Origin of the sequence: Streptomyces cinereospinus, assembly GCF_042430725.1 — a bacterium.
In the GTDB taxonomy this organism is placed as follows: Bacteria; Actinomycetota; Actinomycetes; order Streptomycetales; family Streptomycetaceae; genus Streptomyces; species Streptomyces cinereospinus.
In genome coordinates this window covers 129,494-174,038 of record NZ_JBHMCY010000004.1, presented here as the reverse complement: position 1 = coordinate 174,038, position 44,545 = coordinate 129,494, and the positions used below count along the sequence as shown (strand labels likewise).

Here is a 44,545-nt window from a genome sequence, read left to right as displayed (position 1 = left end):
GCCGTACCCGTTCCCAGCCGGGTCCGCGACAAGATCGCGAAGTCAGACTGGAGTACTAGGAGGCCGGTACTTCGACGCTGTGATCTCCGCGAACGGGCCAGCTGCGTACGGGGTGGTCAGGCTCCTGGACGAGGTGCAACGAGGTCCGGCCGATCCCCCGGACGCCTGTGGCCCCGTCATCGAGGACCCGCAGCGCGGGTGGTTGATCTGGCTCGTGCCGCCGGGGACGAGCACCCACTGGACGTGGGCACCCCACCGGTTCGCCACCTGCCTGGGCGCGCCGCACAAGCTGGCGCTCCCACCGCTGGACCAGGCTGAGCCGCCCGGCCCGTACTGGCTGAGGCGCTGTCGTAGCGACCGACTCGTGCCAGCCGAGCCCTTGAGGCAGTACCTCGACCAGTTCGCGCCAGGCCCCGTACCGCACGAGTCCGTTCTGGGCTCGATACTCCAGACCATCTCCTGATCCCTGGGTGCGGCGTGATGGGCGTCTCGCCGCACCCGGCACCGGCTCCCGGCCGTCGCCCGGCCCACCCCACGAGCGCGGCGGCCGGGGTCCTACTCAAGAGCGGAAACTGATGCCCCTCCTCACCGTTGCCGTTTGGCCCGCGAGGCTGGCTGGTGGGCAGGGGGCCGTAGACGAGGAATCGTATGTGCCTACACCAGCCTCCGTGCCCGCCAGCAGAAGCCTCTGACCGCGAGGCCGCTCGCGCCGCAGCGCATCATCCAGAGCAGGGATGGACGTTGCTGTGCAACGGAGTCTTGATCTTCGAGGACACCGGCGAGTTACTGCCGGACGGCAAGGTCGTCGCTCCGCACCGCCCGCTCTCGCACGTGGCGGGAGCAGCGGCATGACCCCTTCCCCGCTTTGGTCCGCCATGGTTCCGTACATCACCGCCTGCCGCGGGGAGGAAGCGGACATCGCTGCCATGCTCGGCCTCCGTCCAGGGGGCGGAGGTCTGTGCTACCTGGACGAGGGCCCTGGAGACAGAGATGACCAAGGGGTCCTCTGGGCGCGGTGCTCCCAGTCCCGCGAGGACGGCTGGCCGTTCGGATCGCCCCGATGGAGCATGGTGCATCCGTCCCGGCAGCGCGAGACGATGCAGGACCTGCGGTGCCAGGTCTGCGTCGTCCAGCCGGCCAGCCGGACCGCCAGCGGCTACCTGTTCCTCGCTACGAGGCCGAAGGAGGCCAGGGAGCGGGACTGGCCCGAGGGAGTCCTTACCTGGCAGCCGCCGCTCTGCCTCGACTGCGCAGCCATAGCTATCGAGCAATGCCCTCACCTGTCGAGGTCCGGAGCAGTCGCCCTGCGGGCACGCGTGCCGCGCCTGTACGGGGTGGTCGGCACCCTCTACACCACGGGGGCCGACCTGCGGCCGGTGCCCGCCCAGGTGAGCGAGGAAGCGAGAGACCTTCCGCTGCCCTACAAGGACCATCTGCTGAGACCTTGGTTCCTCGCCTCCCAGCTCGTACGCGAGCTGCGTGGCGTAACGGTTGTCGAACTCGAACGGGAGATCGCGACAGCTCGCCGGTAGACGGCCGCCTTGGCGAGTCGGTGCGTACGAACCCGACCGCCGGTGCGGCGCAAGACCCGCCCTGGGACAGGCGGCCCTGCACGGTCCACGTGAAGGGCATGGCACCCCGGGCGGTGGCCGGGAAGCACCTCTGCGGCGTCAGGGCGTTCATACGCTCCGCACGTAGGTGTCCGGCTGTACCACCCAACCGCAAGTTCACTCGCAACTACGGGAGTTCGCATGAGTCCCCAGATCACCCACACCACGCAGGTGAAGCCCCAGGGCTCGGGCACGACGTCGGACGGCTTCGACCTGGACGTCAGCCTGGTCGAGGTGTCCGACACCGCCGGTCTGATCAGCCTGACGGACGACGGCTGCGGCGAGACCTGCGGCGCCTGCACCACCAACGTGGCCTGACCTGAGCCGCACGTCATCCAGGCCGGTGCCTTCGCGACTCACCGCGCGAAGGCACCGGCCGCCCGCCTGGACACGGAGATCGAGATGGCTTCAAGCACCGCCTTTCGCGCAGGGAAGACCGCTCTCCTGCGCGCCGTCGCTCGGCCGGAACTTCCCGTGCCCCCGTGTCCCGACCTTGACGACTCGTCCCCGTGCGGTGCGGCGGCCCGGCTCGCCTGGCTGCGCCAGGTCTGGGCTGAGGACGACGTCGCCGAGGCCCTGGAGCACGCCAGTCCTGCTCTGGCGTCGCAGGTGAGCGCCCTGTGCTCGTCCAGTGCCCCGAGCGCGCGAGACGTGCGGCGTGCCGTCGCCTCCGTGGCGCGTTACGTGCTGCGCGCCGAACGCCGGGCAACTCCGTTCGGTCTGTTCGCCGGCGTAGCACTGGCTGCCATCGGCCTCAAGCCGCACGCCGCCTGGGGCTCGGACCATACGGTCGTCGGCCGGGCGAGTGCGGAGTGGCTGACTGCCGTGATCGAACGGCTGGAGTCGTGCCCCGAGCTGATGGAACGGCTCCTGGTGGTCGTCAACAACACCACGGCGACACGCGATGACCGGCTCATCGTGCCGTACAGGTCCGACCCCCAGGGAGACCGTCGGCATGCGGTCGAAGTATCTGTGGCCCTGACCGGGCCGGTGCGGGCAGTCCTGGACGCAGCACGGGCACCGATCCCCGTAGGTGCCCTCGCGGACAAGCTCGCTGCGGAGTTCCCCGCAGCAGGCCCTGAAAAGGTGCAGCGGCTCGTACGAGAACTCGTTCAGCACGAGGTGCTGATCACGAACCTGCGCGCACCGAGTACGGAGACCGACGCACTGCGATATCTGCTGAGCCAGCTCGACTCGGTGAGTGCCGACAGCGTGACGCAGGTCGCTGACACGGTCGGCGACCTGCGTGCCGTTCAGCTCGACCTCGACGGTTGCGGTTCCCGCGGCGGCCGTGCGCGCGCCGCCGCACGGATGAGAGCTGTGGTCCCGGGCTTGAAGCGGCATCCCCTGGCGCTGGATCTTCGTCTGGACGCTGAGGTCGAGTTGCCGGAATCGGTCGCGCGGGAGATCGAGCGTGCCGCCGACGTCCTGACCCGGGTGAGCGCACACCCGTACGGCACTGCGGCGTGGAAGGCGTACCAGCGGCGGTTCTACGAGCGGTACGGCATCGGCACGATGGTGCCGCTCCGCGAAGTCGTCGCCGACAGCGGGACCGGTTTTCCCGACGGGTACCCGGGCACCCAGGCCGCCGAGGACCGCTCCCGCCTCTCCGTACGCGACGACACCTTGGTGCGGCTCGCGCAGGCCGCCGCCCTCGACGGCCGCGACGAGCTGGTGCTCACCGACGACCTGATCTCCGCGATGGACCTGGGGCCGAAGCTCCCGAGAGTGCCGCCGCACCTGGAGGTAGGTGTCCGGGTGCACGCGGCCAGCGTCGAGGAGCTGCATCGGGGGCGTTTCCGGCTGGAAGTTGCGAGCGTGTCCCGTGGCGTCGGGGTCACCACCGGCCGCTTCCTCGGTGTCCTGGCTCCCGAAGACCGCGAGCGGCTGGCAGCGGGGCTGGCCGACCTGCCGACCGCCGACGTCGGCACCATCGCCGCGCAGTTGTCGTTCCCGCCTCTGCTGTCTACGAGCGCCCACGTCACGCGGGCCCCACAGGTGCTGCCCAGGGTGATCAGCGTCCAAGAGCACCGCGACACCGGCGGCGGCATCCTGACGCCCGGCGACCTGGCGGTGGCGTGCGACGGGCGCCGCATGTATCTGGCGGCACCGGAGCTGGGTCTTCGCGTCGAGGCCGTGGGAATGCACGCGCTGAACCTCACCACGCACACCCCGCCGCTCGTCCGGTTCCTCACCGAGCTGTCCCGCGCCCAGTGCGCGCAGGTCACCTTGTTCAACTGGGGCGCCGCCAGCGCGATGCCGTTCCTGCCCCGGCTCCGCTACGGCCGCGTGGTGTTCGCCCCCGCACGCTGGCGGCTGGACGCCGCCGAGCTGCCCAGCCGCGACCGCCCGCAAGGCGAGTGGGACACCGCCCTCGAGGAATGGCGGGCCCGACGGCGGATGCCGCTGCGGGTTGTCCTGGCCGAGGACGACCGGCGCCTGCACCTCGACCTTGCCCAGACCGGACACCGCAACCTGCTGCGCCAGCACCTCAACCGCGTCGGCCTAGCCGTCTGCGTGGAAGCCCCGGCTGCCGACGCGTACGGCTGGTCCGGCGGCCGTGCCCATGAGGTCGTCCTGCCGCTCAATGCGACGCGACCGCCGGCGTGGCCCGCACTGCCGAACCCCGCACTGGCCCGCACCTTCTCCCCAGAGCAGATCCAGACGCCCGGAGCCTCGCCCCTGCTGTTGACCACCCTGTACGGCGACCTGCGCCGTCAGGATGCCCTGCTCGCTCAGCACCTCCCTGTCCTGGTGGATCGGCTCGGCAACCCACCGTGGTGGTTCATCCGTTTCCGCGACCCGGATCAGCATGTGCGGGTGCGGATCGCCCTGCCTGATCCCGATGCCTTCGCCGCGACGGCCCGCACGGTCGGCACCTGGGCCGATGACCTGCGCGCCGCCGGAGTGCTGTCGGACATGCGCTTCCCCACCTCTTACCGCGAGATGGGGCGGTGGGGTTCGGGCGATGCCTGGAACGCGGCCGAGGAGGTGTTCCGCGCGGACTCGCGCGCCGTCGTCGCCCAGCTTTCGCAGACGCACCGCCCGCCCCAGCGCGCACTGGTGGCGGCTCACACGATCGCCATCGCCGCGGCGTTCCTCGGCAGCGTGGAGGAGGCGATGCGCTGGCTGATCGAGCACATTCCGCCTGCCGCGCCCGCGACAGTACCGCGCCCGCAGTTCACCGAGGTGGTACGGCTGGCCGACCCGTCCGGCGACTGGGCAACCCTGCGCGGCGTGCCCGGTGGGCAGGCCATTGCGGAGGCGTGGGCCGACCGTGACGCGGCGCTCGCCGCCTACCGGCCGCACCTCCCCGGCCCGGACACCCAGGGCATCCGCCTGGACGATGTCCTCTCCTCGCTCCTGCACGTCCACTTCGTACGGCACGTCGCGGTCGACTTCACGGAGGAAGAGATCTGCCTCTACCTCACCCGCGCCGCCGCCCTGGCCTGGATGTCCAGGAGGGCGCGATGACTCACTCCCTCGCACTCAGGACGGCGGAGGCCGTCGCCGACCTCCTGGCCGACCCTGCTACCGCGCCGATCGGACCGGACGACGCGTCTTTGCACCGCCAGCACCTCGCGTACGGGCCGACCGGTATCGCCCTGCTGCACATCGAGCGGGCCGCCGCCGGCCTGGGACCGTGGAAGCGGGCCCACGACTGGTTCGCCGCAGCCGCCCGGCAGCCGTTCACCAGTGGCCCGGACAGCCACCCCTTCTACGGCGCCCCTGCCCTGGCACACGCCGTGGCCTGTGCCGCCGACCACCTGCCCGGCGCCTACGAGCGGGCCCGAGACTCCCTGAATCAACGGATGAGCGCCGACGTCCGCCGCCGCCTGGAGGCGGCGCACCGTCGCATCGACGCGGGGCGCCTCCCGGAGCTGGCCGAGTTCGACGCCATCCGGGGGCTGGTGGGCTACGGCGTCTACTTCCTCCGTCGCGACACGACCGGAGCCGACGTCCGCGCCATCCTCAGCTACTGCGTGCGCCTGACCGAACCGGTCACCTACGACGGCGGAGCTTGGCCGGGATGGTGGACACCGAGCGGACCGTCTGGCCGACCGGACGAACGCTTCCCGGGCGGACACGCCAACAACGGGATGGCGCACGGCATCGGTGGCGTGCTCGCGCTGCTGGCCCTCGCCGCCCGGCGCGGGGTCACCGTCGACTGCCAACGCGAGGCCGCCTACACCATCCTGGCCTGGCTTGACCGATGGGGGGAGAAGACCGGCCGGGGCGAGGCGTGGCCCTACTGGGTTACGCGAGACGAGCTGCACTCCGGCCGCCCCGATCCGTCTCCGCCACGCCGACCGTCATGGTGCTACGGAACGGCCGGTCTGGCCCGCGCCCGGCAGCTTGCCGCCCTCGCCTTCGGCGACATCGAACGCCAGCTCGACGCGGAGAACGCGCTTGTGTCCGCCCTCACGGATCGCGAGCAGCTCAAGGTGACCACGGACAACGGACTGTGCCACGGCTTCGCCGGCCTCGCCCACATCGCGGCCCGGACCGCGGAGGACGCGCACGCCTCCACTGCCGGACAGCTTCGCGCGGTGATACCGCCGCTCCTGGCCGCGGTCTGCCCGCCGGACACCGTCCCGGAGGAGGTGGCGGAGGCCGTCGTCCGGGACAAGGAAGCGGGGCCCGGGTTCCTGAACGGCGCCGCCGGGATGGCGTTGGCCCTCCTGGCCCCGGCCTCCGTGGCCCCGCCCAGATCCGCGTGGGACACCTGCCTCGTCATCGCCTGAACCACCGACCGAAGGACTCCCCATGCCCCCGGACCGCTGGCACCAGCACAACGTCACCTTCGCCGACCGCGCGACCGGCAAGCGCGTCATAGCCGACCGCCTCGGCCCCGCGCTGCTCGAAGCCGAGAACGACGGGCAGCTCACCGCCTGGTGGTTCATGAACAAGCAGCCTTGGCCGCTGCGGTACCGCTCTGCTGAGCCGTCCCCGCTCATCGAGTCCGTGCTGAGGGATCTCGTCGACGAGGGATCGGTCCGGTCGTGGGTTCCCGGCATCTACGAGCCGGAGACCACGGCGTTCGGGGGATCGGCAGGTATGAACGCCGCCCACGCACTGTTCCACCAGGACTGTCGCCACCTGCTCACCTACCCACCGGGACCCGGACGACTGGGCAGACGTGAGACCGCCGTCCTCCTGCTCAGCGCCCTGATGCGGGCTGCACGCCTGGACTGGTTCGAGCAGGGCGACGTGTGGGCCAAGGCTGCCGCACTCCGACCGGAGCCCGAGGAGCTGGCACCCGATCGTGCCGCCGCCCTGGGCAAGGCGATGAAGCGGTTGATGACCGCCGACGCCCGCAGCCTGTGCCGTCAGCGCGGTCCGCTGGAAGGCCACGACGAGTGGGTGGCCGCCTTCGAGCGGGCCGGGGCGACACTCGCCGACCTGTCCATCGAAGGCCGCTTCACCCGCGGCCTTCGCGCCATCGTCACCCACCACCTGATCTTCCACGCAAACCGCGCAGGTCTCCGCTCGGACGACCAAAGCACCCTGTTCGACATCGCACGAGAGGCAGTCATGGGATCGAGTGACAAGACCGCGTCGTCCACCGAGGGGACGCACGAAACCACTAGCGTCGGGGCGGTGAATACCGACACGCTCGCCAACTCCGAGGCCGACGCAGCGCGGCTGCGCAACGCCCTGGTCGACAAGATCCGCGAATCTGGCTACGCCCGAACCGCTGTGGTCGAGACCGCCCTGCGCACCGTTCCCCGCCACCTGTTCGTGCCCGATGCCACGCTCGAAGACGCGTACGCCAACACGCCGGTCAACGTCAAGTACGACACCGACGGCACGTCGATCTCCTGCGCCTCCCAGCCCGGAGTCGTCGCGCTCATGCTGGATCAGTTGGACGCCCAGCCCGGCGAACGCATCCTCGAACTCGGCGCCGGCACGGGCTACAACGCGGCGCTGCTCGCTCACCTCGTCGGCGAGACGGGCCACGTCACCACCATCGACGTGGACGACGACCTCGTGGAAGGCGCCCGCGCGCACCTGGCTGCCGCCGGATTCACCAACGTCGAGGTTCTGACCCGCGACGGGGCGGTCGGTCACGCCGACGGTGCTCCGTACGACCGGATCATCGCCACCGTCGGCGCGCACGGCGTCCCGCACGCCTGGATGCAGCAGCTCGCACCCGGTGGGCGCCTGGTGGTTCCCCAGCGACTCAAGGGCAGCGTCTCCCGCTCCATCGCCTACGAGCAGCGCGACGGCCGCTGGATCAGCGTCAGCAGCAAGATGAACACCTTCATGCCGCTGCGGCGCGGCATCGCCGACGACGACCGCCGTATCATCCCCCTCAGCGCGGACGGCACCGTGCGGCTCCAGGCCCCTGCCGGGCAGTACATCGACGCCGAGGCCCTGGCCGGAGTGCTGGACCAGCCGCGCGCCGGGGAGTGGACCGGCATGACGGTTCGCGCCATGGAGTCGCCCGAGTGGATGGAGCTGTTCGTCTCCTGCTCCCTGCCCAGCGGACTGATCCGGATGCTGTTCCCGGCCGACGCCAAGGGGACGCTTCTCACGGAGGACCCCTACCCCTCCTCGACCGCCGCTGTCGACAAGGGCGCCGTCACCTACCTCACCCGCCGCGTATCGGAGAAGAAGACCCCCGAGGGCGGCAAGCTGTGGGAGTTCGGCGTCGTCGGCCACGGTCCCGGCAGCGACGAGCTCGCCGCGCGGGTCGCGGGCGCCATCCGCACCTGGGACCGCGAGTACCGCGGCCGTGAAGCCACGTTCGAGATTCAGCCCCTCGACGCCCCGGCCATCGAGCAGGTGCCGGGCCTGTTCGCTCTCGACACCCCGCTGAACCGCATCGTCGTCGACTGGCGGTGACGCCAGCTCGGCTGTGAAGAAGGTGGTGCCCGTCGCACAGTCGACGGGCACCACCTCGCCCTCCTCCATCCCGGCACCGTCGCACCAGGGGGAAACATGGACCCGCACGGCCCGATAGCAAGGCGCTTTCCGCTCGTCGCCCGATTCAGGCCCGCTTGCTCGCCGCTGCCCGCCCGCGTGCAGGCCCTGGCCGAACTCGCCGTCAAGGCGACGGACCAGGGAGATCAGGGCGTTGCCTCCGCCGTCTTCAACCAGGCCGCGCTGGTCGCCTCTGACGTCGACCTGCCCGACCTCGCCCGGTCCATGTGCCACCGGCACGCTGAGGCATACCTCCGGGCAGGCCCGCTGCCCGCCATGAGCGCCATCCGTGGGCTGGAACCGCTGGTCAACCTCGCGCGCTTACAGATCCGCGCCGGCCGCAACGACGACGGACGCCAACGCCTTCTAGACCTGTACGAAGCCGTCGGCACGGGCCGCAGCGCGGTCTTCGAAGGCATCACCGTGCCAGCGGACCTCACCCGCACCGACGAGGACCGGCGGGAGGTGTACGCCTGGCTGTGGCGTGTGGTGCTCGCGGACGGCACGCGCAGCCTGACCGCGCAAGGCCGTTGGCGGGAAGCCCTGGATCACATCGAGCAGCACCGCGGTGTGGGCACACGGATGCTCGACGGCCGCCAAGTCGCCGTAGTCGCGGCCCTCACCGACGGGCGCACCGAACGCGCCGCAGAACTGCTCACCGAGACGGCACCCGGCGATCCGTGGGAGCAGGCCGTCACCGCGTGCCTGACCGTTCTATGCCGTCGCGACACCGGCCGAGACCTCGGCGACGGCGCAGAAGACCTGGTGAGCACATACCTCAACCACGAGGCCCAACCAGGCCGCACCGTCTTCGACGTTCGCCTCGGGCTCACGGTCTTGGACGCGGTCGGCGCCCAACATCCAGCAGCCTGCCGTCTCGTCGAGAATCTGCACCTCCGGACAAGGGCAGCTCGCGACGGGTACGCGGCCCGTGAGGTGCTGGCGCACGCGCTGTTCAACTCCCTCGTGCCAGACGACCAGGCTCGGGAGTGCCGTGACCTGGTCCGGTTCTGCGGACTGGGGGCAGGAGACCTGCCGGACGACCTGGCTGATGACCTCTCAGCCGCGCTCGATGCGAGCGAAGCCGTGATCGCTCGCTCCCTGAGCGTCGCGACGCCACGGTGAGCCGAGTGCGCGGAATCGGGCCTGTCGCTGCTCGCGGCTACTCTCGAACACATGAGCGTGCCTACTGAAGGGCTGACTCTGGGGGCCGTCAGCGCGATCGTCGAGAAGAAGATCCTCACCAACAAGATCCGCATCTACCGGCCTGGCGAGCCGGTGTTCAACCCGGACACGGGACAGTACGAACCCGGGCCGCCCGTCACCGTCTACGAGGGACCGGGCGCCATCTTTCCAACGGGCGGGCCGTCCGTCGTCCTGCACCTCGCAGGTCAGGCATACGTGGACGACACGCCGTCTCGGTACCGTCTGCTGACGCCGCTGTCGGCGCCGGTCGCCTCGCGCGAGGACACCGTTGCTGTCGTGGAGGCCGAAGACGAGTCAGCCATCGGCCGGACGTGGCGTGTGATCGACATCGGGGAGACCTCAACGCTGAGCATCGTCCGTACCACCTGGGTGGACCAGAACACCCAGACCACCGGAGCGTGAAGTGACGACAGCGATCGATCCGGAGGAAGTGCGGAAGGAGCTGGAGGCCAAGCTCCTGCTCGACACGGTGCGAGTCACCCGGCCCACCGGCACGCCGGCGCTCGACCCCGTAACCGGTCTCCTCGGCGAGGTACCCGCCGACCTGGTCTACGAGGGGCCTGGCGCGATGCTATCCGGGCACGGACAGGTGACTGCCGAGGGCATCATCGGCAAGCAGTGGCTCGACGACACCGTGTCCTGGTACCGGCTGCTGACGCCGCTCGGGGCGCCGGTGCCCGCCCGGTACGACCGGGTGGAGGTGACGGTTGCGCACTCGGGCAGCGCCGCAACGGGCGGTCGTGTCTGGCAGGTCCTCGACCCGGCCGAGGCGTCAACCGTGGAACTGGTCCGGGTGACGCGGCTGGACGAAATCACGCCGCCGTCCTGAGGCGAATCGGAGTGTCCGCGAACCGTCCTACGCTCGGTACATGGAGATCACGGACACTCCGCCCGCCGACATCCGGCAGGTCAGAGTCAAGGCGGACGGCAGCAAGGCTTCAATAGAGATAGACGGGAAGGACTACTCGCGAGTCGTCTCCGGCTACACCATCCACCAACAGGCGGGCAGCGTCGCGGACTTGATAATCCAGTTCGCGCAAGGCAAAACGAGCCCTGACTTCGACGGCCACGCCAGGGTCGCGGTCGGTATCCCGTACGAGCCGGGACCGGCCGCCGCCCACTTCCTCTCAGCGATCAACCCGGGTCTGCTGGAGAAGGCGGCCTTGGCACGGCCGGACATGGACGGCGGCCCGCACGGCTTCACCAAGGCCGTCCTGGCGCAGCTCCAGCAGTGGGCGCGGGGGGAGTTCGACCAAGCCCAGGAGACGAGCTGATGGCATCCCCGCGAAACCCCCACCCGAACGCGCACCCGTCGGCAGGTGCGAACAGCAACGCGCCGCAGATCGCCGCTCTGTTGAATGCCCGCGCGGCAGCCGCACTCCCGGCGGTGGCCAGCGTCGTCCAGCACTACGCCATGCTCCTGGAGACCGCCATCAAGGCCAACGCCAGCGGCCGGCCGGGGCCGAACGCGCCGACGGGTGACTACCGGCGCTCGTGGACCCACGAGTTCAGCACCAGCGGCCTGAATGTCGAGGCGATCGTCGGCACCAACAAGCCGCAGAGCAGGCGCCTGGAGTACGGCTTCGTCGGGGCCGACAGCCTCGGGCGGATCTACAACCAGCCGCCGTACCCGCATGTGGGACCAGCAGTCGAACAGGTCCGTCCGGCCTTCCTGGCAGCGGTCGGAGCGGCGGTGGGCGACTGATGGCCGTATCCGGGCGAGTGCTCAGTCTCGCCGTCCAAGCGATGCTCGCCAGCGCCACCGGCCGGTCCTGCGGGTACGGATCGGCGCCCACGTCCAGCAGTCTCCCCACGGGAGCGGCCACTCCCTACAGCGTGCTCTATCCGGTCGGTTCGACCAGCGATGGCCCACCCTTCGGAGACGCCAGCGCGGACGCCCGAATCGTCTACCAGGTCACGTCAGTTGCCACCACCGCCGAGCAGGCGGAGTGGATGGCCGACAAGGTTCGCGCGGGCATGCTGGCTCGCACCGTGCTCGGTTACACCTACCCGATCACGGCCGCAGGCTACGTGGTCATGTCCCGTGAGCTGGACAAAGAAGAAGGCGTGACTGTCGCCAGCGGCGTATACAGTTACGTTCAGCGGTTCGCGATCGAGGTCACCACCCTCGGCTAACCGCCGCACCTCACCGCGGAGGCCCATCGCGGACGCCCGACCACTCGGTACGGGCCGACTCCCAGCTTGATCTGTTGGGGACGGGCCTGCCGTATTCCGGGGCCGTCAGCGTCCCCGGAGAGTGAGAGTCGCGTGGCAACCACGCAGCAGCGTTTCATGCGCCGAGGCACCACCCTCTTCTACTTCCTGCAGAAGATCGCCTCCGACGACAACATCCCCACCCGCGGCGAACTCGGCCCCACCAACGCCACCAACCTGTCGGACACGATCTCCGACGTCGAGGGCTGGTCGCTGGAGAACACCCCGATCGACACCCCCGACATGGGGTCGACGTTCGCCACCACGATCCCGGGCGAGGACAAGGCGGACAACAGCTCGCTGACGTTCTACGAGGACAAGGTCAGCGACGAGATCGAGACCCTGCTGTCCAAGGGCGTCATCGGGTACATCGCCATCCTGCGCAAGGGCGACGTGCCGCAGTCCAAGTCGCTCGACGTGTTCCCCATCCGTGTCGGCAGCCGCAGCCCCTCCTACAGCACCGCGTCGGAACCGGCGAAGTTCAAGGTCACCTTCGGCATCACCGACGAGCCCACCCTCGACGCCGCCGTGCCGGCGAAGACCGTCTGAGCCGGGGCTGCCGCATGACCACCACAGCGATATCCGAACCCCCGGCCGCCGCCGTCGCCCGCGACGCCCACTGGTCGGCGAAGATGGCGCGGCTGAAGGCCCGCAAGCTCCCCGAGCGCAGTCTGCGGCTGTGCGACGACGACGAGGCAAAGAAGAACGCCACCGATGCCGCCCTGGAACTGGCCAAGGCGCGCACTGTCGCCCGCGGGCAGTCCATCGAGCAGGGCGTCTCGGAGGCCGACCGCGAGGAGTGGACGGTCAGCCAGCCGGAAGTCGTCGCCGCGCAACTGCGGCTGGACGCCGCCGAACAGGTCCTGGAGGACGCGACGGTCGTCCTGACCTTCCGAGCACTTCCGCGTCCGGCCTGGGAACAGCTCCTGCGCGATCATCCGCCGACGGAAGCCCAGGCCGATCAGGGCATGGAGTACAACGTCGAGACCTACCCGGCGGCCCTCATCGCCGCATGCCACATCGAGCGGGACGAGTCCGGTGGCGAGGTTCCCGGCATGAGCGAGCAGGAAGCGCAGGAACTCCTCGACGCGTGGCCTGACTCCGAGGCCAAGGCCCTGTTCACCTGTGCGCTGCTGGTCAACCAGACGCTGAGGGCGGACCTGGGAAAAGGCTGACCTCCGACCCGGGCTTCCGCGCAGAGATGGAGGTCTGCGCCTCGTACGGAATCCCTCACTCGCAGTTCACCGGAGCGGGAGACGGGCGGTGGTCGGCGCTCGACCGCGCGAAGGCCATCGCCTACCTCGGCTTCTCGCGAACGGTGTGCGAGTCGTGCGGGACCAGGCCGGAGGAGTGGGACGAGCAGGCAGGTGGCGACCGCTTCGCGTACGTCACTGAGACACACCGGTGCGTCGGCTGCGAGCTGATCGCCATGGAGCAGGAACAGGTCCCGGAGGGTCCGGAGGGGCGTGGGGTGAAGGTCGGGCTTCGGCCCAGAAAGAAGGCTTAGCCAGTGGCTGGGGCCTACACCCTCTACGTCCAGGTCCAGGCCGGCGTGACCGGCCTGGTGGGAGGTCTGCGAACAGCGGCGGGCCAGGTCACCGCGTTCGGCGGGCAGGTTCGCCGCCTTGACGGCGACCTCAACGCGCTCGCGGCGCGATCGGACCGGACCCGCCGGGCGATGGCCACCGGGTTCACCGTGATGGGCGTCGCTCTCGGCGGCGCGTTCGTCATGGGCGTGCGCAGCGCCATCGAGCTTGAGAAGCACATGGCGAACGTCATGACGATCTCGAAGGAGATCAACAGCACCAACATCAGCCACTTCACGGACCAGATCGTCGAGCTGAGCACTCAGCTCCCGCAGTCGGCCGCCCAGCTTGCCGAGGGCCTGTACCAGGTCGTCTCGACCGGCTTCGACGGCGCCGACGCGATGACGATCCTCCGGGTGGCCGCCCGCGGTGCCGCCGCCGGTCTCACGACGACCGAGACGTCCGCCCGAGCCCTGCTCGGCGTCCTCAAGGCGTACGGAATGGACGCCTCACAGGCCAGCGACGTCATGGACGTCATGTTCCAGACCGTCAACTACGGCGTCGTGTCGTTCGACGAGCTGGCACAGCAGCTCGGCGACGTCGTTCCGATGGCCGCTGCGGCGGGCGTGAAGTTCGAGGACATCAGCTCGGCGCTCGCGGCGGTCACGCTCTCGGGCATCCCGGCGGCCGAGGGCGTCACGGCGCTCAACATGCTGCTGACGCGCATGATGAAGCCCACCCAAGAGCTGTCCAACATGATCAAGGGCTTCGGCTACGAGTCGGCCGCCGCTGCCCTCCAGCAGGACGGCCTGTACGTCGTCATGCAGAAGGTCCGCAACGCCACCGGCGGCAGCGCGGACCAGTTGGTTCCCCTGCTGCGTGACATCCGGGCGGTCCGCGCCGCCTTGGCCCTGTCGGCCGCCGATGGCGAGAACTACGCCGCGACCTACCAGGGCATCAGCCAGGAGGTCGAGCGCGCCGGCGCAACGCAGAAGGCGTACGCGATCCAGATGGACACCACGGCGGGCCAGTGGAGTCTGTTCCAGAACCAGGCCCAGGCCCTCGGCATCGACATGGCGCGCGTGCTGCTGCCCGCCCTTCAAGGGGTCGGGGAGGCCCTGAACGTGCTGGCCGGGGCGGTCAACGACCTGCCGGGTCCGGTGAAGTCGGTCATGGGCGTCGTCCTGGCGCTCTCGGCCGCCGCGCTGCTCGCCAAGGCGGCCTTCTTGCGGTTCGGCGCCCAGCTCACCGTGTTCCGGACCGAGCTCGCGGCGGCCCGCGCAGGAGGCTCCGCCCTCCCCGCGGTCCTCAGCGGAGCAGGTATCGCGGTGGCCGGCCTGACGGCGCTGATGACGATCGGTATCGGCGTGTACGCCGCCTACTCCGCCAGCAAGCAGAAGGCCAAGGCCGCTACCGAGGAGCTGGTCGACGCCCTCCGCAAGGAGCGGGAGGAGGGCGAGCAGGGAGCCGGACTGCGGACCCTGACGGAACAGCTCACGAACAGCGACGACGTCAAGAAGCTCAAGGACGCCGGGATCGACGTGGCGACCGCCATCGACGCGATCACCTCCGGCGGCGCGAAGCTCAAGAAGCTCAAGGACGAGCTGAACACCCAGAAGGCACTGACCTGGGACCGCGGCTCATACGCGCCCGACCCGGAATGGGACGCCGCCAAGAAGGTCCTGGACAAGCAGCACAAGATCTGGAGCAACGCGGTCAAGCAGGAGAGCCAGCTTGCCGCGAACATGGCGATCGTCAACAACAAGATCAAGAACAACCGGCGCGAGATGCTCGGGGCCTGGGACCTCACGCAGTCCCTGCCGACGGACAAGAACGGGGCGCCGCAGTTCACCGATCAGATGGAGGCGATGGCCAAGTCCCTCGCCTCGATCGTCGACCCGGCGAAGGCGTGGAAGGCCGCTCAGGACAAGGTGGCCGAGGCCAACCGTAAGGCGGGCCTGTCCGCCGACGCGTCGAAGGCATCCCTGTCGGACTACGTCGCGGAGCTGCGCAAGCAGCTCAAGGCGCAGCGCGAGTTCCAGAAGAACCTGGGCGAGCTGGCCGCCGCCGGGCGCCTCGATCTGGCGGACCATTTCTCCGACCTCGGCCCCGACTCGGCGCCGATCCTCGACGAGCTGGTCGAGCAGCTCAAGCACGGCAAGGGCAAGGTCGCTGACGAGCTGGAATCGATCATCCAGGAGTCGTCCGCCCGCTCGACGCCCGCTTTCCGTGCCGGCCTGGAGCAACTGCCCGCGATCTCGGCGAAGTACGGCAAGAAGGTAGCCGAAGCCTGGGCGGACGCGGCAGCCACCAACGACCCCAGCAAGCTCGCCCGCGTCATGCAGGACATGACCGTGGCCGACATGGAGAAGGCCGCGAAGAAGCTGCCCAAGGCAGCAGCCGCGCAGCTCGAACAGGGCATGGGGCTCCTGGCCGACGTGTCGGCCAAGTTCGGCAAGGAAGCGTCCACTTCGCTAGCGCAGTCCTTCCTCAAGGGCGACGTCACGGAGATCCGCACGCAGCTCAACGCCCTGTACGGCGCGGACCTGCCGATCAAGGCCCCCGACCTGACGGGCGTCGTAGGAGCGTTCAAGGCGGCCGGGGTCCAGTCCAACTCCGAGTGGTCCGGGATGCTCAGCCTCATCGTCGCCGTGGCCCAGCAGAAGGGCACGGCAGCAGCATCGGCCCTGACCACCGCGCTCCTGTCAGGTGACATGGCGGCGGTGCAGACGCAGCTCGACGGCATCGGCGCGTCCGTGGGACGCATCCCCGGGACCAAGACCATCACCGTCTCTGTCAACAAGCCCGCGTCGGTGACCATCCCGTTCTTCGCCAAGGTCCAGCCCACGTCGTGGGACAAGGACGCGAACGGCGTCCCCGACTCGATCCAGGCGCCGAAGAAGCAGGCGAACGGCGGCCTGATCGACTTCTACGCCGACGGCGGCGTGCGCTCCCGCCGCGAGGAGCACACGGCTCAGATCGCCCCCGCCGGCGCGTGGAGGGTGTGGGCCGAGCCTGAGACGCAGGGGGAGGCGTACATCCCGCTGGCCGGAGCGAAGCGGGCCAGGTCGAAGCGGATCTTGGACGAAGTGGCCCGTCGCTTCGGCGGAGAGGTCAGCTATCACGCCGACGGGGGTCTGTCGGGCTTCACCTACCAGCCGCAGACGCTGTACTCGCTCTCCGGGATTGCCAGCGATTCGCAGGACAAGAAGGGCAACTTCAGCCTCACGCTGTTCACGAAGAAGCTGCACCAGTCGGTGTCGACAGCGAAGCGGTGGCGCAAGGACCTGGACACGGTGGCCCGCCGAGCCGGCCAGGACGTAGCGGACGCGCTGGCGGAAATGGGCGAGGAGGGCATCTCCCTCACGCACAAGATGGCGACCGGCAGCTCGAAGTACCTGCGGTCGATGACCAAGGACCTCCGCGAGCTGGCCGAAGCCTCCAAGGCGAGCCTCGGCGAGTACACCGGGCAGCTACGCCAAGCGGTGAAGGACCAGACCGGCTTCGAGAAGAACCTGGCCAAGCTTGCCGCCAGCGGATACGGCGACCTCGCCAAGCGCCTGGCCGAGCAGGGGGACCAAGACGCGGCCGACCTCGCCGCCCAGGCCGTGAAGGACAAGAAGAAAGCGAAGGCGGCGAACGACGCCGCAGCCAGCGCCGACAAAACCATCCCCAGTGAGGACCTGCCCGACCTGGTCGCGATCATCAGCGCGGTCAAGAGCAAGACGACCGGCCTGCACGCGGTCGCTGAAGCCACCGGGCTCGACGAGGACCACATCATCGAGGTCGCCAACCTGGGCCTCTCCCGCATCAAGAGGGCGCTGGGGTCGAAGGGCGCCAAGTTCCTCTCCGACCTGAGCCGCGCGAACAAGGGCTTGTCGTACGCGAACGGCGGCATCCTCACGCCCGGCCTCTACGCCACCTCCGGCGGACTGATCAAGTTCGCCGAACCGAGCACCGGGGGCGAGGCGTTCATCCCGCTCGGCGCCGCCAAGCGCAGCAGCGCCCTGTCTGTCCTGAACGACGTCGCCACGCGCTTCGGGATGCGCCTGGCCAGCGGCGCCACCCCACCGGCCATGCGGCTCGTCGACGCCCGGCCGCCGACCGCCATCAAGGTCACCGTCGTCCAGCAGCAGCCGAAGGCCCTCGTGGAGAACATGCCGATCACCGTCCAAGGCCGCGACAGCTCGCCGCAGGAGCTGTCCGGGGAGATCATGCGCCGCCTGCGGAACGCCCAGCGTGGGGGGCGGATCTGATGCTCTCCCTCAGCGAATGGCAGATCGACTTCGGCGGGGTTCTCATCGGCCACAAGACGGCCGTGTCCATCTCCGACGTCGAAGGACTCGGGGCTGCCGAGCTGCGCACACAGGACGTGCTGAACCCTGCCGACGACGGCGCGTTTCCCGGAGTCGATCTCTACGCGCCGCGCACGGTGCGGATCGAAGCGGGAATCCGGACCGCGGGCGATCCGGCCGCTGCCCTGGACAAGCTCGCGGAGATAGAGGCTGTCGCCGCGAACGCGAAGATCCGGCGCACCGCCGGCGCGCTCGCACAGCTACGACTGCGCTGGCCCGGACGCGGCACGAGAGTCCTCTTCGGCCGCATCCGACGCGCCGAAGCGGTCTCCACCGCGCAGGCCATCCACGGCTGGATACCCCTGGACCTGGAGTTCACCGCCCTCGACCCGCGCCTGCACGACGACGAGGTTTCCAGCGTCACGCTGCCCCTGGACATCTCCAACAGCACCGAGGGCTTCACGGCGCCGCTCGTCGCCCCCATCACCACCGGCATCGCCACCCCGGAAACCAGACCGGGCTGGGTGATCAACGACGGCAACACCGGCGCGTGGCCGACCATCCGGATCTCCGGACCGGTCGCCAACCCCCGCATCCTGCACGTCGACTCCGGGCGCGTCCTGGACCTCGACATCACTCTCGGGGTCGGCGAGCGCATCGACATCGAGACCCGGCCCGGCACGCGGTGGGTCCTGCGCAACGGCAGTGGCAACGCCGCCTCGGCGCTGTCCGGCGCATCACGCCTGGACCTCTTCCAGATCCCGCCGGGCCGCAGCGAGATCCGCTGGACGGCCGCCGACTACACCAACACCACCCGCCTGACCGTCTCGTGGCGGTCGGCGTGGACCGCTCTGTAAGAAGGAGGACCCTGCTGTGACGCTCGTCCAGCCGCCCATGCTCACCCACGGCGGCACACACCCCGCCCGCGCCTTCCGGATGATGGTCAGAGACCTCGCCCGCGGCAACCAGGGCGTGACCGAGGCCAACGACCTCAAGGTCCGGCAGCTTTCCGCGCCCGGCGCCGGCGTACGAGTCGGAGATGGCTCCTCCGTCATACGCGGTGCTGCATGGGGGCAGGGGTCGTACACGCAGTACAACGTCGGCGACGCCATCGTGCCGGTAGCGCCCACCGGCGCCTCCGGCCGATCCGACCTGCTGGTCCAGCGCATCGAAGACCCCGAGTACGAGGGAAACCGCGACCCGGCCAAGGACGACATCGGCTACTTCCAGGTGATCCCTAACGTGTCGGCCACCGCCACGGCGGTGCCGGCGGGGATGACTGCCATCCCCCTGGCCCGCCTCGACATCCCGTCGAATACCGCGACGATCACCGACGCGATGATCAAGGACCTGCGGAAGATCGCCAACCCGCGGCGGGAACGCCGCCTCTACACGTCCTTCCCGGGAAGCCTGTCCACCCTCGTCTACCAGGACAACAAGTGGCACACGTGGCCCGCCGCCGCGCGCTGGACCATTCCGGTGCCGGACTGGGCCGTGAACCTCAAGGCCGTCACGACCTTCGCGGGCCTGCGCATGTCCGACGCGGATGTCTTCGCTTCAATGCAGCAGGTCATCGGAACCGTGCAGGGCCAGAACACGGTCATCGACGACGACCAGGGCAAGATCGTCCGCCGGTCCACCATCGTCCTGGCCGACAACATCGGCATCACGGCGGCCATGCGCGGCACCAATCAGACGCTGTACGTGCAGACCTACATGTCCAAGAGCGAGACCGGCAACCTCGGCGTGGACGGCAGCACCTCGATCGTCTGCGACGTGGAGTTCAACGAGGGCGTCATCTGACGATGTCGTACCGCTACCTGACCACGCACGCCCTCACCGGTGACACCCTCGCCTGGGACCTTCCGCTGACCGGCGTCGAGTTCGGCCCGGAACTGTGCGGGCCAGGCAACTTCACCGGCGTCATCGAGCCGAGACTTGCCAACCTCACCCCTGCCCAGGTCGACCCGGGCACCACGCTGATCTTCGCCGAACGCGACCGCACCCTGCTGTGGGGCGGCATCATCTGGCGCGCCGAGCCCGAAGGACAGAAGCTGCGGATCGAGGCCAGCGGATTCGGCTCGTACCTCACCAAGCGCACCGACCTCCACGGCAACCTCGACGGCCGCGGGCCGTGGGTGAACGCCGACCCCTGCCGCGTGATCCGCGACGTCTGGGCGTACTGCCAGGCCCAGCCGGACGGGAACCTGCACGTCGCGGTCGACGGGACGACGTCCAACGCCAAGGTCGGCACGCCCGCCGAGCCCTATTCAACGTCCTGGTGGGAGGCGCCGACGCTCAACACGGTCGTGGACGACATGGTGGCCGTGGCCGGCGGACCGGAGTGGACCGAGACCGTCGCCTGGTCGGGGGACACGCCGACGCAGCGCATCCGGATCGGGTGGCCCCGCCTCGGCACGCGGCGGCAGGACATCAGCTTCACCTCGGGCATCAACGTCACCTCCACCGTTCCCGTGGAGTACGACGCCGACAGCTACGCCCAGGTCGTCATCGGCCTCGGCGCAGGCGAAGGCCGCTCCCGGCGCCGCGTCGTGGACGCAGCCCGCAACGGGCGCCTGCGCCTGGAGCAGGTCCTCGAAGTGCCTACCGAGAAGGCCAACGACCGGCTCGCTGCCCGCACACGCACCGAGCGCGTGAACCGGTCGGTCATCGGCGAGGTCACCGAGGTAGTGCTCCGCGACCACCCGGCGGCCCGTATCGGAGCCTTCCAGATCGGCGACGACGTGCGCGTACGCCTGAACGACGAGTGGACCCAGTACGACGGCTGGTCGCGCATCACCGGCTGGACCCTCAAACCACCGGCCGACGACGAGCCGGAGCAGGTCACCGTCCAACTGGCGCGGGCGGACCGCTACACCTACGGAGCCTGAGCATGACCAACCAGATCGCCAGCCTCGCCGCCCGCCTGGCCGCCGTTGAACGGCGCCTCGACAGCACCAGCCGCACGGCCCAACTCGCTTACTCCTCCATCGAGGACGGCGCGATCAACGTCTTCGACGACGACGGGTCCCTGCGCGCGGTCATCGGCCAGCAGCCCGACGGCACCACCGGAGTCAACGTCGTCAATGGCCCAACACCTCCGACCCCGAGCCAGCCCACTGTCACAGCGATCCCGGGTGGCGTGGCCGCCGCCTGGGAAGGAACCTTCGCCGACGCCGTCGCCGCGCCGCTGGACTTCGCCCGCGTCGAGGTCCACGCGGCCGGCCTCGACAACTTCACGCCCGGCAGCGCCACCCTGCGCGGCACACTCGAATCCCCGCGCGGCGGCACGCTGACCATTCCAGCCGAGCAGGCGCTGTACGTCCGCCTGCTGACGCGCAGTTCCTCGGGCGTCGCGTCGCCCCCGTCAGTCCAGAGCGGGCCGGTCACGCCGGGGCCGGTCGTCGCCCAAGAGGTCCTGGACGGCATCGTTGGCGAGACCGCGCTCGCCGAGGGCGCCGTGTCCCGCGCCAAGTTGCAAATCGGTGCAGTCGGTCACAACCAGCTCGCCATCGGCACAGGCAACCTGATGCCGGACCCGTCGTTCGAGGGAGCGTTCACCGCACAGCTCGTCGCCGCGAACAGCCAGTGGACGCTGGTCGGCGGCAACGGCTCACCGAAGGCTCTGCGGGTCAACGGCACCAGCGCAACGGCCGCCTCTCCCAGTCTCCGCATCACCGAGCTGCCCGTCTCGCCCGGCAACCGCTTCTTCCTCGCCTTCGACTACCGGGTCTCCGCCGACTGGGCAGGGAACTCCGTCCGGTTCTACCTGCGCTGGCAGGACGCCGCAGGCGCTGTGCTCGGCTACGGCACCGCCATCGCGACGCCCACCCCCGGCGCCGCATGGGCGCGTGTGAGTCAGCAGGTGCAAGCCCCCGCCGGGACCGTAGCCGCCACCGTCTGGCTGCAAGACTTCCAGGCAACCGCCGGCACGGCCGACTTCGACAACGCCGAGATCCGAACCGTCATCGGCGCGGGCATGGTCCTGGCCGAATCCATCGGCACGCTGGAGCTGGCTGCCCAGTCCGTCACCGGTGAGAAGGTCGTCGCCAAGTCCCTCACCGCCCGCGAGGTCAAGGCGCTGTCCCTTACCGGCGACGAGATCGCCACCAACACGCTGACCGCCCGCCACATCGCCGCGGGCTCGCTCTCGGCGTCTCGACTGGCGATCGGCACCAACGGCAACCTGGTCGGAGACCCCTCCTACGAAACCGGCGTGGTCGCAGCCGGTCTGGCTGGCCAGGACCCGGCGGTCTTCGCCGTCGAGGACGGAGGCAACAACTCCGCCAAGCGGTTGCGCATCACCTCGGCCGCCGGGGCGTACCGCTGGGTCCAGCACGCCACCTCGCCCGTGCTGCCCGGTGACCGTTACTGGATCGCCGCCGACTACAAGACCACCGCAGACTTCACCGGGGCCACCGTGAAGCTGTTCCTCGGCTTCTACGACGAGGCCGGAACACGCCTCGGCTCGGACGGAATCGTGGTCTCCGCCCCGGTCACGGACGGCACGTGGCAGCGCATCTCCAAGGTCATCACCATCCCCGCCAATTCGACCCAGGCGAACATGCGGGTCGGTGTCGACGGCACCGGCAGCACGGTAACCGTCGGCAGTGCCTACTTCGACAACCTCGAATGCCGCTCCGTGCTCTCGACCCCGGGAAGCGGCGCCCGCGCCGAACTCTCCCCGCAGGGTCTGCGCCTGTACGACGAGTCCGGGGGTGAGGCTGTCTCGCTGACCACCGGCACGCCGAACTACGTGACGCTGACGAACAATGGCAGGGCGGTCGCCACCATCGACCAGGAGGGCAATACCGGTGTCGCGGACCTGGCCGTAGCTGGCACCTTCACCATCGGTGGTGACCCGTTCGAGACGTACTTGGCCAGCTTCGCCCGCGGTCTAGTAGCCGTCGATTACCAGGCCAGCTCTGTCTCGGCGGGCACCACCGATTACGGATTCGTTGAGCTGTCCTTTGACGCAGACACCAGTCGTATGTACCGCATCGTCCTGGACTGCTACGCCGACCCCTCCGTGGCCGGCGGCGAACTCGTCGTCGCCCTCCGGGATGGCGGCGCGAAGACCCCGTCGATCACCTCGCCGCAGATCCAGTCCGTGACCTACCCCCTGTCGACGGCCGGGTTCCAACGAATTCGACTGGAGTGCATTCGCTCCGGCTCGGCGTTGGGTACGGGACTGCACCGCCTGCTGACCACCTTCCGCTGCCAGAGCGGCCCCACCGGCCAGACGGTACGTCTTTTCGGCGGCACCACATATCAGGGCGTGATGTACGTAGAGGACGTTGGCCCGTACATCCCGGAGACCGGGGTCTACAACGTCGGCGGCGGCACGACGACTCCGCCGACGAAGACCTACACCAAGACCTACGCGGCCTCCTGGTCCGGCAGCTATGCGAATCGCGGCGCCTACAACTCGTACTACGGAAATCAGTGCCTCCAGGGCTACTACAGCTCGACCAACGGAATGCAGGCGAGTTTGATCGGATTTCCGGCATCGCTCGGAACCGACCTTTCCGGCGCCACCATCCAGAAAGCTGAGGTTTATCTCTACTTCGATCACTGGTATTACAACGGTGGCGGGAAGGCCGTCATCAAAGCCCACAAGTTCACATCGCGGCCGTCGACGTTCAGCTCCGACAGTGAGTCGCAGACGATTAGTTGGGGCAAGAACGTCGGAAAATGGGTCGATATCACGGCGGTATTTGACAGCACTAGTTGGCGTGGAATTGCGCTGGACCCGAACAACTCCGACCTGAACTACTACGGGCGTGCCAGGGGAGTCGGGCAGACCTACCCTCCTCAGCTTCGCGTGACCTACACGAAGTAGGGGGCGGGCCTTACGGATCTGGAGGCATCCAGCGCGGCCGTATGATCAAGGCGTGGCGCGGGGCCACCGATCGCCGAAGGAGCACGCGGTGAGCATCCCGCCGCCGGGCGCGGAACCCACGCTGTGGGAACTGCACCGCGCTGTCGTCCAGTTGCGCGAGGACCAGCGCGACGATCTCGCACAGCTCCGCGACGATCTGCGCAGCGACATCGCTGCTCTGGCGAACCGTCTCAACCAGGTGGTCACCGTGGACGTCTACCGTGCCGACCAGCGCAACCTGGCTCTGCGTATCGACACCCTCGAACGCGAGCTGGAGACCGTGAAGGCCGAGCGCGACCAGGATCGCGAGCAGGTGAGCACCAACCGGCGCCTCATCATCTCCGCGTTCGTCGCGCCGGTGCTCCTGACGGTGCTGCAACTGCTGCTCGCCGCACGCGGCAGCCCGTAACAAAACGAACAACGTCACGCAAGATCGCTCATGGCGCGGGGGAGAAGCAGGACGCGCCTCATGCCCGATCTCTGGCTGCCCGGAGCCGAGCGGCACCCGCTCAGCGATACGGCACCCACCGACACCCAGTACGCGCCGCGCGTGATCTGGCACATCACCTGGGACAAGAACGGCACGGCGGCCAAGCCCGTCGACCTCGTGCCCTTCGACCAGCTCGTCCGGTACTTCGCGGGCGGTGGGAGCGGGGCCGCTCCGCACCTCCTGTGGGACCCGTTCACCGGACGGACCGCCCAGTTCTACCCGGCCAACAGCCGTGCGAAGTCGGTCGTCGACGCCGCCGGCGGCACGCGGACGAACCGCACGGGGAAGGTGTGCCTCCAGGTCGAGACGCTGTTCTTCCCCTACTGCCGTGTGGGCGGAAAGACGTACGCGACCGTCCGGGACACCCCGGCCAAGGGTCTCGACAAGATCCTGACCTGGGCCAGGAGCTGGGGAGTCCCCGACGCCTGGCCGATGGGCACACCCACCTGGAACGCGAACCGCAGCGAGCGCACGTGGGAGACGAAGGGCGGGCACTACGGCCACGGCCAGGTGCCCGAGAACCAGCACACCGACCCGGGCCCGATGCCGAAATGGCCCACCGGGGCGAGCCCGGCGCCCAAGCCGGGACCGCCGCCATTTCCCGGCCGCAGCGCCTTCGGCCCCGGCAAGTCGAACGCCTCGATCCTCCTGCTGGGCCAGCAGCTCGTCCGGCGCGGGTTCGGCAAGCACTACCGCGTGGGTCCGACCCGCGACTGGGGCGAGGCCGACCGCCTGAACGTCAGGGACTTCCAGCTCGCACAGAAGTGGAGCGGTTCCGACGCCGACGGCTTCCCCGGCCCCCAGACCTGGGCCCGCCTCTTCGGCTGACCCTCGATCCCATCAAGGAGCACAACGCATGAATCTGTACGCATCCCTGCTACGCACCGGGGTGCCGGCCGCGGTCGGCTGGCTCGTCGCGGTGGCCCTGCGGCACGGCCTCGACCTGGACGCGGCTGCCGTGTCCGGTGTCCTCACTCCCGCCGTGATCTTCGTCTACTACGGAGTCTTCCGTTTCGCGGAGGAGCACGTGTCGCCGCGCTTCGGCTGGCTGCTGGGCTACGCCCGGCCGCCGAAGTACGAGGACATGCAGCTCTCGCTGCCGAGAACCTGACCGGGCTGGCGTGACGTCGAGCGCCGCTCGAGTAACAAGGAAGAAGGCCCCCGTCTTGCGACGGGGGCCTTCGACCTCTTGGAAGCCCCCACACTACCCGGGTTCGAGGGGGACTCGGACTCCGCTCTCGCACTTGGTTACAATCTATATGCAGACGTACCGATAGCGAGAGGCGATGGAGTGGCAGAGGATCAGAGGCCAGCGGTGAGGAAGCCGTACCTGGCCGGCGGGGCCGAGTTCGCCGCGCTGTACGACGTCAGGCGACTCCAGGTCAGTCAGTGGATCAGTCGCGACCACACGCTCGACTACCGCTATGCCAAGATCATCAGCGGCTCGCCCTACTGGCTCCTTCAGTTCGTGAAGGGCTTCGGTCAGACCACCCCGCGCACGAAGCACCTCAACGAGACCGTGCTTGCGCGGCTGGTAAAGGAGCAGGACCCGGGCCACTGGGTCGGCGAGGTCAACCAGCTCCCGCCGCTCGTGGGTCAGGCCGAGCTCGTTGCGCTGTTCCGCCTGCCGTCCGGTGCCTTGCTGAGGAAGGCGGTCAGCACGGGCCGCTTCCGCCCAGCCGACTACACGCTCTCCGGATCGCCGATTTGGCTTCTGGAGCCAGTGATGGAAGACGCGCCCGCACTCCAGGCCGGAGCCCGCGGCGTGGACTGGGCGGTCGATGAACAGGTCCTCGCTGCGCTGCGCGAGGGTACCTACGACGGGCCTGGCTCCAGGATCGTGCCGCGAGGCAAGGCAGCCAGCAAGCCCGCCAACTAACCTTGCCGCAGGGCTAGTTGTTCTTGATCTAACCCCTATTTGCATATAGAATAGAAGCGCACTCGCCGGAGTGCGCTTCGATTCGCTGGGGGGTGGGATGCCGGTTTCCAGAGGGCCGCCGGGCGGGGGGTTGGTGAGGTTGTCGATCGACATTCCCCTTGCCCAAAGATAGATTCCAACACTCCAGGGTGTTTGTACTATCTCTAAGGGGGGAGCTTTGCTGATCGAACAGCCGCCGTTGTTCGGCACCATCCAGCCCGTTCGCCACCCCGCCGACGTCGGCAACCTGACCATCCAGCAGCGGTTCGAGGCGTTCCACGCGCTCAATCCCTGGGTTCTCAGGGCGCTGGCCCGGATGACCGCCGACTGCGCGGAGAAGGGGTTCGGCCGCATCGGCATCGGGATGCTCTTCGAGCTCCTGCGCTACCAGTACGGCGCGGCCACCCGAGGTGACGAGTTCGCGCTGAACAACGACTACCGCTCCCGGTACGTCCGGCTCCTCCTGGCCGAACACCCGGAGTGGTCCCCGCTATTTGAAGTCCGAGCCCTGCGCACGGACTGACCACGACCTCTTGGAGCCAGATCGTGAACGCACCAGCGGGCGCCGCCAAGCCGCCCGGCATCAAGCTCAAGACCCGCAAGCCGACCGGCATCGTGCCGTGGCCGCTGATCCTCATCGAGGGGGAGGAGGGCGCCGGCAAGACCTACTCGGCTGCCCAGTTCTCTGCCTCGAAGCGCATCGGCCAGATGTACTGGATCGACCTCGACGAGGGGTCGGCTGACGAGTACGCGGCGATCGAGGGCGCGAACTACCTGATCATCGAGCACGACGGCACCTACCGAGACATCCTGGAGCAGGTCGAAGCCGTGCACGCCGAAGCTCGGCGTGCCGCAGCGGCCGGGGAGCCGCCGGTCGTCCTGACCATCGACTCGGGGTCGGCCCTGTGGCGGATGTTGACCAACTGGACGTACGAGCGGGGCCGCAGGACGCGGAAGAACCGCAAGCTGCTCCAGGAGGACCCCGACGCCGCCTACGACATCGGCCGAAACCTGTGGAACGACGCGCTGGAGCGGTGGAACAGGATCATCTACCTGCTGCGCACCCTCCCCGGCATCGCCATCGTCCTCGCCCGCGGCAAGCAGGTCAGCGCCACCGACGACAACGGCCAGCCGATCCAGAACCAGACGGAGTGGAAGGTTTCGGCCCAGAAGGACCTGGGCTTCGACTCGACCTGCTGGGTGCGGATGAAGCGCGACGCCGACCCCCAGATCATCAAGGTCCGGTCCCTGCGCATGCGCGTGGAGCAGAGGAAGCCCCTGACGCTGCGGGACTTCAGCATCGAGGACCTGGTCTTCAACGGACTCGGCTGCTCCATCGAATCCCAGCCGCGCGTGATGCCCGCACTCGCCGGTGACCAGGTGCAGCCGTGGCTGACCCGCATCGCCGAACTGAAGGACAAGGAAGCCCTCGGGGCGCTGTGGCGCTCGGTCCCCGACCCGGCGAACCGCCTCAGCCGGGACGAGATTGCCACCGTCCGGGCCGCCGCCGAGCAACGGGCGGCCGAGCTGGACAACCCGCGCTCGGAGATGGGCGAGGGCCCACTGACCGACGCCGACAAGCTCCGCGCCGCCGCCAAGCGGAAGGCCGCTGAGCAGGACGAGGACGCCGAGCAGTGACCGGCCCGCACGCACCTCTTGGAGAACTCCCGTGTCCATAGCCACCATCGTCGACGGCGTCGCCCCTTCCATCTGGGACGCCGCCCACTACGTCGACGCCCGCCGCCCGCGCTCCCGACAGACCCAGCTCGGGGCATCTGACACCGTGTGCGGCCGACGCGCCGCCTACATCCTGCACGGCACCACCCCGACCGACCACGCCGACAAGCGCGCGGCCATCCTCGGCACGTTCATCCACCACGGCCTGCTGGAGTCGGCGCGCACGGAGTACGGATGGCTGGTCGAGCGCAGCGTCCAGGACGACCTGATCCGGGGGCACGTCGATGTCGTCCAGCTCGACGCGGCGACTGCCGCCCGCCTGCCCGCCCGGCACAGACCAGCGATACCCGCTGACGTGCTCACCGTGGAGGACGTGAAGACGAAGTCCACGTACATGTGGGACCGCGTCCTTCGGTACGGGGCTACGGAGGCCGAACTGCGCCAGGTCCATCTGTACGCGGGTGCACTGCACGAGGTCGGATTCGAAGACGTACCCGGCCAGCGGTACCTGTCCCGGCTGGGGCCGCTGGACATCGGCCGCATCCGCTTCCGCTTCATCAACCGCGACAGCGGCGCGGAGCACATCCAGGAGATCGACTTCGACCCCCAGCGGGCCGCCGAAGCCCAGTGGTGGGTGGAACGCGTGCGTGAGACCAGCGACCCCGAAGAGATGCCGTGTGACTTCAACGGGCCGGGTCTTGACGCGATCTGCGACTACTGCCCGTTCCGCTCCCTGTGCTGGCCGGGGACAGCCCCGGGCGTCCCGGAGCAGACGGCGCTCATCCACAACGACGCCGACCGCGAACAGGCGCTCATCGACTATGTGAAGGGACACGAACTCGCCAGCGAGGGCAACCGGATCAAGACCTTCGCGCGCAAGAAGCTGGACCAGTCCCCAGCCGGGATCTACGGGCCCAACAAGCTTTCCTGGCGCGGTGGAAACGACGAGGAGAAGGACGACGTCGAGGCGATGGTCGACCTCCACGAGGTCGCCGGCATTCCCGTGCCGATGAAGCCGGATGCCGACCGCATGGTGAAGAACCTCAAGGCGGCCGGGCTGCCCGTCCCGCGGCGGAGGACCGGCAAGAAGACGGCACCGGTCATCAACGTCGCGCCGGCCTGACCCGGAACCCCGAACTCCTCAGCCCCGCCCGTGAACCACGGGCGGGGCGCCCGTCCTGCCGCCATGCCTGTACCGCCCAAGGGGAACCGTGTCCATTCAACTGATGATCGCCGCGGCGTATCTGCCGCCTGACGTGCTCAGCCAGAGCCAGAAGCTCGCCCTCATGAAGATCGCGGACAGCGCCGACGACGAGACGCGTCTCGCGCGGCCCGGCCTGACCCGCCTCGCTGCCTGGGTCGGCGTGACCGACAAACGCGCCATCACCATCGTCACGGAGCTGATAGCGAAGGGCCTCGTTGAACGGGTCGAGACCGGCAAGGCGGGTCGCTCCGCCGTCTACCGGGTCTTCCCGCTCGGCGTACCTCCCACGCCGACCACGCCGGAGCTCAAGGCGGCTGCGGAGGCCCGAAAGGCTGCTCCGAAGAACCCCCGCAAGGCCCGCTCGGGGGTGGTGCGCTCGGCTCCGGCCAAGCCCGCCATGACGTATCAGGATGTCGAAGCCCGGGAAGTCGAGCGGCAACAGCGGGCTGAGAAGGCGCAGGTAGAGGCAGGGTTCCACCCGGGGAACCCAGGGGAAGGGGCAGGGTTCCACGGGGGGAACCCGGATGGCAAAGAAGGCAGGGTTCCACCGGTGGAACCCGATGAGTTTCACGCGGGGAACCCACTGGGTTCCAGCGATGGAACCCCTTCCTTTCCTGGTTCTTCCTCTGTCCTTCCTTTCCCCCCTACCCCCACGGCTGACGCCGTAGGGGAGCCTGCGCCCGCTCCGGTAGACGCCCCGGCGCCGGACCGCGAGGTGCCGCTGAAGGGCTGTGCGAGACACCAGGGCCGCCCCGCTGCCTCCTGCCGTGGCTGCGGCACCAACCCGCGCGCAGGGCGCGAGAGGGAGAGGGAGGAGGCGAAGGCGGCGGAGCACCGGGAGCACGGGCGCTTCTGGGATGAGTGGCACGAGGAGGCGGCCAGCCGCCGCCAGCAGGTCGAGGAGCGGCCCGAGTCGGTGGAGTCCGCCCGCCGGGCGGCGCGTGAGGCGCTGCGCGCATCCAAGGAGCGCCGACAGCAAAAAACTTAGGCTCCCGAAGGGATTTCTTGCCAGAAATCTGGACATCCCTGGTATTGCATATAGAATAGAACCAGAAAGAGGGGGAGAGACCCCCTCGGACCCGGAAGGACGACATGAGCTACCTGCCCACCCTCCGCCGCGCCCACAAGGGTGCCATCGTGCTCGACGGCAGCGCCGCCGCTCACGAGCAGATCCGCACCCTCGCCGACCTCTACCGCGAAGACCCCGAGGGCGTTGGTGACATGCTCATCCAGATCGCGGACCTCAAGGACCAGGCCGAGCGTGAACGCGACCTCGACGGCCTCGGTCACGCCGAGCACACGCGGGACGACATCGTGACCGACCTCCTCAACGAGATCGGCGGCGCGGAGATCTATCTCGACCCCCGCGACAACCACCACGCCCTCATGCAGGCGCGCAGTCTCGCCCACCAGGCCCAGCGCATCGCCGAGGCGGCCCAGCAGCGCGCCGACGAGCTGGCGGTCCTGACCGCCGTCGCCCGAGGGGCGCGTGAGGAGCGCCGGAGGCCCCCCGTCTGCTAGAGCGGGCGTTTCAATCGGTACCGAAATAGATCCCAACTCTGTACTGTTGGGCGGCACAAGACCTCTTGGAGAGAAACCCGTGAGCACCCACCTCGCGCAGATGGCCCCGATGCCCGTGCACGGCAACACCGACGACCCGCTGTGGCGCAAGCTGTGGAACGCCTACGAGCCGGTCATCACCGCGCTGCGGCGCATCCCGCTCGTCGCCGACGTCGAGATCTCAGGCGGCATGTTCGGCATCACCGCGCAGCTCACCGACGGATCGCACCTGTGGATCTCCTCGGTCGAGGAACTGCCCCTCGACCCCACGGAGGTCGAGGGCTGGCACGTCAGGCGGGCCCACGAGGACAACCCGACCGTCGACGAGCTGGTCTATGACTCCACCGTCGACGGCGAGCACTCGCAGAACGGCAACAACGTCGTCCCCCTCATCCAGGCCGTCACCGCCTTCGTCGCCGAGCGGGGCCTCGCGCCCAAGCTGATCGACCTCATGTCCGTCCAGCTCGACGGCGTGACGAAGGCCCACAGGCGCATCAGCAAGCTCATCCAGGGACCCTTCGATGACCGCAACGCGGCGGTCAAGGAGTACGGCTACGCCACCCACGAGCTGATGGAGCGCGGCTGGCGGTGCATCCACGAACAGGGCGGCACGAACTGGCCCCTGACCATCTGGGAGTTGAACGGCGAGATCGTCACCGTCTATCTCGCCCACGTCGGCCAGGTGAGCGCCTGATGTCCGTCGCGGAAGCGGACCGGCCCAGCTCGGCCGACCCGACCGCCAAGCGCCCATGCACCTGCGTGATCGCCCACGTCCAGAACGACGAGGAGCGAGCCCGCGTGCAAGCCGCGCTGGACAACGCGCTGCTCACCAACGATGCCCAGGCCGTTCTGGTCGCCTGCATGCAGCTCATGCAGCCCTGCCCGGCCCGCGACGAGCTGGTGACGCGATGACCCCCCTCCTCGCGCTGCTCGCAGTCGCCGTCGTCGCCGCCGCCGGCCTCGCCGTGCTCGTCGTGGACGAAGTGCGCTGGGAGGCCCGCAATCGGCTCCCGAGGTGCACCACCTGCGGCGAACAGCACCCCCGGCACGCCGCCCACCGCTGAACGCTGTCCGGCCCGCTCGTCACGGGCCGGACAGTCACAGACCTCTTGGAGAACACCCCGTGGGATTCCAGATGTACGTCCAGAACCTCGACGGCACACTCGCCGCAGGTGACGAGAACTGCTTCGTCTTCGCGTGGACCGCCCTGCCGCGAACGCTCGACGCCATGAACAACTTCGGGATGCTCGCCGAGCAGCCCGTTCCCTGCGCCCCGGCCCTTTCCGCCTACGGCCTGGCAGTGGAGGACTTCCAGCCCGGCGTCCAGCCTGACCAGGCAACGGCCAACCGCATCGCCGAGTACCGGGCCGCGTACCAGGCAGTCCTGGACGGTGCGGAGGCCCAGCCGACAGGCATCCCCATCTACAAGCTCGCGAACAACGACGGCTTCCTCGTCACCGTCGCCGAGATCAGTGCCGCGCTGACCGCTTACGAGGCCCACCCGAACGTAGCCATCGCCGAGATGCCCGTGGGCGATCCGACGTGGCGGCACTGGACGGCGTTCCTGCGCCGGGCCCAGACGCACGGCGGCTTCCGCACCTACTGATCCCGGCCACCGCCCGGCCCCGCGCGCTGCGGGGCCGGGCTCCGTAGACCTCTTGGAGAACGAACCACCACCATGGCCAAAGTCATCGACCTGCTGTGCGGCGCAGGAGGCAGCAGCACCGGGCTTGTCGAAGCCGGGTACGAACTGATCCTCGGGATCAACCACTGGCAACTCGCGATCGACACGCACGCCGCCAACCACCGCAACGCGGACCACGCCTGCATCGACATCTCCGGCTTCCCGATGCGCTACCTGCCCAACGCCGACGTCCTGTGGGCGTCGGTCATCTGCACGGAGATCAGCCCCGCGGGCGGGCGACGGCGCGAGACCCACCAGATGGACCTGCTCGACCTCATCGAGGAGGGCGACGACTGGGAAGCCCTGACCAAGGACGCATTCGAGCGGACCCGGGTCACCGGCTGGTGCGTCGTCCGGGCAGCCGAGGCCAAGCGGTTCAAGGCCATCGTCGTGGAGAACGTCGTCGAGTTCGGTCTCGACTGGATTCTGTTCCCGAAGTGGCTCGAAGCGATGGAACTGCTCGGCTACCAGTACCAGATCGTGTGCGTCAGCAGTGCCCACATCGGCGACGACGTCAACCTGCGCGCTCCGCAGTGGCGTGACCGGATGTACGTCGTCTTCACCCTCAAGACCATGCGGAAGCCGGACCTGGAGCCCAGGCCCCTCGCACCGTGCGTGGACTGCGGCGAGGACGTGCACGCCGTCCAGTCGTGGAACGTGGCGGGCGTACGGATCGGGAAGTACCGGCGCGACTACATCTACCGCTGCCCCAACAGCCGCTGCCGCCACGCCATGGTCGAGCCGTACGTCCGACCGGCCAGCGACATCATCAACTGGGACGACCTCGGCACACGCATCGGCGACCGCAAAAAGCCCCTCGTGGACACCACGATGGACCGCATCCGCGCGGGCCTCCTCAAGTTCCCCTACCGGCCCAGCTCGATCACCCTCACCCACGGCAAGGACGGCGGCGACCGCGCGTACGCCGTCGAGGACCGGCCCCTGCCGACACGCACGGCCAAGCAGGGTGACGCCCTCCTGGTGCCGACCGGCGGCTCGTGGAACACCGACGCCGTTCCCGTCGACGTGCCGCTTCGCACTCGCACCACCCGCGAGAGCGAAGCACTCCTGACGGTGGAGCCGTTCATCGTCGAGTTCCGCAACCACGCCACCGCCAGCCCTGCGGCCAATCCGCTGAGCGGAGTCACCGCACAGGGCAACCATCACGGCCTGGTCACCCACGCCGGCCGTGTGCCGGAGCGGGCGAGGAACACCCTCGTCGTGCCGTACCGCAAGGCCGCAGTGAAGACGGCCGCCGAACCCGTCCACACCCTCTCCACCCGTGACTCGGCCGCCCTGGTCCGCTCCGCGCCGGACATCAACGACTGCTACTTCCGGATGCTCAAGCCCCGCGAACAGCTCGAAGGACAGCGGTTCCCGGCGAAGTACGTCGTCTACGGCAACCAGGCCGAACAGACCATGCAGGCAGGCAACGCGGTCTCCGTCAACGTCGCGCGGTGGATAGGCCAGCGATTGGAGCCCGTCCTGTGACCGGAAGCCGCAGCGCCCTCCCCGGAACACACGTCACCGAGCACGCCCCCTGCTGGGGCGATCCCGACTTCGCCGTGGCCGACAACCGGTGGAAGACCGGTAAGGACCTGGTCGCCATCTGCGAACCGGTCCTCTACGTCTGCGGCGGCTGCCCCTACCGAGCCGCCTGCATCCGGCAGGTCCTGCCCGCCAAGAACGACTTCGACGGCGTCTGCGGCGGCCGGATCTGGCTTAACGGCGTGATCGTTCACGCCCTGCCGGACGCCGACCCCTCGGAGCTGCCGCCGGCGGTCATCCGCAAGTCGTGCGGCACCGCCGCTGGGTCCCGCGCCCATCGCCGCGCCGTCGAGCAGCAGTGCCCCGACTGCCAGCCCTTCTACCAGCCCGGCCCCAACCCACTCGACGCCGAGCACGAGCCGGACGCGCAGCAGCTCGAACTCCCCGACGTCGCCTGATCACTGAAGGAGTAGGACAGATGAACGACCGATCGATGCGCGAACTCCTCGGCCCCGTCGCCGCCGTGGCACTCATCGCACAGCTCAACCCAGACCTGCCCGCGCCCGGCATCGAGTTCGCCCCGATCTTCCACGACGGCGTGGAGTACGGCATGGGCGTCCGGCTGCACATGCACCGGCCGCAGGAGGGCGTCTACGAGCGATGGGCGCACCTGATCGGCAGCGATGACCCGGACTCCCACACCAATACGGCCACGACGGCCCAGGGCAACCTGTGCCGCCGCACCTACGGCAGCTACGCGGACATCCCCGTCGAGGCCGTCGCCTATGTGCCGCAGGCCGTGCCCCGAGCCGCCAACCACTGGGCGTTGGCACTCGACGAGCCCGCCGCCTGAACTCGGCTGCTTCCCACCCAACCCACAGAAGGACAGCCATGAACAAGAAGCTCCTCATCGAGGACGTCGCCGCCAAGCTCGGCTCCCGGACCGTCGCCGCGGAAGCGGTCGAGGCCGTCTTCGACTCGATCGTCCGCGCGGTGGCCGAAGGGAAGCGGGTCAGCGTGACCGGCTTCGGCTCGATCGCACCCGTGGAGCGTCCGGCACGACTCGCGCACAACCCGCAGACCGGAGAGCGGGTGCAGGTGGAAGCCACCCGAGCGGTCCGCTTCCGTCCCGGAGCGTCCTTCAAGGCCCTGGTCGACGGCACCAAGCCGCTCCCGGAAGAGGGCAGCGCCATCAAGAAGGCCCCGAAGACGCCTCGCACCTGACCTGCACGCCGTTGCCGCCCCGGCAGGACCCGGAGCGGCCCGAACCCGGAGCGCACAGTGATCGCTCACGTCGTGCAGTTCAGCGGCGGCATCGGCAGCTTCGCAGCCGCCGTCCGCGTCGCTGAGAAGCACGGAACCGACAACCTCACCCTCCTCATCGCCGACACGGGCATTGAGGACGACGACCTGTGGAGATTCGCTGACGACACCAGCCGCCTGCTGGGGGTGCCGCTGACCAAGGTGGCGGACGGGCGCACGCCCTGGCAGGTCTTCCGAGACAAGAGGTTCCTCGGGAACGACCGACTCGCGCCATGCACACGGGCGTTGAAGCAGATCCCGTGCCGCACGTGGATGGAAGCCCACAAGGACCCCGCCAGCACGCTCGTGTACGTCGGCATCGAACCCACGGCGCGCGACAAGGCCCGGATACCCGCCATCGCCCGCGCCTGGAAGCCCTGGCGCACCCGCTTCCCCCTGTGCTCGAAGTGGGAACCACCGCGTACCAAGGGCGAACTGCTCCAGGAGGCGCGTGCACTGGGCGTCGCTCCGCCGCGCCTATACGAGCTGGGCTTCTCCCACAACAACTGCGGGGGGACGTGCGTGAGGGCAGGCATGCGTCAGTGGAGGCACCTCCTCGACGTCATGCCCGACCGGTACGCCTACGCCGAGGCGGAGGAAGAGGGCCTGCGCCGGCTACTGGGGCCCGTCACGATCCTCCGCCAACGACGCAAAGGCGTCGCCCGCCCCCTGCCCCTGGCCGAGCTGCGGCGAGCGCACCAGGCGGCGCCCATGCTGCCCGACGAACGAGAAACGCCCCCCGTCGACCGCGACGAGCTGATGAACGAAGAGGTGTGCTGATGCACGAGGAGATAGCCGAGAGCGTCTGGGAAGCGGTCGGACGCTGGGTGGAGGGTCGACGTGAGGAGTCCGTGCAGATCCTCGCCACGCTGGCCGAGACGCAGACGCCGTCGATGATGTACGGGGTGGCCCTGGGCATCGCCACCGTCGCCAAGGCCGCGCTGACGAAGATGCACGGAAGCCATAGCCACACCTGCTTTTGGGGGATCAGAACTGCTGACGGGTCGCGGCCGGAGGACACCATTCCCCCGCATCACCTGTTCGCCGCGCGCTTCATCGCCGCCTACCTTAACGACGACACGGACACCACGCTGGCTCTCTACGACGCCGCCTACACGTCCGATGACCCGGACCTGTGGCCCGCGTGCATGCACACGCTTCTCGCCGCGACCGGGGAAGCCGTGATCGCGGCCACGCCGGGGGCTGACCGGTGACGGATGCCGCCACGTACTCAGCGGACGGGCTGCGCGACGATGTCGCCGACCCGGCGACCTGGAGCGTCCGGGTATGCGCACACCGGTGCTCAACGTGCATCTTTCGGCCGGGCAACCTCATGAACCTGGAGCCGGGCCGGGTAGCGGGCATGGTCAACAAGGCCGTGGCCAGCGAAGGGCACATCGTCTGCCACAAGACGCTCGGCACGGACACGCCCGCCATCTGCGAGGGGTTCACCAACCACCCCAAGGGTCGGGTGGCCTCCCTGGCACTTCGGCTCGCCCGAGCCGGCGTGCTGAGGATCGTCGCCGTGCAGCCGGACCAGGAGAGCGGGTCGTGACCGGACTGCTCTGCGCGCTCCTCCTCCTCGGATGGCTGGCCGGGGCCGTCATCCTGACCGTCACTGTCACCGTGCTGCTCGCCGACGAGCCGCTGCTGCGCCTGGCCGCGCAACTGATGCCCGTCGCAGTGGCGCTGTACCTCGCTGTCGTCATCGTCTTCTGGCCTGCGGTCGTCGTCGCCAGGGCCATCGACGTGCTGGTGAACCGGGACCGCCCATGACCCACATACGCACCGGCCGCATCTTCGCGGCCTGCCACCCGCAGGACACCGCTCGCATCCGCATCGTGGAGTACGAAGAGGGGGACGCGCGCGCCCTGGTCGCCGACGCGGCCACCGGGCTTCGACAGCGCCTCATCCTCGTGTCGAGCCTGCATCCCACGGCCGTCACCGGGACGGGAAGCAGACGCAAGAGCGGATACGCGCCCGAGGACGTGCCTGCGCTGGACGTGCGTGCGGCGACGCAGCCGACGGCGCTGTTCCAACGCGGAGATGTCGCCGCCGAGACGACGGACTGGTTCGACGGGATGCCGGGCCGCCGGTTCCGCGTGGCACTGCCCCCGCGGCTACTGCTCCTCAACTCCAACCAGCGGCTCCACCATCACCGTCGTGCCGACATCACCAGAGTTCTGCGGCGCGCCGCCTGGGCGGCTTCGCGGGCGGTGCCGCATCTGGAGAGGGCGCACATCGTCGGCGTGCTGCACCCCGAGGACCGGCAGAGGCGCGACCCGGCCAACTGGTATCCCAGCTTCAAGGCGTGCGTGGATGGGCTCGTGGACCAAGGAGTCCTGGACGACGACGACCACACGCGTGTCATCGGCCCGGACATGAGGATCGGGCACGTCGTCACCGGGTCCCGTCTCGTGCTTCACATCAGAGAGCTAGCCACGCCGGAAACGCCCGCTGAGCTGCGGAAATAGCTCCGTCCCCTGAGAAGAAAATACCCCCAAAATCTTGCAAACCCCCCTAATGCATATAGAATAGAACCAGAGCGAAGGGGGAAGCCCCACCCGAACTCCGCCCGGCGGCCGGTGACCTACAACCCGGCCGCCGGGCGGACCTACACCAAGGAGGACACGCGTGACACCGGTCGACCCCTGTCGGATCGCGGATCGCCAGGTCTGCCTGGCCACCCGCGATCTCTCGCGCGCCGTGCTGCGGCGCCTGACGGTCACCGCAGCCGGGATAGAACCGCGCATCAAGACGATCGTGGCCACCCAGACCGACAGCCCCGGCAGCTACGCCCTCTGGCGTCTGCACGGCGGCGACGGGCGACTCCTCCTCCAGTTCGATCTGACCAGGGAGCCGGGTGCCGAGTGGGTCAGCCTCACCCGCGACGTGTCCTTCCTCGCCCGGCTGGCCGACGTCCGCACCCACCCGCCCGGCTACTTCTACGTCCACCCGCTGCCGGACCCCCGCGACATCGCCATCCCTCTGCCCTCCAACCCCCGGGGCCAGGCCCCGCGCACGATTGGACCGCTTCAGTGATCGCCACCACCCCGGCCCTGCTCGTCCAGCCTGACGGTCAGGTCGAGGAGATCATCCTCGACTCCCATCTGCCCGACCAACTGCGGAGCATCGGCTTCCACGTCGACGGCGCCCACGCCTACCCACTGGGCCGCCTGGCCGTCGTCCACGGCGGACAGAGCAGGGAGACGGTCAACAACGTCGCCCGGCAAGCATGGATGAGCGTCACCGGCGGAAGCACTCCGCCCGTGCTGCGCGGACCCGTCATCATCACCGGCCCTGCCGACAGTGCCGGCGACTACACCCCGCTGCCCGCGCTGAGCGCCGAAGCTGTCCGCCGAGCCTCGGGCCTGCTGTCCGGCGCGTTCGCCGTGGCGCCGGGCGTGAGCGCGGCGCAGCATCCCGGCGGTCGGGTCCACCAGTGCGACGCCTACGCCGTCAAGCGCCACAAGGGCAGCGGTCGCTGGGCCTTCGCCGTCCTCGACGGCGTCGGCGACACGCCGGAAGCCCGGCGCTTCGCCCGCAGGTTCGCGCCTCGCATAGCCCGCGCCGCAGCCCTCCACTGCGACCCTGCTCGCGCCCTCGCGGCAGCACGCGTCCAGGCCAGGAACGAGAGCCGCTGGGACTTCGACCCCGCGACCGACCCCAGCGCCGTCGCGGTCGTCGCCGTGGTCGACCACCGCTCGCCGCTCGTCCGCTTCGCCTGGTGCGGCGACGCACGGGCCTACCGGCTCACCCCGATCGGTACAGCGGTGCCGCTGACCAAAGACCACAACTACGCCGAGGAGCAGCGAGCCCGCGGCCGTACTCCAGGCCCGTACGACAGGAACTTCATCACCTCCTGCCTGATGCGCGGCTCCATCGAGGCGGGAGCGGTCGAGCGCAAGTACGCCCGGCGACTGCTGCTGTGCACCGACGGTGTCCACGTCCCCTTGGAGGAGCAGGGTCGCGGAGTGGGCGACATCCTCGACCTCGCCGCCGACGCCAAGGACGCGGCCACCATGTGCATCGCCGACGCGCTGGAGGCCGCCGGACTGGACGGCGTCTCCGACAACGCGACGGCCCTCGTCGTGGACTTCCCCGAGAGCTAACCCCCTTCCCGCCCTCAGCATGGGCGCACCCTCCCCCGATTTGCCTATAGAAAAGAAGCATTCGAGGGGTGCGCCCCGAACTGGAGATCCCATGCCTGCCCGCCCCACGACGCCGGTCATCACCACGCCGGAACACCACTTCGGCGCGATGTTCCTGGTCATCGCCGCCCGCCAGCCCGACGACGCGACGCTCCGCGTCGCGGCGAACCTCATCGACAGCGCCGCAACCGCGTCCTGGGCGCTCCGGCCGGACAGCCTCGTGACGCTCGCCCAGGACCAGTACCGCCAGCTCCTGGACTACACCGCCGCGCCCCAGGTCCTCGACCTGGCCCTGTACCTCGGCGGCGACAGGAAGCAGATCCGCACCCTCATGGATCACATCGGCCGAGAGATCGCCGAACTCCTCGTCCACTACCCGGCACCCCAGTCGCGGGACTGACCACCCGCCGACGTGCTCACGAAGGAGAGACACAGTGACCAGCTCGCCACAGCAGACGTGGTGGGTCATCTACCGCGAACCCAACCCCGCCGAAGTCGAGGTCGTAGCGGTCGAACCCCCACCCGGTGACGAAGCCGCCCACGACAGGCGGTGCGCTGAGCTTCAAGAAGCCCAACAGCACGCCTACGTCGTCACCGCGCCCGACGCGGACGCCGCTGGCGACATCGCCCTGCGCGTCTGGGCGGAGGAACTCGTTGCCAGCCCCGCGCGGCTGGCCGCCGCCAACGCCTACCTCGCCGCCAGCGCCCGCACCAAATAGAACGCTTGGAGACCAGCATGCACACCATCGCGTCGGAGATCCTTTGCGCCACCCTCGTGGCCCGTCTGGGCGTGCACCCCGTGGCCGCCGAGAGCGCCCTGCTCGCCACCCTTGAGCACTTCCACGCCCAGTCCCACGAGCCCGCCGTCGCTCGCGCCGGCTTCACGCCCGCCGAGTACATGCAGACCGCCATGCGGACGCCCCGCTTCAAGGCCACCCTCACCGCCAGCGCGCTCCTGTCCGACGGCCGGGAGGCTGACGCCCGCCTGAGCTGGGAGGCGTACGTGCAGCGGGAGATCGCCGTCGCAGAGCGAGCCCATCAGGCCGTTCCGCCGACCGCCCTCCTCGGCGACACCGACGCCATGCACCGCGTCGGACGACGGCTCGGTCTCAGCGACGAGCAGACCGACCAGTTCATCCCGGGCATCGTGCTCACGCTCGCCGCCGGATACCCGTACCGCGCGCCCAACCAGCGGCACCTGAGCCTCACCGGCATCCTCGCCCAGGTCGCCACCGAGGAACTGACCGAACTGCTCAGGCACACCGCCCTGTCGGCGGCGGGGCGCTCCGAGGAAGCCGCCGCCGCCCTGCGCCGCATGCAGCGCGGAGCACGCTAACCCCCCTGTACGGCGGCCCGCGCAACGGGCGAGCCGCCGTACAGCCACGCCCCGACCATCCCCGTCCTGGAGGACCGCATGAGCCAGCTCGACCTGTTCGCCGACGCCGACGTTCCCGACGAGTCCCCGCCCCCGCCCATCCCCGCGGCAACCCGCAGGTACCTCGCCGACCTCCCGCCGGCGCCCGCCCCCGTCACCACCTCGCCCAAGGCCCGCCCCAAGCTGGCCACGGTCAAGCCCAAGCCGGGCCACTACCGGCCCTCGTTGAGCAACCCGCACCAGACCGCCTTCGACGTAGCCGAGGCCGTCAGCTACGCCTGGCACCACGCTCAGGGCGGGGCGAGCATCGAGATTCCCATGGGCGTGGTGGCCACCCTCGCCCTGTGGCCCCTGCGCGGCCCGGACGCCTACCTCGCCGCCGACTGGTGGCTCAGCCTCGACGACGACCAGCTCCTCATGGCCTTCCGCGAGTGCTGGGCGCGCTGGTGGATCATGCGCCCGGACCTGATCGACCGAGCCACGCCATTGCACAAGTGGATCGAGGACGAGAAGCCCGGACCGACACGCGCCCGCGCCGTCAGGGCGGTGGTGGAGGCCGCGCTCACCCGAGGGCTGCTCCACCTGACCAGCAGCGACAACGCGTACTCCCGCTCAACCGCGGATGTGATGGGCGCCCTGCTGGCCATCATGCGGTCGAAGGGGGCCCATGACGCTCTCGCGGAGGTTCACACGCCGCCCGAGGTGGCCGAACTGATGGCGCTGATGATGCTCGGTGACATGCCGCTCAAGCCGGGGATGAAGTTCGACGAGCCCGCCGGTGGAACCGGCGGGATGTACCGCGCGGCCGTCCAGGTCATGCGGGAGAGAGACATCGACCCCCACGAGTTCGGATGGTGCCTGACCGACATCGACGAACTCGCGGCGGCCGGTGCGGCCGTCAACGCCATCATCTGGGACCTCGGTCCGCACGTCCTGATCGCCTGCGGTGACACCCTGCACGACGGAGACGTGAAGGCGAGAGCGGTACAGCAGGCCCGTGACTCCATCGAGCGGCGTGATGATCTGCACGCCCAAGCCGCCATCCTTGCGGCGCTTCAGCAGGTCGAGGCGCTGGTGCGTGAAGTAGCTGCCTGACCAGGGCAGACGCACCCGAAATCGGCATAGGCGATCTTGACCCTGTCCCGAATGCATATAGAATAGAACCCGCGAAGGGGGTTCCGATGATCTACAGGCCAGGCGACCGCGTCGCGCTCGTCCACACTACCGACCCGCACACCGACCTCGCCGAGGGAGACGAGGGAACCGTCCGGCGGTACGACGCCAACCTCTCCCAGCTCTCCGTCGACTGGGACAGCGGCTCCACGCTCTCGATGCTCCTGGACGACGGCGACGAGGTGCGCCCCGCGTAACCCATCGGGCCCGTCCCGCACCGTGACGGGCCCGACGCCCCACCAGCAGACCTCTTGGAGACACGACCCATGCTCATCACCGACGCCGCAGTCCGAGAAACGGCGGCCACCCTCGCCCAGAGCCTCGGAGGAGACTGGACGCTCGATCCCGAAGCGCCCGCCGACGGGGCGGCCCACCTGATCTACAGCGACGGACGAGCCATCAGCTTCCGCCCCATCTTCGGCGGAGCAACCGTCCAGCTCTGGATCACCGGTAACGCCGCGCCCACCCTCCCCGCCGACGCCAGCGCGGCTGAACGCGCCGCCCACGAGGCCCACGTCGCCGTGCGCCTTCCCGAAGGCCACCGCTACAACAAGGCGACCACCCTCGTCACGGACGAAGAGGAGGAACCGGCGGCCATCATCCTGCGCATTCTCGAAGACCTTCTCCCGGCCTTCGAGCACAAGCCCGGCTACGTCGGCCACAAGCCGTGGATAGACCTCTTCGACAGTGCCCTCGCGGCCGTCGCCGCCGAGCGCACTCCGTCGCCAGCCACCGCCACCGGTTCGGAACACCCGGACCCCGAGCCGCAGGCCGCGCCCGACCCCGAGCCGCAGGCCGCGCCCGACCCCGAGCCGCAGGCCGCGCCCGAGCCCGAGGTGGACCCGGTGCCCGAGGTGGACCCGGTGCCCGAGGTGGACCCCGCCCCGGAGTCCGCGCCCGCGCCTGAAGCGGAGGCCGAGTCCGAGTCCCAGTCGGAAGTCGACCGCGAGCCCGAGGTCCAGCCCGAGCCCGAGCCCGACGTGGTCGGTGAATCCGCCCCCGCCCCAGCCGAAACGTCCAGCAACCCGGCCGACGAGCAACCGGGGGCCGCCGCGGCGCGGCGTCCACGCAAGCGCGCACCCAGGCGGCGCCCGAAGGCCAGCACCAACTGACCCGTACGACCCGACAAGGGGCGCGGCAACGCCGCGCCCCTCCCGGAGTGCCATGAGCAACGACACCGGAGCCATAGCCCGGCAGCGCCACTACACCAGTCTCCGGAATGCCGACAGGGATGTCCTCCGTGGGACCTGGTCCATCGCATACGGCGACCCCGGCTTCACCACGCAGTTCGGCACACCGCCGGAACCCAGCGACCGTCACTCAGCAACATCCATACAGAAGATCGTCACCGACGCCCTATGGCTGTACCGCGGCGCCTGCCTCGCCTGTCCCTGGGAGGGTCCAGACCGGAGACGCCGGGACGCAGCGATCGAAGACGCCCACGACCACACCCATCCCGAATGGCGCAGTCTCCCGATCATGGACCGGGCGAGCGGCAGAGGGGCACGGACCTGGTGGCGTCACGTCAGGGCGAGGTACCCGCAGGGCTGGTTCGACGCCGGCGGACCGCTTCGGCTCTACGCCGAGCCGCCCTTCGACCGGCACAAGGCCGGGGCCGCCCCCGGTGGCGGATTCATCCTGCACACGACCCGCCGGAAGCCGAAGCCGTCCAGCGCCATACAGCTCACCCTGACGTAGGTGTGGTCAGCCGGGTAGAGTGACGGCACGACGTCTGGCCTGCATGAACGGCCACAGAGGCTCCGCCCCGGTTCTGGGGCGGAGCCTCTTCGCGTTGGAACGGGAATCCGCTGCGGAGGAGTTCGACCACCGGCCTGGAGCTCTTGCGATCGTTTCCGGAGCACGTCCTCACGTCCCCGTGGGGACTCGTTGAGGACGCGTTGGGGACACAAGGACAGGAAGAGACTGACAAAGGTTCCAGAGCCCCAGCACACGCCATGCCGTTTGAGCTGGGAAAACGCCCAAATCCGCGCAGACAAGCAAGGGCCGCCAAGATCCTCAAAGGACTCATAATCCGTCGGCCGTGGGTTCGAGTCCCACCCGCCCCACTGTGCAACGTGGTCAAAGAAGCGTTCTGACCAGCAACTTTGCTGGTCGGCCGGACTCAGAGCGGCCTTGGCTGCCCTAGTTGATCACGTCCTCGTGGGTGTTGAGGACAGAGTTGAGGACGCCGATCTCCGGCGAACCGGACCTACGGTGCAAGTGGCGCTTCGGGGTCATTGCCCGCCTGTTTTTGGCGCTGCCTCCCTGTTATGAGATCGCGACTGGAGCGGGCGTGCTGGGGGCCGTGTAACGGCCCGATCTGATAACGGCCCAGCCTCGGCGGCGCCAGTGGTGCTGGACCTGGCCGCGACACTCGGCAGCGTGCGTGACGAGTCAGGCTCGGACCATGGTCAGTGCCTGCCTGATGTTCGTTTCCTGGCGATCTGTCGTGCAAGTACGGGCCCTGGCGGACGGTGTACGGGCTGTTCTGACGCTGGCAGTGGCAGGGTGCGGGCCGGCTACTGGCATTGCTACAGGCGCAGGCCTACGTGGCCGGGTTGATCGCCTGAGACGTGAACGTTGACTTCATGATCTGCCGGGGGCATCGGTACGCGACTGGCGTCGCCGCAATGGCGTAGAGCGGCAGAAACCGCCCGGCGAGGCTGCTGCCTAGTCGGATGACCACGGCTTAGGCGGGTCGCAGGGGGGCCTCTATGTCGTTCGTCAAGGATGAGTAGGTCATGCGGGGGCGGTTTCGGGGGTGCGGGGTTCGTAGAAGGTGCCGTCGCAAAGCATGGCGAACAGCACGCTGATGCGGTGGCGGGCCAGACGGAGAAGGGCCTGCGTGTGGGTTATGCGGGCCC

49 protein-coding genes and 2 pseudogenes (1 of these 51 only partly in view) are annotated in these 44,545 nt (G+C 69.2%); 50 read left to right on the top strand and 1 reads right to left on the bottom strand.

Translation table 11 applies throughout. The annotated features are described in order from the left end of the window. Positions 1 to 648: 648 nt before the first annotated feature. The 50 genes and pseudogenes from ACFF45_RS03520 (at position 649) to ACFF45_RS03275 (ending at position 43,379) form a co-directional block, all read left to right on the top strand. Positions 649 to 852, top strand: coding sequence for a DUF5999 family protein (locus tag ACFF45_RS03520; protein WP_381341693.1), 204 nt, complete (start codon positions 649 to 651; stop codon positions 850 to 852). Positions 853 to 1,067: 215 nt separating this feature from the next. Continuing rightward, positions 1,068 to 1,532 (top strand): hypothetical protein, encoded by a 465-nt coding sequence (locus ACFF45_RS03515; RefSeq protein ID WP_381341690.1) that lies wholly within the window; start codon positions 1,068 to 1,070, stop codon positions 1,530 to 1,532. Between the two features lie 219 nt (positions 1,533 to 1,751). Then, complete coding sequence (locus tag ACFF45_RS03510) at positions 1,752 to 1,928, top strand: FxLD family lanthipeptide (protein ID WP_351728058.1); 177 nt, start codon at positions 1,752 to 1,754, stop codon at positions 1,926 to 1,928. Positions 1,929 to 2,012: 84 nt separating this feature from the next. Beyond that, positions 2,013 to 5,084 carry a lantibiotic dehydratase gene (locus ACFF45_RS03505; protein ID WP_381341688.1) on the top strand — a complete coding sequence of 1,024 codons (3,072 nt, stop codon included), beginning with the start codon at positions 2,013 to 2,015 and terminating at the stop codon, positions 5,082 to 5,084. Next, complete coding sequence (locus tag ACFF45_RS03500; RefSeq protein ID WP_381341685.1) at positions 5,081 to 6,355, top strand: lanthionine synthetase C family protein; 1,275 nt, start codon at positions 5,081 to 5,083, stop codon at positions 6,353 to 6,355. The genes ACFF45_RS03505 and ACFF45_RS03500 overlap by 4 nt, the downstream gene beginning before the upstream one ends. 22 nt (positions 6,356 to 6,377) lie before the next feature. Beyond that, a complete protein-coding gene (fxlM, locus tag ACFF45_RS03495) occupies positions 6,378 to 8,459 on the top strand; it encodes a methyltransferase, FxLD system (RefSeq protein WP_381341682.1) in 2,082 nt (693 codons plus the stop codon). A gap of 96 nt (positions 8,460 to 8,555) precedes the next feature. Next, positions 8,556 to 9,662 carry a hypothetical protein gene (locus ACFF45_RS03490; protein ID WP_381341679.1) on the top strand — a complete coding sequence of 369 codons (1,107 nt, stop codon included), beginning with the start codon at positions 8,556 to 8,558 and terminating at the stop codon, positions 9,660 to 9,662. A 51-nt stretch (positions 9,663 to 9,713) separates the two neighbouring features. Then, positions 9,714 to 10,145 (top strand): DUF6093 family protein, encoded by a 432-nt coding sequence (locus ACFF45_RS03485; RefSeq protein WP_381341676.1) that lies wholly within the window; start codon positions 9,714 to 9,716, stop codon positions 10,143 to 10,145. 1 nt (position 10,146) lies between these two features. Then, a complete protein-coding gene (locus tag ACFF45_RS03480) occupies positions 10,147 to 10,572 on the top strand; it encodes a DUF6093 family protein (RefSeq protein WP_381341673.1) in 426 nt (141 codons plus the stop codon). Between the two features lie 40 nt (positions 10,573 to 10,612). Then, on the top strand, positions 10,613 to 11,017 hold the full coding sequence (locus ACFF45_RS03475; RefSeq protein WP_381341671.1) for a hypothetical protein: 405 nt from the start codon (positions 10,613 to 10,615) through the stop codon (positions 11,015 to 11,017). Beyond that, entirely contained in the window at positions 11,017 to 11,448 is a 432-nt protein-coding gene (locus tag ACFF45_RS03470; RefSeq protein WP_381341668.1) for an HK97 gp10 family phage protein, read from the top strand. The genes ACFF45_RS03475 and ACFF45_RS03470 overlap by 1 nt, the downstream gene beginning before the upstream one ends. A 131-nt stretch (positions 11,449 to 11,579) precedes the next feature. Next, complete coding sequence (locus tag ACFF45_RS03465; protein WP_128803074.1) at positions 11,580 to 11,879, top strand: hypothetical protein; 300 nt, start codon at positions 11,580 to 11,582, stop codon at positions 11,877 to 11,879. A 132-nt stretch (positions 11,880 to 12,011) separates the two neighbouring features. Then, positions 12,012 to 12,506, top strand: coding sequence for a phage tail tube protein (locus ACFF45_RS03460; RefSeq protein ID WP_381341665.1), 495 nt, complete (start codon positions 12,012 to 12,014; stop codon positions 12,504 to 12,506). A gap of 14 nt (positions 12,507 to 12,520) precedes the next feature. Further along, positions 12,521 to 13,132, top strand: coding sequence for a hypothetical protein (locus ACFF45_RS03455; protein WP_360107431.1), 612 nt, complete (start codon positions 12,521 to 12,523; stop codon positions 13,130 to 13,132). 335 nt (positions 13,133 to 13,467) lie between these two features. Then, entirely contained in the window at positions 13,468 to 17,739 is a 4,272-nt protein-coding gene (locus ACFF45_RS03450; RefSeq protein ID WP_381341663.1) for a phage tail tape measure protein, read from the top strand. Further along, positions 17,739 to 18,635: a phage distal tail protein gene (locus tag ACFF45_RS03445; RefSeq protein ID WP_381341661.1), complete on the top strand. Its 897-nt coding sequence runs from the start codon at positions 17,739 to 17,741 to the stop codon at positions 18,633 to 18,635. The genes ACFF45_RS03450 and ACFF45_RS03445 overlap by 1 nt, the downstream gene beginning before the upstream one ends. A gap of 16 nt (positions 18,636 to 18,651) precedes the next feature. Then, positions 18,652 to 19,581, top strand: a complete 930-nt coding sequence (locus ACFF45_RS03440; RefSeq protein ID WP_381341658.1) for a hypothetical protein — start codon at positions 18,652 to 18,654, stop codon at positions 19,579 to 19,581. Positions 19,582 to 19,583: 2 nt separating this feature from the next. Next, on the top strand, positions 19,584 to 20,669 hold the full coding sequence (locus ACFF45_RS03435; RefSeq protein ID WP_381341657.1) for a hypothetical protein: 1,086 nt from the start codon (positions 19,584 to 19,586) through the stop codon (positions 20,667 to 20,669). A gap of 2 nt (positions 20,670 to 20,671) precedes the next feature. Further along, positions 20,672 to 23,620, top strand: coding sequence for a hypothetical protein (locus ACFF45_RS03430; RefSeq protein WP_381341655.1), 2,949 nt, complete (start codon positions 20,672 to 20,674; stop codon positions 23,618 to 23,620). A gap of 88 nt (positions 23,621 to 23,708) precedes the next feature. Continuing rightward, positions 23,709 to 24,068 carry a hypothetical protein gene (locus tag ACFF45_RS03425; RefSeq protein WP_381341652.1) on the top strand — a complete coding sequence of 120 codons (360 nt, stop codon included), beginning with the start codon at positions 23,709 to 23,711 and terminating at the stop codon, positions 24,066 to 24,068. A gap of 60 nt (positions 24,069 to 24,128) precedes the next feature. Then, entirely contained in the window at positions 24,129 to 24,977 is an 849-nt protein-coding gene (locus ACFF45_RS03420) for a peptidoglycan-binding protein (protein WP_381341650.1), read from the top strand. Between the two features lie 28 nt (positions 24,978 to 25,005). Then, positions 25,006 to 25,260, top strand: a complete 255-nt coding sequence (locus ACFF45_RS03415; protein WP_381341647.1) for a hypothetical protein — start codon at positions 25,006 to 25,008, stop codon at positions 25,258 to 25,260. Between the two features lie 204 nt (positions 25,261 to 25,464). Further along, on the top strand, positions 25,465 to 26,028 hold the full coding sequence (locus ACFF45_RS03410; RefSeq protein WP_381341644.1) for a hypothetical protein: 564 nt from the start codon (positions 25,465 to 25,467) through the stop codon (positions 26,026 to 26,028). Between the two features lie 217 nt (positions 26,029 to 26,245). Continuing rightward, positions 26,246 to 26,590, top strand: coding sequence for a hypothetical protein (locus ACFF45_RS03405; RefSeq protein ID WP_164932256.1), 345 nt, complete (start codon positions 26,246 to 26,248; stop codon positions 26,588 to 26,590). A 23-nt stretch (positions 26,591 to 26,613) separates the two neighbouring features. Beyond that, complete coding sequence (locus ACFF45_RS03400; protein ID WP_381341642.1) at positions 26,614 to 27,705, top strand: AAA family ATPase; 1,092 nt, start codon at positions 26,614 to 26,616, stop codon at positions 27,703 to 27,705. Positions 27,706 to 27,736: 31 nt separating this feature from the next. Then, entirely contained in the window at positions 27,737 to 28,867 is a 1,131-nt protein-coding gene (locus tag ACFF45_RS03395; RefSeq protein ID WP_381341640.1) for a PD-(D/E)XK nuclease family protein, read from the top strand. A gap of 88 nt (positions 28,868 to 28,955) precedes the next feature. After that, the gene (locus ACFF45_RS03390; RefSeq protein ID WP_381341637.1) at positions 28,956 to 29,936 is read left to right on the top strand and encodes a helix-turn-helix domain-containing protein; all 981 of its coding nucleotides are present in this window, start codon (positions 28,956 to 28,958) and stop codon (positions 29,934 to 29,936) included. Positions 29,937 to 30,040: 104 nt separating this feature from the next. After that, complete coding sequence (locus ACFF45_RS03385; protein WP_381341635.1) at positions 30,041 to 30,469, top strand: hypothetical protein; 429 nt, start codon at positions 30,041 to 30,043, stop codon at positions 30,467 to 30,469. Positions 30,470 to 30,548: 79 nt separating this feature from the next. Next, on the top strand, positions 30,549 to 31,202 hold the full coding sequence (locus tag ACFF45_RS03380) for a hypothetical protein (RefSeq protein WP_381341633.1): 654 nt from the start codon (positions 30,549 to 30,551) through the stop codon (positions 31,200 to 31,202). Then, a complete protein-coding gene (locus ACFF45_RS03375; RefSeq protein ID WP_381341630.1) occupies positions 31,202 to 31,420 on the top strand; it encodes a hypothetical protein in 219 nt (72 codons plus the stop codon). The genes ACFF45_RS03380 and ACFF45_RS03375 overlap by 1 nt, the downstream gene beginning before the upstream one ends. Next, positions 31,417 to 31,572: a hypothetical protein gene (locus ACFF45_RS03370; RefSeq protein ID WP_381341628.1), complete on the top strand. Its 156-nt coding sequence runs from the start codon at positions 31,417 to 31,419 to the stop codon at positions 31,570 to 31,572. The genes ACFF45_RS03375 and ACFF45_RS03370 overlap by 4 nt, the downstream gene beginning before the upstream one ends. 59 nt (positions 31,573 to 31,631) lie before the next feature. Beyond that, positions 31,632 to 32,114, top strand: coding sequence for a hypothetical protein (locus ACFF45_RS03365; RefSeq protein WP_381341626.1), 483 nt, complete (start codon positions 31,632 to 31,634; stop codon positions 32,112 to 32,114). A 72-nt stretch (positions 32,115 to 32,186) separates the two neighbouring features. Next, entirely contained in the window at positions 32,187 to 33,683 is a 1,497-nt protein-coding gene (locus ACFF45_RS03360; protein ID WP_381341624.1) for a DNA cytosine methyltransferase, read from the top strand. Then, positions 33,680 to 34,138 carry a hypothetical protein gene (locus tag ACFF45_RS03355; RefSeq protein ID WP_381341621.1) on the top strand — a complete coding sequence of 153 codons (459 nt, stop codon included), beginning with the start codon at positions 33,680 to 33,682 and terminating at the stop codon, positions 34,136 to 34,138. The genes ACFF45_RS03360 and ACFF45_RS03355 overlap by 4 nt, the downstream gene beginning before the upstream one ends. A 20-nt stretch (positions 34,139 to 34,158) precedes the next feature. Then, positions 34,159 to 34,533, top strand: coding sequence for a hypothetical protein (locus tag ACFF45_RS03350; RefSeq protein ID WP_381341618.1), 375 nt, complete (start codon positions 34,159 to 34,161; stop codon positions 34,531 to 34,533). Between the two features lie 38 nt (positions 34,534 to 34,571). Continuing rightward, positions 34,572 to 34,889: pseudogene (locus ACFF45_RS03345) on the top strand (HU family DNA-binding protein); the annotation flags it as partial. Positions 34,890 to 34,961: 72 nt separating this feature from the next. Beyond that, a complete protein-coding gene (locus ACFF45_RS03340; protein WP_381341615.1) occupies positions 34,962 to 35,762 on the top strand; it encodes a hypothetical protein in 801 nt (266 codons plus the stop codon). Then, entirely contained in the window at positions 35,762 to 36,196 is a 435-nt protein-coding gene (locus ACFF45_RS03335; RefSeq protein ID WP_381341613.1) for a hypothetical protein, read from the top strand. Before ACFF45_RS03340 ends, ACFF45_RS03335 begins: the two co-directional genes overlap by 1 nt. A 119-nt stretch (positions 36,197 to 36,315) precedes the next feature. Continuing rightward, positions 36,316 to 36,537 (top strand): hypothetical protein, encoded by a 222-nt coding sequence (locus ACFF45_RS03330; RefSeq protein ID WP_381341610.1) that lies wholly within the window; start codon positions 36,316 to 36,318, stop codon positions 36,535 to 36,537. Then, entirely contained in the window at positions 36,534 to 36,758 is a 225-nt protein-coding gene (locus tag ACFF45_RS03325; protein WP_381341608.1) for a hypothetical protein, read from the top strand. The genes ACFF45_RS03330 and ACFF45_RS03325 overlap by 4 nt, the downstream gene beginning before the upstream one ends. A gap of 65 nt (positions 36,759 to 36,823) precedes the next feature. Continuing rightward, positions 36,824 to 37,456: a hypothetical protein gene (locus tag ACFF45_RS03320; RefSeq protein ID WP_381341605.1), complete on the top strand. Its 633-nt coding sequence runs from the start codon at positions 36,824 to 36,826 to the stop codon at positions 37,454 to 37,456. A 160-nt stretch (positions 37,457 to 37,616) separates the two neighbouring features. Beyond that, positions 37,617 to 38,024 carry a hypothetical protein gene (locus tag ACFF45_RS03315; RefSeq protein WP_381341603.1) on the top strand — a complete coding sequence of 136 codons (408 nt, stop codon included), beginning with the start codon at positions 37,617 to 37,619 and terminating at the stop codon, positions 38,022 to 38,024. Then, positions 38,021 to 39,094: a PP2C family protein-serine/threonine phosphatase gene (locus ACFF45_RS03310; RefSeq protein WP_381341602.1), complete on the top strand. Its 1,074-nt coding sequence runs from the start codon at positions 38,021 to 38,023 to the stop codon at positions 39,092 to 39,094. The genes ACFF45_RS03315 and ACFF45_RS03310 overlap by 4 nt, the downstream gene beginning before the upstream one ends. Positions 39,095 to 39,185: 91 nt before the next feature. Further along, a complete protein-coding gene (locus ACFF45_RS03305) occupies positions 39,186 to 39,533 on the top strand; it encodes a hypothetical protein (RefSeq protein ID WP_381341600.1) in 348 nt (115 codons plus the stop codon). Positions 39,534 to 39,567: 34 nt separating this feature from the next. Beyond that, positions 39,568 to 39,852, top strand: coding sequence for a hypothetical protein (locus ACFF45_RS03300; protein WP_381341597.1), 285 nt, complete (start codon positions 39,568 to 39,570; stop codon positions 39,850 to 39,852). Positions 39,853 to 39,869: 17 nt separating this feature from the next. Continuing rightward, entirely contained in the window at positions 39,870 to 40,469 is a 600-nt protein-coding gene (locus ACFF45_RS03295) for a hypothetical protein (RefSeq protein ID WP_381341595.1), read from the top strand. A 78-nt stretch (positions 40,470 to 40,547) separates the two neighbouring features. Next, on the top strand, positions 40,548 to 41,603 hold the full coding sequence (locus tag ACFF45_RS03290; RefSeq protein WP_381341592.1) for an N-6 DNA methylase: 1,056 nt from the start codon (positions 40,548 to 40,550) through the stop codon (positions 41,601 to 41,603). 86 nt (positions 41,604 to 41,689) lie between these two features. Continuing rightward, positions 41,690 to 41,878: a DUF4314 domain-containing protein gene (locus ACFF45_RS03285; protein ID WP_381341590.1), complete on the top strand. Its 189-nt coding sequence runs from the start codon at positions 41,690 to 41,692 to the stop codon at positions 41,876 to 41,878. A 69-nt stretch (positions 41,879 to 41,947) separates the two neighbouring features. Next, positions 41,948 to 42,793, top strand: coding sequence for a hypothetical protein (locus ACFF45_RS03280; protein ID WP_381341588.1), 846 nt, complete (start codon positions 41,948 to 41,950; stop codon positions 42,791 to 42,793). 52 nt (positions 42,794 to 42,845) lie between these two features. Next, entirely contained in the window at positions 42,846 to 43,379 is a 534-nt protein-coding gene (locus ACFF45_RS03275) for a DUF6349 family protein (RefSeq protein ID WP_381341587.1), read from the top strand. A gap of 1,041 nt (positions 43,380 to 44,420) precedes the next feature. On the opposite strand, the pseudogene ACFF45_RS03270 reads toward ACFF45_RS03275, so the two are convergent. Next, a pseudogene (locus ACFF45_RS03270) lies at positions 44,421 to 44,545 on the bottom strand (IS110 family RNA-guided transposase) (it continues 1,047 nt past the right edge of the window).

What these genes read in the sequence shown, in the direction of transcription:
- ACFF45_RS03520 (WP_381341693.1), top strand. Translation starts at nt 649, where the DNA reads ATGTGCCTACACCAGCCTCCGTGCCCGCCAGCAGAAGCCTCTGACCGC.
- ACFF45_RS03515 (WP_381341690.1), top strand. Translation starts at nt 1,068, where the DNA reads ATGGTGCATCCGTCCCGGCAGCGCGAGACGATGCAGGACCTGCGGTGC.
- ACFF45_RS03510 (WP_351728058.1), top strand. Translation starts at nt 1,752, where the DNA reads ATGAGTCCCCAGATCACCCACACCACGCAGGTGAAGCCCCAGGGCTCG.
- ACFF45_RS03505 (WP_381341688.1), top strand. Translation starts at nt 2,013, where the DNA reads ATGGCTTCAAGCACCGCCTTTCGCGCAGGGAAGACCGCTCTCCTGCGC.
- ACFF45_RS03500 (WP_381341685.1), top strand. Translation starts at nt 5,081, where the DNA reads ATGACTCACTCCCTCGCACTCAGGACGGCGGAGGCCGTCGCCGACCTC.
- fxlM (WP_381341682.1), top strand. Translation starts at nt 6,378, where the DNA reads ATGCCCCCGGACCGCTGGCACCAGCACAACGTCACCTTCGCCGACCGC.
- ACFF45_RS03490 (WP_381341679.1), top strand. Translation starts at nt 8,556, where the DNA reads ATGGACCCGCACGGCCCGATAGCAAGGCGCTTTCCGCTCGTCGCCCGA.
- ACFF45_RS03485 (WP_381341676.1), top strand. Translation starts at nt 9,714, where the DNA reads ATGAGCGTGCCTACTGAAGGGCTGACTCTGGGGGCCGTCAGCGCGATC.
- ACFF45_RS03475 (WP_381341671.1), top strand. Translation starts at nt 10,613, where the DNA reads ATGGAGATCACGGACACTCCGCCCGCCGACATCCGGCAGGTCAGAGTC.
- ACFF45_RS03470 (WP_381341668.1), top strand. Translation starts at nt 11,017, where the DNA reads ATGGCATCCCCGCGAAACCCCCACCCGAACGCGCACCCGTCGGCAGGT.
- ACFF45_RS03455 (WP_360107431.1), top strand. Translation starts at nt 12,521, where the DNA reads ATGACCACCACAGCGATATCCGAACCCCCGGCCGCCGCCGTCGCCCGC.
- ACFF45_RS03445 (WP_381341661.1), top strand. Translation starts at nt 17,739, where the DNA reads ATGCTCTCCCTCAGCGAATGGCAGATCGACTTCGGCGGGGTTCTCATC.
- ACFF45_RS03435 (WP_381341657.1), top strand. Translation starts at nt 19,584, where the DNA reads ATGTCGTACCGCTACCTGACCACGCACGCCCTCACCGGTGACACCCTC.
- ACFF45_RS03430 (WP_381341655.1), top strand. Translation starts at nt 20,672, where the DNA reads ATGACCAACCAGATCGCCAGCCTCGCCGCCCGCCTGGCCGCCGTTGAA.
- ACFF45_RS03420 (WP_381341650.1), top strand. Translation starts at nt 24,129, where the DNA reads ATGCCCGATCTCTGGCTGCCCGGAGCCGAGCGGCACCCGCTCAGCGAT.
- ACFF45_RS03415 (WP_381341647.1), top strand. Translation starts at nt 25,006, where the DNA reads ATGAATCTGTACGCATCCCTGCTACGCACCGGGGTGCCGGCCGCGGTC.
- ACFF45_RS03385 (WP_381341635.1), top strand. Translation starts at nt 30,041, where the DNA reads ATGAGCTACCTGCCCACCCTCCGCCGCGCCCACAAGGGTGCCATCGTG.
- ACFF45_RS03375 (WP_381341630.1), top strand. Translation starts at nt 31,202, where the DNA reads ATGTCCGTCGCGGAAGCGGACCGGCCCAGCTCGGCCGACCCGACCGCC.
- ACFF45_RS03370 (WP_381341628.1), top strand. Translation starts at nt 31,417, where the DNA reads ATGACCCCCCTCCTCGCGCTGCTCGCAGTCGCCGTCGTCGCCGCCGCC.
- ACFF45_RS03360 (WP_381341624.1), top strand. Translation starts at nt 32,187, where the DNA reads ATGGCCAAAGTCATCGACCTGCTGTGCGGCGCAGGAGGCAGCAGCACC.
- ACFF45_RS03350 (WP_381341618.1), top strand. Translation starts at nt 34,159, where the DNA reads ATGAACGACCGATCGATGCGCGAACTCCTCGGCCCCGTCGCCGCCGTG.
- ACFF45_RS03335 (WP_381341613.1), top strand. Translation starts at nt 35,762, where the DNA reads ATGCACGAGGAGATAGCCGAGAGCGTCTGGGAAGCGGTCGGACGCTGG.
- ACFF45_RS03330 (WP_381341610.1), top strand. Translation starts at nt 36,316, where the DNA reads ATGAACCTGGAGCCGGGCCGGGTAGCGGGCATGGTCAACAAGGCCGTG.
- ACFF45_RS03305 (WP_381341600.1), top strand. Translation starts at nt 39,186, where the DNA reads ATGCCTGCCCGCCCCACGACGCCGGTCATCACCACGCCGGAACACCAC.
- ACFF45_RS03295 (WP_381341595.1), top strand. Translation starts at nt 39,870, where the DNA reads ATGCACACCATCGCGTCGGAGATCCTTTGCGCCACCCTCGTGGCCCGT.
- ACFF45_RS03290 (WP_381341592.1), top strand. Translation starts at nt 40,548, where the DNA reads ATGAGCCAGCTCGACCTGTTCGCCGACGCCGACGTTCCCGACGAGTCC.
- ACFF45_RS03285 (WP_381341590.1), top strand. Translation starts at nt 41,690, where the DNA reads ATGATCTACAGGCCAGGCGACCGCGTCGCGCTCGTCCACACTACCGAC.
- ACFF45_RS03280 (WP_381341588.1), top strand. Translation starts at nt 41,948, where the DNA reads ATGCTCATCACCGACGCCGCAGTCCGAGAAACGGCGGCCACCCTCGCC.
- ACFF45_RS03275 (WP_381341587.1), top strand. Translation starts at nt 42,846, where the DNA reads ATGAGCAACGACACCGGAGCCATAGCCCGGCAGCGCCACTACACCAGT.